General features: G+C 56.1%; 63 protein-coding genes and 4 tRNA genes (1 of these 67 running past the window's edge). 55 read left to right on the forward strand and 12 right to left on the reverse strand.

Features of this window, described 5'->3' with window-relative positions:
* Positions 1-97: 97 nt before the first annotated feature.
* From birA to bfr, 50 genes are all read left to right on the forward strand, one after another.
* Entirely contained in the window at positions 98-1057 is a 960-nt protein-coding gene (birA, locus tag PMI18_RS23540) for a bifunctional biotin--[acetyl-CoA-carboxylase] ligase/biotin operon repressor BirA (RefSeq protein WP_007896614.1), read from the forward strand.
* On the forward strand, positions 1047-1796 hold the full coding sequence (locus PMI18_RS23535; RefSeq protein WP_007896616.1) for a pantothenate kinase: 750 nt from the start codon (positions 1047-1049) through the stop codon (positions 1794-1796). The genes birA and PMI18_RS23535 overlap by 11 nt, the downstream gene beginning before the upstream one ends.
* Positions 1797-1803: 7 nt before the next feature.
* Complete coding sequence (locus PMI18_RS23530; RefSeq protein ID WP_007896618.1) at positions 1804-2244, forward strand: hypothetical protein; 441 nt, start codon at positions 1804-1806, stop codon at positions 2242-2244.
* Between the two features lie 142 nt (positions 2245-2386).
* A tRNA-Tyr gene (locus tag PMI18_RS23525) sits at positions 2387-2471 on the forward strand.
* A gap of 24 nt (positions 2472-2495) precedes the next feature.
* Positions 2496-2569: transfer RNA gene (locus PMI18_RS23520), tRNA-Gly, on the forward strand.
* 26 nt (positions 2570-2595) lie between these two features.
* Positions 2596-2671, forward strand: a tRNA-Thr gene (locus tag PMI18_RS23515).
* Between the two features lie 84 nt (positions 2672-2755).
* Positions 2756-3949 (forward strand): elongation factor Tu, encoded by a 1194-nt coding sequence (tuf, locus tag PMI18_RS23510; RefSeq protein ID WP_007896619.1) that lies wholly within the window; start codon positions 2756-2758, stop codon positions 3947-3949.
* A 53-nt stretch (positions 3950-4002) separates the two neighbouring features.
* A tRNA-Trp gene (locus PMI18_RS23505) sits at positions 4003-4078 on the forward strand.
* A gap of 45 nt (positions 4079-4123) precedes the next feature.
* A complete protein-coding gene (gene secE, locus PMI18_RS23500) occupies positions 4124-4492 on the forward strand; it encodes a preprotein translocase subunit SecE (RefSeq protein ID WP_007896620.1) in 369 nt (122 codons plus the stop codon).
* A 9-nt stretch (positions 4493-4501) separates the two neighbouring features.
* The gene (gene nusG / locus PMI18_RS23495; RefSeq protein ID WP_007896622.1) at positions 4502-5035 is read left to right on the forward strand and encodes a transcription termination/antitermination protein NusG; all 534 of its coding nucleotides are present in this window, start codon (positions 4502-4504) and stop codon (positions 5033-5035) included.
* 117 nt (positions 5036-5152) lie between these two features.
* Positions 5153-5584 (forward strand): 50S ribosomal protein L11, encoded by a 432-nt coding sequence (gene rplK, locus PMI18_RS23490; RefSeq protein ID WP_007896624.1) that lies wholly within the window; start codon positions 5153-5155, stop codon positions 5582-5584.
* Positions 5584-6279 carry a 50S ribosomal protein L1 gene (rplA, locus tag PMI18_RS23485; RefSeq protein WP_007896626.1) on the forward strand — a complete coding sequence of 232 codons (696 nt, stop codon included), beginning with the start codon at positions 5584-5586 and terminating at the stop codon, positions 6277-6279. Before rplK ends, rplA begins: the two co-directional genes overlap by 1 nt.
* A gap of 198 nt (positions 6280-6477) precedes the next feature.
* Positions 6478-6978 (forward strand): 50S ribosomal protein L10, encoded by a 501-nt coding sequence (gene rplJ, locus PMI18_RS23480; RefSeq protein WP_007896629.1) that lies wholly within the window; start codon positions 6478-6480, stop codon positions 6976-6978.
* A gap of 80 nt (positions 6979-7058) precedes the next feature.
* Positions 7059-7424: a 50S ribosomal protein L7/L12 gene (gene rplL / locus PMI18_RS23475; RefSeq protein WP_007896630.1), complete on the forward strand. Its 366-nt coding sequence runs from the start codon at positions 7059-7061 to the stop codon at positions 7422-7424.
* Between the two features lie 220 nt (positions 7425-7644).
* Positions 7645-11718 carry a DNA-directed RNA polymerase subunit beta gene (rpoB, locus tag PMI18_RS23470; protein WP_007896631.1) on the forward strand — a complete coding sequence of 1358 codons (4074 nt, stop codon included), beginning with the start codon at positions 7645-7647 and terminating at the stop codon, positions 11716-11718.
* A 64-nt stretch (positions 11719-11782) separates the two neighbouring features.
* A complete protein-coding gene (gene rpoC, locus PMI18_RS23465; protein WP_007896632.1) occupies positions 11783-15982 on the forward strand; it encodes a DNA-directed RNA polymerase subunit beta' in 4200 nt (1399 codons plus the stop codon).
* Positions 15983-16198: 216 nt separating this feature from the next.
* The gene (rpsL, locus tag PMI18_RS23460; protein WP_002555494.1) at positions 16199-16570 is read left to right on the forward strand and encodes a 30S ribosomal protein S12; all 372 of its coding nucleotides are present in this window, start codon (positions 16199-16201) and stop codon (positions 16568-16570) included.
* A gap of 118 nt (positions 16571-16688) precedes the next feature.
* Positions 16689-17159: a 30S ribosomal protein S7 gene (rpsG, locus tag PMI18_RS23455; protein WP_002555493.1), complete on the forward strand. Its 471-nt coding sequence runs from the start codon at positions 16689-16691 to the stop codon at positions 17157-17159.
* A 30-nt stretch (positions 17160-17189) separates the two neighbouring features.
* Positions 17190-19295: an elongation factor G gene (fusA, locus tag PMI18_RS23450; protein ID WP_007896659.1), complete on the forward strand. Its 2106-nt coding sequence runs from the start codon at positions 17190-17192 to the stop codon at positions 19293-19295.
* A gap of 31 nt (positions 19296-19326) precedes the next feature.
* A complete protein-coding gene (gene tuf / locus PMI18_RS23445; RefSeq protein WP_007896660.1) occupies positions 19327-20520 on the forward strand; it encodes an elongation factor Tu in 1194 nt (397 codons plus the stop codon).
* A 157-nt stretch (positions 20521-20677) separates the two neighbouring features.
* On the forward strand, positions 20678-20989 hold the full coding sequence (gene rpsJ, locus PMI18_RS23440) for a 30S ribosomal protein S10 (protein WP_003186070.1): 312 nt from the start codon (positions 20678-20680) through the stop codon (positions 20987-20989).
* 80 nt (positions 20990-21069) lie between these two features.
* Entirely contained in the window at positions 21070-21705 is a 636-nt protein-coding gene (gene rplC, locus PMI18_RS23435; RefSeq protein ID WP_003186059.1) for a 50S ribosomal protein L3, read from the forward strand.
* A 12-nt stretch (positions 21706-21717) separates the two neighbouring features.
* Positions 21718-22320 carry a 50S ribosomal protein L4 gene (gene rplD, locus PMI18_RS23430; RefSeq protein ID WP_007896707.1) on the forward strand — a complete coding sequence of 201 codons (603 nt, stop codon included), beginning with the start codon at positions 21718-21720 and terminating at the stop codon, positions 22318-22320.
* Positions 22317-22616, forward strand: coding sequence for a 50S ribosomal protein L23 (gene rplW, locus PMI18_RS23425; RefSeq protein WP_002555488.1), 300 nt, complete (start codon positions 22317-22319; stop codon positions 22614-22616). The genes rplD and rplW overlap by 4 nt, the downstream gene beginning before the upstream one ends.
* Positions 22617-22630: 14 nt before the next feature.
* Entirely contained in the window at positions 22631-23455 is an 825-nt protein-coding gene (rplB, locus tag PMI18_RS23420; protein ID WP_003176423.1) for a 50S ribosomal protein L2, read from the forward strand.
* 16 nt (positions 23456-23471) lie between these two features.
* Positions 23472-23747, forward strand: coding sequence for a 30S ribosomal protein S19 (gene rpsS / locus PMI18_RS23415; RefSeq protein ID WP_002555486.1), 276 nt, complete (start codon positions 23472-23474; stop codon positions 23745-23747).
* Positions 23748-23760: 13 nt separating this feature from the next.
* The gene (rplV, locus tag PMI18_RS23410; RefSeq protein ID WP_003103908.1) at positions 23761-24093 is read left to right on the forward strand and encodes a 50S ribosomal protein L22; all 333 of its coding nucleotides are present in this window, start codon (positions 23761-23763) and stop codon (positions 24091-24093) included.
* Between the two features lie 13 nt (positions 24094-24106).
* A complete protein-coding gene (gene rpsC / locus PMI18_RS23405) occupies positions 24107-24793 on the forward strand; it encodes a 30S ribosomal protein S3 (protein ID WP_003176422.1) in 687 nt (228 codons plus the stop codon).
* 12 nt (positions 24794-24805) lie between these two features.
* Complete coding sequence (gene rplP / locus PMI18_RS23400) at positions 24806-25219, forward strand: 50S ribosomal protein L16 (RefSeq protein WP_007896757.1); 414 nt, start codon at positions 24806-24808, stop codon at positions 25217-25219.
* On the forward strand, positions 25219-25410 hold the full coding sequence (gene rpmC, locus PMI18_RS23395; protein WP_002555481.1) for a 50S ribosomal protein L29: 192 nt from the start codon (positions 25219-25221) through the stop codon (positions 25408-25410). Before rplP ends, rpmC begins: the two co-directional genes overlap by 1 nt.
* A gap of 2 nt (positions 25411-25412) precedes the next feature.
* Positions 25413-25679, forward strand: coding sequence for a 30S ribosomal protein S17 (gene rpsQ, locus PMI18_RS23390; protein WP_003176419.1), 267 nt, complete (start codon positions 25413-25415; stop codon positions 25677-25679).
* Positions 25680-25702: 23 nt separating this feature from the next.
* Positions 25703-26071: a 50S ribosomal protein L14 gene (gene rplN / locus PMI18_RS23385; RefSeq protein ID WP_002555479.1), complete on the forward strand. Its 369-nt coding sequence runs from the start codon at positions 25703-25705 to the stop codon at positions 26069-26071.
* Between the two features lie 11 nt (positions 26072-26082).
* On the forward strand, positions 26083-26397 hold the full coding sequence (rplX, locus tag PMI18_RS23380) for a 50S ribosomal protein L24 (RefSeq protein WP_007896770.1): 315 nt from the start codon (positions 26083-26085) through the stop codon (positions 26395-26397).
* Positions 26398-26417: 20 nt separating this feature from the next.
* Entirely contained in the window at positions 26418-26957 is a 540-nt protein-coding gene (gene rplE, locus PMI18_RS23375) for a 50S ribosomal protein L5 (RefSeq protein WP_003176415.1), read from the forward strand.
* A 13-nt stretch (positions 26958-26970) separates the two neighbouring features.
* Positions 26971-27276, forward strand: coding sequence for a 30S ribosomal protein S14 (gene rpsN, locus PMI18_RS23370; RefSeq protein WP_003176414.1), 306 nt, complete (start codon positions 26971-26973; stop codon positions 27274-27276).
* 210 nt (positions 27277-27486) lie between these two features.
* A complete protein-coding gene (gene rpsH, locus PMI18_RS23365; RefSeq protein WP_003186040.1) occupies positions 27487-27879 on the forward strand; it encodes a 30S ribosomal protein S8 in 393 nt (130 codons plus the stop codon).
* Positions 27880-27891: 12 nt separating this feature from the next.
* Positions 27892-28425, forward strand: coding sequence for a 50S ribosomal protein L6 (gene rplF, locus PMI18_RS23360; RefSeq protein WP_007896774.1), 534 nt, complete (start codon positions 27892-27894; stop codon positions 28423-28425).
* A 10-nt stretch (positions 28426-28435) separates the two neighbouring features.
* Positions 28436-28786 (forward strand): 50S ribosomal protein L18, encoded by a 351-nt coding sequence (rplR, locus tag PMI18_RS23355; RefSeq protein ID WP_003186037.1) that lies wholly within the window; start codon positions 28436-28438, stop codon positions 28784-28786.
* A gap of 3 nt (positions 28787-28789) precedes the next feature.
* The gene (gene rpsE / locus PMI18_RS23350) at positions 28790-29290 is read left to right on the forward strand and encodes a 30S ribosomal protein S5 (RefSeq protein WP_003186035.1); all 501 of its coding nucleotides are present in this window, start codon (positions 28790-28792) and stop codon (positions 29288-29290) included.
* Positions 29291-29292: 2 nt separating this feature from the next.
* A complete protein-coding gene (gene rpmD, locus PMI18_RS23345; protein ID WP_003186033.1) occupies positions 29293-29469 on the forward strand; it encodes a 50S ribosomal protein L30 in 177 nt (58 codons plus the stop codon).
* A gap of 3 nt (positions 29470-29472) precedes the next feature.
* Positions 29473-29910: a 50S ribosomal protein L15 gene (gene rplO / locus PMI18_RS23340; RefSeq protein ID WP_007896782.1), complete on the forward strand. Its 438-nt coding sequence runs from the start codon at positions 29473-29475 to the stop codon at positions 29908-29910.
* Positions 29911-31239 carry a preprotein translocase subunit SecY gene (gene secY, locus PMI18_RS23335; protein ID WP_007896784.1) on the forward strand — a complete coding sequence of 443 codons (1329 nt, stop codon included), beginning with the start codon at positions 29911-29913 and terminating at the stop codon, positions 31237-31239.
* Between the two features lie 27 nt (positions 31240-31266).
* Positions 31267-31383 carry a 50S ribosomal protein L36 gene (gene rpmJ / locus PMI18_RS0129325; RefSeq protein WP_002555468.1) on the forward strand — a complete coding sequence of 39 codons (117 nt, stop codon included), beginning with the start codon at positions 31267-31269 and terminating at the stop codon, positions 31381-31383.
* Between the two features lie 130 nt (positions 31384-31513).
* Positions 31514-31870, forward strand: a complete 357-nt coding sequence (gene rpsM / locus PMI18_RS0129330) for a 30S ribosomal protein S13 (RefSeq protein ID WP_003186020.1) — start codon at positions 31514-31516, stop codon at positions 31868-31870.
* 30 nt (positions 31871-31900) lie between these two features.
* Complete coding sequence (gene rpsK / locus PMI18_RS23330; RefSeq protein WP_002555466.1) at positions 31901-32290, forward strand: 30S ribosomal protein S11; 390 nt, start codon at positions 31901-31903, stop codon at positions 32288-32290.
* Positions 32291-32308: 18 nt separating this feature from the next.
* Positions 32309-32929 (forward strand): 30S ribosomal protein S4, encoded by a 621-nt coding sequence (gene rpsD / locus PMI18_RS23325; protein WP_003176404.1) that lies wholly within the window; start codon positions 32309-32311, stop codon positions 32927-32929.
* Between the two features lie 22 nt (positions 32930-32951).
* Positions 32952-33953 carry a DNA-directed RNA polymerase subunit alpha gene (locus PMI18_RS23320; protein ID WP_003186012.1) on the forward strand — a complete coding sequence of 334 codons (1002 nt, stop codon included), beginning with the start codon at positions 32952-32954 and terminating at the stop codon, positions 33951-33953.
* A 42-nt stretch (positions 33954-33995) separates the two neighbouring features.
* The gene (rplQ, locus tag PMI18_RS23315) at positions 33996-34382 is read left to right on the forward strand and encodes a 50S ribosomal protein L17 (protein ID WP_007896790.1); all 387 of its coding nucleotides are present in this window, start codon (positions 33996-33998) and stop codon (positions 34380-34382) included.
* Between the two features lie 239 nt (positions 34383-34621).
* Positions 34622-36070 (forward strand): catalase, encoded by a 1449-nt coding sequence (locus tag PMI18_RS23310; RefSeq protein ID WP_007896794.1) that lies wholly within the window; start codon positions 34622-34624, stop codon positions 36068-36070.
* 155 nt (positions 36071-36225) lie between these two features.
* Positions 36226-36690, forward strand: a complete 465-nt coding sequence (gene bfr, locus PMI18_RS23305; RefSeq protein ID WP_007896795.1) for a bacterioferritin — start codon at positions 36226-36228, stop codon at positions 36688-36690.
* 63 nt (positions 36691-36753) lie between these two features.
* On the opposite strand, the gene uvrA is transcribed toward bfr, so the two are convergent.
* On the reverse strand, positions 36754-39588 hold the full coding sequence (gene uvrA / locus PMI18_RS23300; RefSeq protein WP_007896796.1) for an excinuclease ABC subunit UvrA: 2835 nt from the start codon (positions 39586-39588) through the stop codon (positions 36754-36756).
* Positions 39589-39779: 191 nt separating this feature from the next.
* Between uvrA and PMI18_RS23295 the strand changes: the two genes are divergently transcribed.
* Together PMI18_RS23295 and PMI18_RS23290 are read left to right on the forward strand one after the other, a co-directional pair.
* A complete protein-coding gene (locus PMI18_RS23295) occupies positions 39780-41177 on the forward strand; it encodes an MFS transporter (protein ID WP_007896797.1) in 1398 nt (465 codons plus the stop codon).
* A gap of 9 nt (positions 41178-41186) precedes the next feature.
* Entirely contained in the window at positions 41187-41711 is a 525-nt protein-coding gene (locus tag PMI18_RS23290) for a single-stranded DNA-binding protein (protein ID WP_007896798.1), read from the forward strand.
* Between the two features lie 71 nt (positions 41712-41782).
* Here the strand turns inward: PMI18_RS23290 and PMI18_RS23285 are convergent, their stop codons facing one another.
* From PMI18_RS23285 to PMI18_RS23240, 10 genes are all read right to left on the reverse strand, one after another.
* Positions 41783-43987 (reverse strand): OsmC domain/YcaO domain-containing protein, encoded by a 2205-nt coding sequence (locus PMI18_RS23285; protein WP_007896799.1) that lies wholly within the window; start codon positions 43985-43987, stop codon positions 41783-41785.
* A gap of 105 nt (positions 43988-44092) precedes the next feature.
* A complete protein-coding gene (locus PMI18_RS23280) occupies positions 44093-45250 on the reverse strand; it encodes a glutathionylspermidine synthase family protein (protein ID WP_007896801.1) in 1158 nt (385 codons plus the stop codon).
* A gap of 12 nt (positions 45251-45262) precedes the next feature.
* Entirely contained in the window at positions 45263-45988 is a 726-nt protein-coding gene (locus PMI18_RS23275; protein WP_007896804.1) for a DUF1190 domain-containing protein, read from the reverse strand.
* Between the two features lie 19 nt (positions 45989-46007).
* Complete coding sequence (locus PMI18_RS23270) at positions 46008-46436, reverse strand: DUF350 domain-containing protein (RefSeq protein ID WP_007896806.1); 429 nt, start codon at positions 46434-46436, stop codon at positions 46008-46010.
* Positions 46437-46450: 14 nt separating this feature from the next.
* On the reverse strand, positions 46451-47125 hold the full coding sequence (locus PMI18_RS23265) for a DUF2491 family protein (RefSeq protein ID WP_007896809.1): 675 nt from the start codon (positions 47123-47125) through the stop codon (positions 46451-46453).
* A complete protein-coding gene (locus PMI18_RS23260) occupies positions 47112-48146 on the reverse strand; it encodes an ion channel (RefSeq protein WP_007896812.1) in 1035 nt (344 codons plus the stop codon). The genes PMI18_RS23265 and PMI18_RS23260 overlap by 14 nt, the downstream gene beginning before the upstream one ends.
* A gap of 72 nt (positions 48147-48218) precedes the next feature.
* On the reverse strand, positions 48219-48782 hold the full coding sequence (locus PMI18_RS23255; protein ID WP_007896815.1) for a rhomboid family intramembrane serine protease: 564 nt from the start codon (positions 48780-48782) through the stop codon (positions 48219-48221).
* Positions 48783-49022: 240 nt separating this feature from the next.
* Entirely contained in the window at positions 49023-49721 is a 699-nt protein-coding gene (locus PMI18_RS23250) for a PspA/IM30 family protein (protein ID WP_007896817.1), read from the reverse strand.
* Between the two features lie 24 nt (positions 49722-49745).
* Positions 49746-50327, reverse strand: a complete 582-nt coding sequence (locus PMI18_RS23245; protein WP_085985572.1) for a YjfI family protein — start codon at positions 50325-50327, stop codon at positions 49746-49748.
* A 323-nt stretch (positions 50328-50650) separates the two neighbouring features.
* Positions 50651-51199, reverse strand: coding sequence for a cysteine hydrolase family protein (locus tag PMI18_RS23240; RefSeq protein ID WP_007896820.1), 549 nt, complete (start codon positions 51197-51199; stop codon positions 50651-50653).
* A gap of 101 nt (positions 51200-51300) precedes the next feature.
* On the opposite strand from PMI18_RS23240, the gene PMI18_RS23235 reads away from it, so the two are divergent.
* From PMI18_RS23235 to PMI18_RS23225, 3 genes are all read left to right on the forward strand, one after another.
* On the forward strand, positions 51301-52296 hold the full coding sequence (locus PMI18_RS23235) for a GlxA family transcriptional regulator (protein ID WP_007896823.1): 996 nt from the start codon (positions 51301-51303) through the stop codon (positions 52294-52296).
* A gap of 247 nt (positions 52297-52543) precedes the next feature.
* A complete protein-coding gene (locus tag PMI18_RS23230; protein ID WP_007896825.1) occupies positions 52544-53653 on the forward strand; it encodes a DUF3182 family protein in 1110 nt (369 codons plus the stop codon).
* Positions 53643-54401, forward strand: a complete 759-nt coding sequence (locus PMI18_RS23225) for an alpha/beta hydrolase family protein (RefSeq protein ID WP_007896829.1) — start codon at positions 53643-53645, stop codon at positions 54399-54401. Before PMI18_RS23230 ends, PMI18_RS23225 begins: the two co-directional genes overlap by 11 nt.
* A gap of 112 nt (positions 54402-54513) precedes the next feature.
* Here PMI18_RS23225 and PMI18_RS23220 read toward each other — a convergent pair whose 3' ends face one another.
* On the reverse strand, positions 54514-55175 hold the 3' portion of the coding sequence (locus tag PMI18_RS23220) for a lysylphosphatidylglycerol synthase domain-containing protein (RefSeq protein ID WP_007896835.1). It continues 325 nt past the right edge of the window; the window shows 662 of its 987 coding nt (coding positions 326-987); its start codon lies beyond the right edge, outside the window — the gene reads right to left on this strand; the stop codon is at positions 54514-54516.

Genomic DNA, 55175 nt, shown 5'->3' on the forward strand with positions numbered 1-55175 from the left:
TTTTGTTTTGTCCGCAGGAAAATCTCGCTTGTAGGGTTTCTATGCAACAGCCCGGGGCATGGATATCATGCGGGCCTCATTGTGAGGCGAGACTTGCATGCTGACGTTGTTAAAGCTTCTTAAGGATGGTCGATTCCATTCAGGCCAAGCCCTGGGTGCTGCCTTGGGCGTCAGTCGTAGCGCTGTATGGAAGCAACTTCAGCACCTGGAGGCTGAGCTCGGTTTATCCATTCATAAAGTGCGCGGTCGCGGCTATCAACTGGCTGCGCCGTTGACACTGCTTGACCCTGCGGAAATAAGCGCGCAGGCGCCTTCTTGTGAGTGGCCCATTCTAGTCTTCGACTCAATTGACTCCACCAATGCTGAAGCCTTGCGCGCTATCGAGCGTGGCCAGCCTGCGCCATTCTTGGTGCTCGCTGAGCGGCAAACGGCTGGTCGTGGACGACGAGGGCGCAAATGGGTCAGCCCGTTCGCGGAAAACATCTATTACAGTCTGGTGCTGCGTATTGATGGTGGAATGCGACAGTTGGAAGGCTTGAGTCTCGTCGTCGGGCTTGCCGTAATGCAGGCCTTGCGAGAGCTTGGTGTCTCGGGTGTGGGGTTGAAGTGGCCGAATGATGTTCTGGTGGGTCAGCAAAAGATTGCTGGAATACTGCTCGAGTTGGTGGGGGATCCTGCTGATGTGTGTCACGTGGTGATCGGTGTCGGAATAAATGTGAACATGCAGATGACCGATGAGGTTGATCAGCAATGGACGTCCATGCGCCTCGAGTCGGGTAAGGCAGTTGATCGCAATCATCTGGTTGCGGAGTTGGGGTTGATGCTCCAGGCCTATTTAAATCGCCACCAGGCCGGCGGATTTCCGGCTATCCAGGCAGAGTGGGAGCAAAATCATCTATGGCAGGGGCGGGCGGTATCGTTGATTGCCGGTGTGAGTCAGATAGATGGGGAGGTGCTGGGTATCGATAGTCAGGGTGCCTTGCGCTTGAAGGTGAATGGTGTGGAGAAGGTCTTTAGTGGTGGCGAGCTCAGCCTGAGGTTGCGTGATGATTCTTGAGCTCGATTGTGGAAACAGTTTCATCAAATGGCGTGTACTCGGCGAGGATGTACGGCGGGTGATTGGCGAGGGGGTCGTTGATACAGATCTCGCATTGCTGGAGAGCTTGAGGGGGCTTAAGGGGCTCGCTCTCATGCATTGTCGTTTGGTCAGTGTCAGAACCGCCGAAGAAACCAGTGCACTGATTTCTCTGTTGATCGAGGCTTTCGGCGTTTCCGTCGTGTGCGCGGCACCGGCTCGCGAGATGTCCGGGGTTCGAAATGGCTATGAGGAGTTCGAGCGGTTAGGGCTTGATCGCTGGCTTGCAATGCTCGGAGGATTTCATCTGGCTTCGGGTGCTTGTCTGGTACTCGACTTTGGTACGGCTGTTACGGCTGACTTTATTGCAGGGGATGGTGAGCATCTCGGAGGATTTATCTGTCCGGGGATGCCTTTGATGCGCAACCAGCTGCGTACCCATACCCGTAGAATTCGCTATGGGGATCTTGCTGCTGAGCGCGCTTTGGAGAGTCTTGTTCCTGGGCGCACAACCGTCGAGGCGGTCGAACGAGGTTGTTTGCTAATGTTGAGAGGGTTTGTCCTGACTCAACTAGAGCTGGCGCGCAGCTATTGGGGAGAGGATTTCGCAGTCTTCCTGACTGGAGGGGATGCTGATCTGATCTCCGAGATTGTGCCTGAGGCCAGGGTGGTTCCAGACCTGGTATTTGTAGGTTTGGCGATGGCGTGTCCCTTGTCCTGAGGTTTTTATGCGTTGGTTGTTCCTGCTGTTGCTTGTTCTCAATGTGTTCTATTACGTCTGGCACCAACAGGAGGCTCCGCTTCGCGCGAAAGATGTAACCCCTCTGAGTTTGTATCGCGGCTCGCAGCAGGATATTCGTTTGCTGAGCGAGGCAGCTGATACGGCTCGAGACAAAGGAAAATCTACGCAGGCGGATAGCGGTTGTCTCTATCTGGGAGGTTCTGCTCGGCAGGACGTCGCCCGGGTAATCGAGCGTCGATTGAGTGACATGGATATAAAATTTCAGTCCCTGCCGAAGGATCTCCCCGAATATGCTGGTTACTGGGTGCGCATAGCCCCGGAAAGCCGGCGTTTGCTGGGTGACTCGCAGTTGCAAAACCTTTCTAAAGAATTCAATGAGTTAAAACATAAAATAATGCCGTGCGAGGGGGTTGCACCCGTCGAATAGTTTGCATAGAATGGCGCCCGCTTCGCAGTGAAGACCTTTGGCGGTCAGCAGTGTGAAGCGAGGTCAACGCAGCTAACCTCAGGTTTTTAATGAGAAAATGCTTGACAGAAGGCTGGCATGATATAGAATGCCGGCTCGCTTAGGAGGGGTTCCCGAGCGGCCAAAGGGATCAGACTGTAAATCTGACGTCTACGACTTCGAAGGTTCGAATCCTTCCCCCTCCACCATTTTTAGCGAGAGCTGCAAGCTCCGCGGGTATAGTTTAGTGGTAGAACCTCAGCCTTCCAAGCTGATGATGCGGGTTCGATTCCCGCTACCCGCTCCAAGTTTGCAGGTCCTGCAAAGTGTTACGCTCTTGTAGCTCAGTTGGTAGAGCACACCCTTGGTAAGGGTGAGGTCAGCGGTTCAAATCCGCTCAAGAGCTCCATATAACAAGGCAGATATGAAAATATCTGCCTTTGTTTTAATGGCTGATAGTACTTGCTTAATTCTTCTGCTAGGGGTGATTTCGATGGCTAAGGAAAAGTTCGAACGTAACAAGCCGCACGTCAACGTTGGCACCATTGGTCACGTAGACCATGGCAAGACGACCTTGACCGCCGCTCTGACCCGTGTCTGCTCCGAAGTGTTCGGTTCGGCAAAGGTCGACTTCGACAAGATCGATAGCGCCCCAGAAGAAAAAGCTCGTGGTATCACCATTAACACTGCTCACGTTGAGTACGATTCGGCTGTGCGTCACTACGCACACGTTGACTGTCCAGGTCACGCTGATTACGTAAAAAACATGATTACCGGTGCTGCGCAGATGGATGGTGCGATTCTGGTTTGCTCGGCCGCTGATGGTCCGATGCCGCAAACCCGTGAGCATATCCTGTTGTCCCGTCAGGTTGGCGTTCCGTACATCGTTGTCTTCCTGAACAAGGCTGACATGGTCGACGACGCTGAGTTGCTGGAACTGGTTGAGATGGAAGTGCGCGATCTGTTGAGCACTTACGATTTCCCAGGTGATGACACTCCGATCATCATTGGTTCGGCGCTGATGGCGCTGAATGGTCAAGACGATAACGAGATGGGCACTACTGCCGTCAAGAAGTTGGTCGAGACTCTGGATAGCTATATTCCGCAGCCTGAGCGTGCTATCGATAAGCCGTTCCTGATGCCGATCGAGGATGTGTTCTCGATCTCCGGTCGCGGTACTGTTGTGACTGGTCGTGTTGAGCGTGGCATTGTCCGCATTCAGGAAGAAGTTGAGATTGTTGGTCTTCGTGACACTGTCAAAACTACTTGCACTGGTGTTGAAATGTTCCGCAAGCTGCTCGACGAAGGTCGTGCAGGTGAGAACTGCGGCGTTTTGCTGCGTGGTACCAAGCGTGATGATGTTGAGCGTGGCCAGGTCCTGGTCAAGCCCGGTACTGTCAAGCCGCATACCAAGTTCACTGCTGAGGTTTACGTTCTGAGCAAGGAAGAGGGTGGTCGTCATACGCCATTCTTCAAGGGCTACCGTCCGCAGTTCTACTTCCGTACGACTGACGTGACTGGTAACTGCGAGCTGCCAGAAGGTGTTGAAATGGTGATGCCAGGTGACAACGTTCAAATGACCGTTACCCTGATCAAAACCATCGCGATGGAAGATGGTCTGCGTTTCGCTATCCGTGAGGGCGGTCGTACCGTCGGCGCGGGTGTCGTAGCAAAAGTCATCGAGTAAGTTGTTGTAATGTCTTTTTCGGGCCGGCATAATGGTCGGCCTGATTTTGTTTTAGGTCAGTAGCTCAATTGGCAGAGCGACGGTCTCCAAAACCGTAGGTTGGGGGTTCGATTCCCTCCTGACCTGCCAGATTCACTTGGTGTGTCTGGCTTTCTTTTCACAGGATCTTCATAGATGACTCCTAAAGCTGAAGCTCAAGGCTCTCGCTTCGATCTGCTCAAGTGGCTAGTAGTAGTCGCTTTAGTGGTTGTTGGCGTTGTTGGCAATCAGTATTACTCTGCTTCGCCGATCCTGTACCGCGTACTTGCTTTGCTTGTCATTGCTGCTGTAGCTGCCTTTGTAGGCCTGCAGACAGTCAAGGGCAAGTCTTTCTTTGTACTGGTTAAGGAAGCTCGCACCGAGATTCGTAAAGTCGTATGGCCAACTCGCCAAGAAACCACGCAGACCACGCTGATTGTTGTGGCTGTTGTCCTGGTTATGGCGTTGCTGTTGTGGGGGCTTGATTCCCTGCTCGGCTGGCTTGTTTCCTTGATTGTCGGCTAAGGGTGTCCCGTGGCTAAGCGTTGGTACGTTGTGCATGCTTACTCCGGTTACGAGAAGCATGTCATGCGCTCGTTGGTAGAGCGCGTAAAGCTGGCTGGCATGGAAGATGGCTTTGGCGAAATTCTGGTTCCCACTGAAGAAGTGGTTGAAATGCGTAATGGCCAGAAACGCAAAAGCGAGCGCAAGTTCTTCCCAGGTTATGTGCTGGTCCAGATGGACATGAACGAGGGTACTTGGCACTTGGTCAAGGATACTCCTCGGGTGATGGGTTTCATCGGCGGTACTGCTGATAAGCCTGCACCGATTACGGATAAAGAGGCAGAAGCGATTCTGCGTCGCGTTGCTGATGGTAGCGACAAGCCGAAGCCGAAGACGTTGTTCGAGCCGGGTGAGTCGGTACGTGTCAATGACGGGCCGTTTGCTGATTTTACTGGCACGGTTGAAGAAGTTAACTACGAGAAGAGCCGGATCCAAGTGGCAGTGCTCATTTTCGGTCGCTCTACTCCGGTAGAGCTAGAGTTCAGCCAGGTCGAAAAGGTCTAGCTGAGCAAGCATCCCAACCCCGCAGCCCTAGGCTGTGGGGTTTTGTCGTCACTGGGATAAACGCGCAAGTAACCGGGGAGCCTTTCGAGGCGTTCGAACCCGTAATTGGAGTGCCTCATGGCCAAGAAGATTACCGCTTACATCAAGCTGCAAGTGAAGGCCGCTCAGGCTAACCCAAGTCCACCTGTTGGTCCTGCTCTGGGTCAGCACGGCGTGAACATCATGGAATTCTGCAAGGCTTTCAACGCCCGTACTCAGGGTATTGAGCCAGGTCTGCCGACTCCAGTGATCATCACTGTCTACAGCGACCGTAGCTTCACTTTTGAAACCAAATCCACACCTGCTTCGGTTCTGCTGAAGAAGGCTGCTGGTCTGACTAGCGGTTCCGCTCGTCCGAACACCGTTAAGGTTGGCACCGTGACCCGTGCTCAGCTGGAAGAAATCGCGAAAACCAAAAACGCGGATCTGACTGCAGCTGATATAGAAGCAGCCGTGCGTACTATCGCCGGTTCTGCTCGTAGCATGGGCCTTAACGTGGAGGGTGTGTAATGGCTAAGTTGACCAAGCGTCAAAAGGCTATCGCCGGCAAAATCGAAGCAGGCAAGTCCTACAACTTTGTAGACGCTGCTGCTCTGCTGGCTGAGCTGTCGACTGTCAAGTTCAGCGAGTCGTTCGACGTTGCTGTGAACCTGGGTGTTGACCCGCGTAAATCCGACCAGGTCGTTCGTAGCGCTACCGTGCTGCCACACGGCACTGGCAAGACTGTTCGCGTTGCTGTGTTCACCCAGGGTCCAGCTGCCGAGGCTGCTCTGGCTGCCGGCGCTGACCGTGTAGGCATGGACGACCTGGCTGCCGAAATGAAAGGCGGCGACCTGAACTATGACGTAGTTATCGCATCCCCGGATGCCATGCGCGTTGTTGGTCAGTTGGGTCAGATCCTGGGCCCACGCGGCCTGATGCCTAACCCTAAAGTCGGCACTGTAACTCCAGACGTAGCTACCGCGGTTAAAAACGCCAAGGCTGGTCAGGTTCGTTATCGCACCGACAAAAACGGCATCATCCACACCTCCGTTGGCAAGGTCGGCTTCGATGCCGTCAAGCTGAAGGAAAACGTTGAAGCCCTGATCGCTGATCTGAAGCGTATCAAGCCAGCTTCCTCGAAAGGTATTTACGTCAAGCGCGTTACCCTGAGCACCACCATGGGTCCAGGTCTGGTCATCGACCAAGGCTCGCTCGACGCGTAAGACACAGGTTGGCGCAAGCGATTGCGCCAATTGAAAGATTGGGGTCCCTGCCTGGCGGGGGCTATCCAAGACCGTAGGCGACGCAAGTCTTAAACCACAAGCCTACGCAGATGGTGCTCCCGGTTCCTTACCGAATCAGACACCAAAACGACATCCGGCTTCGGTTGGATGAAACGGTAACAAGCAGGAGTTAAACCCGTGGCAATTAAACTCGAAGACAAGAAGGCCATCGTCGCTGAAGTCAACGAGGCTGCCAATGTTGCCCTGTCTGCTGTTGTGGCTGATGCCCGCGGCGTGACAGTTGGCGCTATGACCGGACTCCGTAAAGAGGCTCGTGAAGCTGGCGTTTACGTACGTGTTGTACGTAACACCCTGCTCAAGCGCGCCGTTGCTGGCACTCAATATGACGTGCTCAACGACGTGTTCACCGGCCCGACCTTGATTGCATTTTCGAAAGAACATCCGGGCGCTGCTGCTCGTATCTTCAAAGAATTCGCAAAAGGTCAGGATAAGTTCGAGATCAAGGCAGCTGCGTTCGAGGGCAAGTTCCTCGCAGCTAATCAGATCGACGTACTGGCAAGTCTGCCGACCCGTGACGAAGCAATTTCTCAGCTGATGAGCGTGATTCAAGGCGCAACCAGCAAATTGGCTCGTACTCTGGCGGCCCTTCGCGACCAGAAAGAAGCTGCCGCAGCCTAAGGCTGAGCGACTCCTTTCAGCGTTTATTGTTTATTTCGATGGCCGCGTAGGCTGTCACCCCAATACAGGAATTTATAGTCATGTCTCTGACTAACGACCAAATCATCGAAGCAATCGGCGAAAAATCCGTTCTGGAAATCGTTGAGCTGATCAAGGCCATGGAAGAGAAGTTCGGCGTTTCCGCTGCCGCTGCTTCCGCTGGTCCAGCTGCTGTTGCTGCCGTTGTTGAAGAACAAACTGAATTCAACGTCATGCTGACCGAAGCTGGCGAGAAGAAAGTTAACGTGATCAAGGCAGTACGTGAACTGACCGGTCTGGGCCTGAAAGAAGCCAAGGCTGTAGTTGACGGCGCTCCTGGCATCGTTCTGGAAGCTGTTTCGAAAGACGCAGCTGACAAAGCAAAAGCCACTCTGGAAGAAGCAGGCGCTAAAGTCGAGCTGAAGTAAGCATCGACTTTGCACCTCCAGCCCGAGCGTTAAGCGAAAGGCTGATGGCTGGTGGCTCTTGCCACCGGCCTTTTTCCGTTATTGGCAGCCGACTGGGTCGGTGCTGGTAACGAGCTGTAACCACCCGATGTGGTGGCGCAAACCATGGGGTTTGCACGATTTTCTGGCTGCTCCCGTCGGGAGGGGCCAAACAAGCAGGTGACCAAGCTGGGGAACGCTGATGGCTTACTCATATACTGAGAAAAAACGTATCCGCAAGGACTTTAGCAAGTTGCCGGACGTCATGGATGTGCCGTACCTCCTGGCCATCCAGCTGGATTCGTATCGTGAATTCTTGCAAGCGGGAGCGACTAAAGATCAGTTCCGCGACGTGGGCCTGCATGCGGCCTTCAAATCCGTTTTCCCGATCATCAGCTACTCCGGCAATGCTGCGCTGGAGTACGTCGGTTATCGCCTGGGCGAACCGGCATTTGATGTCAAAGAATGCGTATTGCGCGGTGTAACTTACGCCGTACCTTTGCGGGTAAAAGTGCGCCTGATCATTTTCGACAAAGAATCGTCGAACAAAGCGATCAAGGACATCAAAGAGCAAGAAGTCTACATGGGTGAAATCCCCCTGATGACTGAAAACGGTACCTTCGTAATCAACGGTACCGAGCGTGTAATCGTTTCCCAGCTGCACCGTTCCCCGGGCGTGTTCTTCGACCACGACCGTGGCAAGACGCACAGCTCTGGCAAACTGCTGTACTCCGCGCGCATCATTCCTTACCGCGGTTCGTGGCTGGACTTCGAGTTCGACCCGAAAGACTGCGTGTTCGTGCGTATCGACCGTCGTCGCAAGCTGCCTGCATCGGTACTGCTGCGCGCGCTGGGCTATACCACTGAAGAAGTGCTGGACGCGTTCTACACCACCAACGTCTTCCACGTGCAAGGTGAAAACCTCAGCCTGGAACTGGTGCCTCAGCGCCTGCGTGGTGAAATTGCTGTCCTGGATATCCTGGATGACAAAGGCAAGGTTATTGTCGAGCAAGGTCGTCGTATTACTGCTCGCCACATCAACCAGCTGGAAAAAGCAGGGATCAAAGAGCTGCAAGTGCCTCTGGACTACGTCCTGGGTCGCACTACTGCCAAGGTCATCGTGCATCCGGCAACCGGCGAAATCCTGGCAGAGTGCAACACCGAGCTGAACACCGAGATCCTGGCAAAAATCGCCAAGGCTCAGGTTGTTCGCATCGAAACTCTGTACACCAACGATATCGACTGCGGTCCGTTCGTCTCCGACACTCTGAAGATCGACTCCACCAGCAACCAATTGGAAGCGCTGGTCGAGATCTATCGCATGATGCGTCCTGGCGAGCCGCCAACCAAAGACGCTGCCGAAACCCTGTTCAACAACCTGTTCTTCAGCCCTGAGCGCTATGACCTGTCTGCGGTCGGCCGGATGAAGTTCAACCGTCGTATCGGTCGTACCGAGATCGAAGGTTCGGGCGTGTTGTGCAAAGAAGACATCGTCGCGGTACTGAAGACTCTGGTCGACATCCGTAACGGTAAAGGCATCGTCGATGACATCGACCACCTGGGTAACCGTCGTGTTCGCTGCGTAGGCGAAATGGCCGAGAACCAGTTCCGCGTTGGCCTGGTACGTGTTGAGCGTGCGGTCAAAGAGCGTCTGTCGATGGCTGAAAGCGAAGGCCTGATGCCGCAAGACCTGATCAACGCCAAGCCAGTGGCTGCGGCGGTGAAAGAGTTCTTCGGTTCCAGCCAGCTTTCCCAGTTCATGGACCAGAACAACCCGCTGTCCGAGATCACCCACAAGCGTCGTGTTTCTGCACTCGGCCCTGGCGGTTTGACTCGTGAGCGTGCTGGCTTTGAAGTGCGTGACGTACACCCGACTCACTACGGTCGTGTATGCCCGATTGAAACGCCGGAAGGTCCGAACATCGGTCTGATCAACTCCTTGGCTGCCTATGCGCGCACCAACCAGTACGGCTTCCTCGAGAGCCCGTACCGTGTGGTGAAAGACGCTCTGGTCACTGACGAGATCGTGTTCCTGTCCGCCATCGAAGAAGCTGATCACGTGATCGCTCAGGCTTCGGCCACGATGAACGACAAGAAAGTCCTGATCGACGAGCTGGTAGCTGTTCGTCACTTGAACGAGTTCACCGTCAAGGCGCCGGAAGACGTCACCTTGATGGACGTATCGCCCAAGCAGGTAGTTTCGGTTGCAGCGTCGCTGATCCCGTTCCTCGAGCACGACGACGCTAACCGTGCGTTGATGGGTTCGAACATGCAGCGTCAAGCTGTACCAACCCTGCGCGCTGACAAGCCGCTGGTCGGTACCGGCATGGAGCGTAACGTAGCCCGTGACTCCGGCGTTTGCGTCGTGGCTCGTCGTGGCGGCGTGATCGACTCCGTCGACGCCAGCCGTATTGTGGTTCGTGTTGCTGATGATGAGGTTGAAACCGGCGAAGCTGGTGTCGACATCTACAACCTGACCAAGTACACCCGCTCCAACCAGAACACCTGCATCAACCAGCGTCCGCTGGTGAGCAAGGGTGATCGGGTTCAGCGCAGCGACATCATGGCCGACGGTCCGTCCACCGACATGGGTGAACTGGCTCTGGGTCAGAACATGCGCATCGCGTTCATGGCATGGAACGGCTTCAACTTCGAAGACTCCATCTGCCTGTCCGAGCGTGTTGTTCAGGAAGATCGTTTCACCACGATCCACATTCAGGAACTGACCTGTGTGGCACGTGACACCAAGCTTGGGCCAGAGGAAATCACTGCAGACATCCCGAACGTGGGTGAAGCTGCACTGAACAAGCTGGACGAAGCCGGTATCGTTTACGTAGGTGCTGAAGTTGGCGCAGGCGACATCCTGGTTGGTAAGGTCACTCCGAAAGGCGAGACCCAACTGACTCCGGAAGAAAAACTGCTGCGTGCCATCTTCGGTGAAAAAGCCAGCGACGTTAAAGACACTTCCCTGCGTGTGCCTACCGGCACCAAGGGTACTGTCATCGACGTACAGGTCTTCACCCGTGACGGCGTTGAGCGTGATGCTCGTGCACTGTCGATCGAGAAGACTCAACTCGACGAGATCCGCAAGGACCTGAACGAAGAGTTCCGTATCGTTGAAGGTGCCACTTTCGAACGTCTGCGTTCCGCTCTGGTCGGCCACAAAGCCGAAGGCGGCGCCGGTCTGAAGAAAGGTCAGGAAATCACCGACGAAGTTCTCGACGGTCTTGAGCATGGTCAGTGGTTCAAACTGCGCATGGCTGAAGATGCTCTGAACGAGCAGCTCGAGAAGGCTCAGGCCTACATCGTTGATCGCCGTCGTCTGCTGGACGACAAGTTCGAAGACAAGAAGCGCAAACTGCAGCAGGGCGATGACCTGGCTCCAGGCGTGCTGAAAATCGTCAAGGTTTACCTGGCAATCCGTCGTCGCATCCAGCCGGGCGACAAGATGGCCGGTCGTCACGGTAACAAAGGTGTGGTCTCCGTGATCATGCCGGTTGAAGACATGCCGCACGATGCCAATGGCACCCCGGTCGACGTCGTCCTCAACCCGTTGGGCGTACCTTCGCGTATGAACGTTGGTCAGATCCTTGAAACCCACCTGGGCCTCGCGGCCAAAGGTCTGGGCGAGAAGATCAACCGGATGGTCGAAGAGCAGCGTAAAGTTGCTGAACTTCGCACCTTCCTGGACGAGATCTACAACCAGATCGGCGGTCGTAACGAAGATCTGGATAGCTTCTCCGACCAGGAAATCCTGGATCTGGCGAAGAACCTGCGTGGCGGCGTACCAATGGCCACTCCAGTGTTCGACGGCGCCAAGGAAAGCGAAATCAAGGCCATGCTGAAACTGGCAGACCTGCCAGAAAGCGGCCAGATGCAGCTGACCGACGGCCGTACCGGCAACAAGTTCGAGCGCCCGGTTACTGTTGGCTACATGTACATGCTGAAGCTGAACCACTTGGTAGACGACAAGATGCACGCTCGTTCTACCGGTTCGTACAGCCTGGTTACCCAGCAGCCGCTGGGTGGTAAGGCGCAGTTCGGTGGTCAGCGTTTCGGGGAGATGGAGGTCTGGGCACTGGAAGCATACGGTGCTGCTTACACTCTGCAAGAAATGCTCACAGTGAAGTCGGACGATGTGAACGGTCGGACCAAGATGTACAAAAACATCGTGGACGGCGATCACCGTATGGAGCCGGGCATGCCCGAGTCCTTCAACGTGTTGATCAAAGAAATTCGTTCCCTCGGCATCGATATCGATCTGGAAACCGAATAACACGTGACGCGAATCGAGAGCGGGGCAGGATTGCCCGCTCTCTGCTCCGCCAGGAGGAAAGGCCTTGAAAGACCTACTGAATTTGCTGAAAAACCAGGGTCAAGTCGAAGAGTTCGACGCCATCCGTATTGGATTGGCATCGCCTGAGATGATCCGTTCGTGGTCGTTCGGTGAAGTTAAAAAGCCGGAAACCATCAACTACCGTACGTTCAAACCTGAGCGTGACGGCCTGTTCTGCGCCAAGATCTTTGGCCCGGTAAAGGATTACGAGTGCCTGTGCGGTAAGTACAAGCGCTTGAAGCACCGTGGTGTGATCTGCGAGAAGTGCGGCGTTGAAGTCGCGCTGGCAAAAGTTCGTCGTGAGCGCATGGCGCACATCGAACTGGCCTCGCCGGTTGCCCACATCTGGTTCCTGAAATCGCTGCCGTCGCGTATCGGCTTGCTGATGGACATGACCCTGCGTGATATCGAACGCGTTCTCTACTTCGAGAGCTATGTCGTTATCGATCCAGGCATGACCACCCTTGAAAAAGGTCAGCTGCTCAACGACGAGCAGTACTTCGAAGCGCTGGAAGAGTTCGGCGACGATTTCGATGCTCGCATGGGTGCCGAAGCTGTCCGTGAACTGCTGCACGCTATCGACCTGGAACACGAGATTGGTCGCCTGCGTGAAGAAATTCCGCAAACCAACTCCGAAACCAAGATCAAGAAGCTGTCCAAGCGTCTGAAGTTGATGGAAGCCTTCCAGGGTTCCGGCAACCTGCCAGAGTGGATGGTGCTGACCGTTCTGCCGGTTCTGCCGCCAGATCTGCGTCCACTGGTCCCGCTGGATGGCGGTCGCTTCGCGACTTCCGACCTCAACGATCTGTATCGTCGAGTAATCAACCGTAACAACCGCTTGAAACGTCTGCTCGATCTGTCCGCTCCGGACATCATCGTGCGCAACGAAAAGCGTATGTTGCAGGAAGCCGTCGATGCACTGCTCGACAACGGTCGTCGTGGCCGCGCTATCACTGGTTCCAACAAGCGTCCTCTGAAATCCCTGGCTGACATGATCAAGGGTAAGCAGGGTCGTTTCCGTCAGAACTTGCTCGGTAAGCGTGTTGACTACTCCGGTCGTTCGGTAATTACCGTAGGTCCGACCCTGCGTCTGCACCAGTGCGGTCTGCCGAAGAAGATGGCTCTCGAGCTGTTCAAGCCGTTCATTTTCGGCAAGCTGGAAATGCGTGGTCTCGCTACCACGATCAAAGCTGCCAAGAAGATGGTTGAGCGCGAACTGCCAGAGGTTTGGGACGTTCTCGCTGAAGTGATTCGCGAACACCCGGTTCTCCTCAACCGTGCACCGACCCTTCACCGTCTGGGTATCCAGGCGTTTGAACCGGTACTGATCGAAGGTAAGGCTATCCAGCTGCACCCTCTGGTCTGTGCTGCGTACAACGCCGACTTCGACGGCGACCAAATGGCCGTGCACGTACCGCTGACACTGGAAGCCCAGTTGGAAGCGCGTGCGTTGATGATGTCGACCAACAACATTCTGTCGCCAGCCAACGGTGAGCCAATCATCGTTCCGTCGCAGGACGTTGTATTGGGTCTGTACTACATGACTCGTGAAGCGATCAACGCCAAGGGCGAAGGTCGCGTGTTCGCGGATCTGCAAGAAGTTGACCGTGTGTTCCGTGCCGGCGAAGCCGCACTGCACGCTAAAGTCAAAGTGCGGATCAACGAAACCGTCAACGATCGTGATGGTGGCAGCGTCAAGAACACCCGTATCGTCGACACCACTGTCGGCCGTGCGCTGTTGTTCCAGGTTGTTCCGCCAGGCCTGTCGTACGACGTCGTCAACCAGCCGATGAAGAAAAAGGCGATCTCCAAGCTGATCAACCAGTGCTACCGCGTGGTTGGTTTGAAAGAGACTGTGATCTTCGCTGACCAGTTGATGTACACCGGTTTTGCCTATTCGACCATCTCCGGCGTTTCCATCGGTGTTAACGACTTCGTTATCCCGGATGAAAAAGCCCGCATCATCGGTGCAGCCACCGACGAAGTGAAAGAGATCGAAAGTCAGTACGCCTCCGGCCTGGTAACCCAGGGCGAGAAGTACAACAAAGTGATCGACCTTTGGTCCAAGGCGAACGACGAAGTTTCCAAGGCGATGATGGCCAACCTCTCGAAAGAGAAAGTCATCGACCGTCATGGCGTCGAAGTCGACCAAGAGTCTTTCAACTCGATGTACATGATGGCCGACTCGGGCGCACGGGGTTCTGCTGCGCAGATCCGTCAGCTCGCCGGTATGCGTGGCCTGATGGCCAAGCCGGACGGTTCCATCATCGAAACGCCGATTACTGCGAACTTCCGTGAAGGTTTGAGCGTACTTCAGTACTTCATCTCCACTCACGGTGCTCGTAAAGGTTTGGCGGATACCGCGTTGAAAACTGCGAACTCCGGTTACCTGACTCGTCGTCTGGTAGACGTGGCGCAGGATCTGGTTGTGACCGAGATCGATTGCGGCACCGAACATGGCCTGGTAATGACTCCGCACATTGAAGGCGGTGACGTTGTTGAGCCGTTGGGTGAGCGCGTATTGGGTCGTGTTATCGCCCGTGACGTATTCAAGCCAGGTACCGAGGAAATCATCGTTCCTGCCGGCACTCTGGTAGACGAGAAGTGGGTCGAGTTCATCGAGCTGAACAGCATCGACGAAGTGATCGTGCGGTCGCCGATCAGCTGCGAAACCCGCTACGGCATTTGCGCCAAGTGCTACGGCCGTGACCTGGCTCGTGGTCACCAGGTGAACATCGGTGAAGCGGTCGGCGTTATCGCTGCCCAGTCCATCGGTGAGCCGGGTACCCAGCTGACGATGCGTACGTTCCACATCGGTGGTGCGGCAAGCCGGACCTCCGCAGCCGACAGTGTTCAGGTGAAGAATGGCGGTACCGTCCGTCTGCATAACCTGAAGCACGTTGAGCGAGTGGATGGTTGTCTGGTTGCTGTGTCCCGTTCCGGTGAGCTGGCGATCGCTGATGACTTCGGTCGTGAGCGCGAGCGTTACAAGCTGCCGTACGGTGCTGTGATTTCGGTTAAAGAAGGTGACAAGGTCGACGCTGGCGCAATCGTGGCCAAGTGGGATCCGCACACTCACCCAATCGTTACCGAAATGAAAGGTACCGTGACCTACGTGGGCATGGAAGAAGGCATCACGATCAAGCGTCAGACTGACGAATTGACCGGTATGACCAACATTGAAGTACTCGACGCCAAAGACCGTCCAGCTGCCGGTAAAGATATCCGTCCTGCTGTGAAGATGGTTGATGACAACGGCAAGGATCTCTTGCTGCCGGGTACCGACGTAATTGCTCAGTACTTCCTGCCTGCTAACGCCCTGGTCGGTGTAGCGGACGGCGCGAAAATCGCGATCGGTGATGTTATCGCTCGTATTCCGCAAGAGACTTCGAAGACCCGTGACATCACCGGTGGTCTGCCGCGTGTTGCCGACTTGTTCGAAGCCCGTCGTCCGAAAGAAGCCTCGATTCTGGCTGAAGTCAGCGGCACCATCGCGTTCGGTAAAGAGACCAAAGGCAAGCGCCGTCTGGTTATCACCCCGAACGACGGTAGCGATCCGTACGAAGAGCTGATTCCGAAGTGGCGTCACCTGAACGTCTTCGAAGGCGAACAGGTAAACCGCGGCGAAGTTATCTCCGACGGCCCGAGCGATCCACACGACATCTTGCGTCTGCTGGGTGTGAGTGCGCTGGCCAAGTACATCGTGAACGAGATCCAGGACGTTTACCGTCTGCAAGGCGTGAAGATCAACGATAAGCACATCGAGACCATCCTGCGTCAGATGCTGCGTAAAGTTGAAATCGCTGAATCCGGCGATTCCAGTTTCATCAAGGGCGACCAGATGGAATTGACTCACGTTTTGGTAGAGAACGAGCGCCTGGCTGGCGACGAGAAATTCGTTTCCAAGTTCACTCGCGTACTGTTGGGTATCACCAAGGCGTCGTTGTCCACCGAATCGTTCATCTCGGCGGCTTCCTTCCAGGAAACCACTCGCGTACTGACCGAAGCGGCGGTAACCGGCAAGCGCGATTACCTGCGCGGCCTGAAAGAAAACGTGGTTGTGGGTCGTTTGATCCCGGCAGGTACCGGTCTGGCTTACCACAGCGAGCGCAAGCGCCGCCGTGATGCTGACAAACCGTTGCGCGTAAGCGCCAGTGAAGTGGAAGCGGCACTGACCGAAGCGCTGAACTCTAGCGGTAACTGAGTTCTGCGATAAATGAGCGTAAGGCCCTGGCCGTTCCGTTCATCGAATCGAGACAATTTGTCGAGGTTGGATGAGCGGGGAGGTCGGGGCCTTGCCTTGACTGGGGGCAAGATCCTCTTTAGACTCTTGTACCCCTAAATTTGGCGGGAATTCGTTCCTGCCATTTTGCTTTTCTTGCAAGACAATAGCGTCGCAAGACAACAGTGGAGCTAGTAGATGGCAACTATCAACCAGCTGGTACGTCAGCCGCGTAAGCGTATCGTCGAGAAATCCGACGTGCCTGCGCTGCAGAACTGCCCGCAACGTCGTGGCGTATGCACCCGTGTGTATACCACCACGCCGAAAAAACCTAACTCGGCACTGCGTAAAGTATGCCGTGTGCGTCTGACCAACGGTTTCGAGGTTTCCTCGTACATCGGCGGTGAAGGCCACAACCTGCAAGAGCACAGCGTGGTACTGATCCGCGGCGGTCGTGTAAAAGACTTGCCAGGTGTTCGTTACCACACCGTACGCGGTTCTTTGGATACTTCCGGCGTTAAAGGTCGTAACCAGGGTCGTTCGAAGTACGGTACCAAGAAGCCTAAGTAGTAGTGGCTTTTTGTAAAAACTGATTTTCTATTTTTCTGAGTCGATAAGAGTAAGGTCGGAGGCGTCCCGAAAGGGCACCGATTCCGAGCGAACCTGAAGACCGTTTGAGGGCTTATCCATGCCAAGAAGACGCGTAGCAGCCAAGCGCGAAGTGCTTGACGATCCAAAATACGGCAGCCAAATCCTGGCCAAGTTCATGAACCACGTTATGGAAAGCGGCAAGAAAGCCGTTGCCGAACGTATCGTTTATGGCGCGCTGGAAAAGGTTAAAGAACGCAAGAACAGCGATCCCCTGGAAATCTTCGAGAAAGCTCTCGACGCCATCGCTCCGCTGGTCGAAGTAAAGTCGCGCCGTGTAGGCGGTGCTACTTACCAGGTTCCGGTCGAAGTTCGTCCGTCCCGTCGTAACGCTCTGGCAATGCGCTGGTTGGTAGACTTCGCCCGTAAGCGCGGCGAGAAGTCTATGGCTCTGCGTTTGGCTGGCGAACTGTTGGACGCTGCCGAAGGCAAAGGTGCTGCAGTTAAGAAGCGCGAAGACGTGCACCGTATGGCTGAAGCCAACAAGGCTTTCTCGCACTACCGCTTCTAATTTTAGCGTCACTAATTTTGCGAGGGCTTTATGGCTCGTACTACACCGATTAACCGCTACCGTAACATTGGTATCGTTGCTCACGTGGATGCTGGTAAAACCACCACCACCGAGCGCGTCCTTTTTTACACTGGCAAAAGTCACAAAATGGGCGAGGTGCATGACGGCGCCGCGACCACAGACTGGATGGTGCAGGAGCAGGAGCGTGGTATTACCATTACTTCTGCTGCAATCACCGCCTTCTGGCAGGGTTCCGAGAAGCAGCACAAGGACCAATACCGCTTCAACGTCATCGACACCCCGGGCCACGTTGACTTCACTATTGAAGTTGAGCGTTCCCTGCGTGTTCTCGACGGCGCGGTCGTTGTGTTCTGCGGCACCTCGGGTGTTGAGCCTCAGTCGGAAACCGTGTGGCGTCAAGCCAACAAATACGGCGTTCCACGTCTTGTTTACGTAAACAAGATGGACCGTGCTGGTGCGAACTTCCTGCGCGTGATCGGTCAGATCAAGCAGCGTCTGGGTCACACTCCGGTGCCAATCCAGTTGGCCATCGGTTCCGAAGACAACTTCCAGGGTCAGATCGATCTGATGTCCATGGAAGCTGTTTACTGGAATGACGCTGACAAAGGCATGGTTCCAGTTCGCAAGCCTATCCCTGCTGAGCTGCAGGAACTGGCTGACGAGTGGCGCGGCAACATGGTTGAGGCTGCGGCCGAAGCCAGCGAAGAGCTGATGAACAAGTACCTCGAAGGTGAAGAACTCACCAACGCGGAAATCAAGGCCGCTCTGCGTCAGCGTACAATCGCTGGTGAGATCGTTCTGGCTGTTTGCGGTTCTTCCTTCAAGAACAAGGGTGTTCCCCTGGTTCTCGACGCCGTGATCGACTACCTGCCTGCTCCTACCGACATTCCTGCCATCAAGGGTACTGACCCGGATGACGAGACCAAGGAAATGGAGCGTCACGCAGACGACAGCGAGCCGTTCTCGGCTCTGGCGTTCAAGATCGCTACCGACCCATTCGTGGGTACCTTGACCTTCGTTCGAGTTTACTCGGGCGTGTTGGCCTCCGGCGACGGCGTGATCAACTCGGTTAAAGGCAAGAAAGAGCGCGTGGGTCGTATGGTGCAAATGCACGCAAACGCCCGTGAAGAAATCAAGGAAGTACGCGCTGGTGACATCGCGGCCTTGATCGGCATGAAGGACGTCACCACTGGTGAAACTTTGTGCAACGCTGACAAGCCAATCATCCTGGTTCGCATGGACTTCCCGGAGCCGGTTATTTCGGTTGCCGTAGAGCCTAAGACCAAGGACGACCAGGAAAAAATGGGTATCGCTCTGGGCAAGCTCGCTCAGGAAGATCCATCTTTTCGCGTCAAGACTGATGAAGAGACTGGTCAAACGATCATCTCCGGCATGGGCGAGTTGCACCTGGACATCCTGGTTGACCGGATGCGCCGTGAGTTCAACGTCGAAGCCAACATCGGTAAGCCTCAAGTTTCGTACCGTGAGCGCATCACGAAGAGCTGCGAGATTGAAGGCAAGTTCGTTCGTCAGTCCGGCGGTCGTGGCCAGTTCGGTCACTGCTGGATTCGTTTTGCTCCTGCTGACGAAGGTCAGGAAGGTCTGCAATTCCTGAACGAAGTAGTGGGTGGTGTGGTTCCTAAGGAATACATCCCGGCTATCCAGAAGGGTATCGAAGAGCAGATGAAGAACGGCGTTGTTGCCGGCTATCCGCTGATCGGCCTGAAGGCTACCGTGTTTGATGGTTCCTACCACGACGTCGACTCCAACGAGATGGCGTTTAAAGTGGCTGCTTCCATGGCAACCAAGCAACTAGCCCAGAAGGGCGGTGGTGAGTTGCTTGAGCCGATCATGGCGGTAGAGGTTGTTACGCCTGAAGACTATATGGGTGACGTGATGGGCGACCTTAACCGTCGTCGCGGCATGATCCTGGGTATGGAAGACACGGTCTCCGGCAAAGTGATTCGCGCCGAAGTTCCGCTGGGTGAGATGTTCGGTTATGCGACCGACGTCCGTTCCATGTCCCAAGGTCGCGCAAGCTACTCTATGGAATTCAAAAAATACAATACAGCTCCGTCGCATATCGTCGAAACTGTTACCAAAAAACAAGGCTGATTCAGCCCCTTTAGGCTAGGAGTTAATTGTCGTGGCTAAAGAAAAATTTGACCGTACCCTCCCGCACGTCAACGTTGGCACCATCGGTCACGTCGACCACGGTAAAACCACGCTGACCGCTGCTCTGACTCGCGTCTGCTCCGAAGTTTTCGGTTCGGCCGTTGTTGCTTTCGACAAAATCGACAGCGCTCCGGAAGAAAAGGCTCGTGGTATCACCATCAACACCGCGCACGTTGAATACAACTCGCTGATCCGCCACTACGCTCACGTTGACTGCCCAGGTCACGCTGACTATGTGAAGAACATGATCACCGGTGCTGCTCAGATGGACGGCGCTATCCTGGTTTGCTCGGCCGCTGATGGTCCGATGCCGCAAACCCGTGAGCACATCCTGCTGTCCCGTCAGGTTGGCGTTCCGTACATCGTTGTCTTCCTGAACAAGGCTGACATGGTTGACGACGCTGAGCTGCTGGAACTGGTTGAGATGGAAGTGCGCGATCTGCTGAGCACTTACGACTTCCCGGGTGACGACACTCCGATCATCATCGGTTCGGCTCTGATGGCTCTGAACGGCCAAGACGACAACGAAATGGGCACCACTGCCGTTCGTAAACTGGTTGAGACTCTGGACAGCTACATTCCGGATCCAGTCCGTGTTATCGACAAGCCGTTCCTGATGCCAATCGAAGACGTATTCTCGATCTCCGGTCGCGGTACTGTTGTAACTGGCCGTATCGAGCGCGGTATCGTCAAGGTTCAGGATCCACTGGAAATCGTTGGTCTGCGTGACACTACCGTCACCACCTGCACCGGTGTTGAAATGTTCCGTAAGCTGCTCGACGAAGGTCGTGCTGGCGAGAACTGCGGCGTTCTGCTGCGTGGTACCAAGCGTGACGACGTTGAGCGTGGCCAGGTTCTGGTTAAGCCAGGTTCGGTTAAGCCGCACACCAAGTTCGAAGCTGAAGTCTACGTTCTGAGCAAAGAAGAAGGCGGTCGTCACACTCCGTTCTTCAAAGGCTACCGTCCACAGTTCTACTTCCGTACTACTGACGTGACTGGTAACTGCGAACTGCCGGAAGGCGTTGAAATGGTAATGCCAGGCGACAACATCAAAATGGTTGTCACCCTGATCAAAACCATCGCAATGGAAGACGGTCTGCGTTTCGCTATCCGTGAAGGCGGTCGTACCGTCGGCGCTGGCGTCGTAGCAAAAATCATCGAGTAAGCTCTTTTTTGAGTAAGCTTTGATGAGTTGAAAAAGCCTCCGCTTAGCGGGGGCTTTTTTATTGGGTTGACACCCATATGGGGCGTCTATAGAATTGCGCCTCCTTTTAACGGGCGTATTGCGCTCGGTGGGAATAGCAGCCGGAGTCTGAAATCCAATGCAAAATCAGCAAATCCGTATCAGGTTGAAGGCTTTTGACCATCGCCTGATCGACCAATCCACCCAGGAAATCGTGGAAACCGCGAAACGTACTGGTGCTCAAGTGCGTGGTCCAATTCCACTGCCTACCCGTAAAGAGCGGTTCACCGTTCTGGTCTCCCCGCACGTCAACAAAGACGCGCGTGACCAGTACGAGATCCGTACTCATAAGCGCGTTCTGGACATCGTCCAGCCAACGGATAAAACCGTTGATGCACTTATGAAGCTTGATCTTGCGGCCGGTGTGGAAGTGCAGATCAGCCTCGGCTAAGACTCGGTCTTAGTCGTGTAACGCTCTGAAATGGGCGGCCATAGCGGGTGAAAGCCCCGTACACTCATGAGGTTTACAACATGACTATTGGTGTAGTCGGTCGTAAATGCGGTATGACCCGTATTTTCACCGAAGAAGGTGTCTCCATTCCGGTCACGGTCATTGAGATCGAGCCGAATCGCGTCACCCAGTTCAAAACTGAAGAGACCGATGGCTATCGTGCAGTGCAAGTCACTGTAGGCGAGCGTCGTGCTTCGCGTGTTACAGCTGCTCAGGCTGGCCACTTCGCTAAAGCGAACGTTGCCGCTGGTCGTACCGTAATGGAATTCCGCCTTGAAGAAGGCGAGTACCAGGCCGGCGATCTGATCAACGCTGAAATCTTCGCTGCTGGTCAACTGGTTGATGTAACCGGTCAGTCCAAAGGTAAAGGCTTCCAGGGTACGATCAAGCGTTGGAACTTCCGCGGGCAAGATAATACCCACGGTAACTCCGTGTCCCACCGCGTTCCAGGCTCTATCGGCCAGTGCCAGACTCCTGGTCGTGTATTCAAGGGCAAAAAAATGTCCGGTCATATGGGCGCTGAGCGCGTGACCGTGCAGTCCCTCGAAGTAGTGCGCGTGGACGCTGAACGCAATCTGTTGTTGGTCAAGGGCGCTGTTCCTGGCGCTACTGGCGGCAACTTGGTTGTACGTCCAGCAGCCAAGGCTCGCGGTTAAGGGGAAGCTGACATGCAATTAAATGTAAATGACGCTCAAGCGATCGAAGTTTCCGAACTGACATTTGGCGGCGAATTCAACGAGACGCTGGTTCACCAAGCAGTCGTGGCCTACATGGCCGGCGGCCGTCAAGGTAGCAAGCAGCAAAAGACCCGTTCCGACGTTCGTGGTGGCGGTAAGCGCCCATGGCGTCAGAAAGGTACTGGCCGTGCTCGTGCCGGTACTATCCGTAGCCCAATCTGGCGTGGCGGCGGTACCACTTTCGCAGCTCGTCCTCAGGATCACACCCAGAAGCTGAACAAGAAGATGTATCGCGCAGCAATGCGTTCCATCCTTGCTGAGCTGGTGCGTACTGATCGTCTGGTTGTGGTTCAGGACTTCGCTGTTGATGCACCGAAGACCAAAGATCTGCTGAACAAACTGACCGGCATGGGCCTGACTGACGTCTTGATCGTGTCTGAAGTGGTTGATCAGAACCTGTACCTGGCTGCTCGCAACCTGCCACACGTTGATGTACGTGACGTGCAAGGTTCCGATCCAGTTAGTCTGATCGCATACGACAAGGTGTTGATCACCGTGTCGGCCGTGAAGAAATTCGAGGAGCTGCTGGGATGAACCAGGAACGCGTATTTAAAGTTCTGCTTGGCCCGCACGTTTCCGAGAAGGCTACGGTTCTGGCTGACAAGAAAGGCCAGTTCGTTTTCAAGGTTGCAACTGACGCAACCAAGCTGGAAATCAAGAAGGCCGTCGAAAGCCTGTTCAGCGTGAAAGTAGAGCGTGTTACTACCCTGAATGTTCTGGGTAAGAGCAAGCGCACTGCTCGCGGTCTGGGCAAGCGTAATGACTGGAAGAAGGCAGTTATCTCCCTTCAGCCAGGCCAAGATCTCGATTTCAGCAGCAGTGCTGAGTAAGGAAGGGGTGCATCATGGCAATCGTTAAATGCAAACCGACTTCCCCTGGCCGCCGTTTTGTGGTCAAGGTGGTCAACCAGGAGCTGCATAAAGGCGCTCCTCACGCACCGCTGCTCGAGAAAAAATCGAAGACTGGTGGTCGTAACAACAATGGTCGTATTACCACTCGTCACATCGGTGGTGGCCATAAGCAGCATTATCGTCTGGTCGATTTCCGTCGCAACGACAAAGATGGCATCTCTGCCACTGTCGAGCGTATTGAATACGATCCAAACCGTACTGCTCACATCGCTCTGCTGCTGTACGCAGATGGCGAGCGTCGCTACATCATCGCCCCTAAAGGCGTGAGTGCTGGTGACCAGCTGATCGCAGGTGCTTTGGCGCCGATCAAGCCGGGCAACGCTCTGCAACTGCGTAACATTCCAGTTGGTAGCACCGTACACGGCATCGAATTGAAGCCAGGTAAAGGCGCGCAAATCGCTCGTTCCGCTGGTGCTTCGGCTCAGCTGATCGCTCGTGAAGGTGTCTACGTGACCCTGCGTCTGCGTTCTGGTGAGATGCGTAAAGTGCTGGCTGAATGCCGCGCGACCCTGGGTGAAGTCTCGAACTCCGAGCACAGCCTGCGTTCGCTGGGTAAAGCTGGTGCCAAACGCTGGCGTGGCGTTCGCCCAACCGTTCGTGGTGTTGCCATGAACCCGGTTGACCACCCACATGGTGGTGGTGAAGGTCGTACCTCTGGTGGTCGTCATCCGGTATCGCCATGGGGCTTCCCGACTAAGGGCGCGAAGACTCGTGGTAATAAGCGTACCGACAAAATGATCGTCCGTCGTCGCAAGTAAATAGAGGGATACGACAGTGCCACGTTCTCTGAAAAAAGGTCCTTTTATTGATCTTCACCTACTGAAGAAGATCGAAGTGGCGGCGGAAAAGAACGATCGCAAACCAGTTAAGACCTGGTCGCGTCGTTCGATGATCCTGCCACAAATGGTCGGTCTGACCATTGCAGTGCATAACGGTCGTCAACATGTTCCAGTTCTCGTGAACGAAGACATGGTCGGCCACAAACTGGGCGAGTTTGCCGGTACCCGCACATATCGTGGGCACGTGGCAGACAAGAAAGCCAAGCGTTAAGGGGTAAGGAACGATGGAAGTAGCCGCTAAGTTGTCGGGCGCTCGAATCTCCGCCCAGAAAGCCCGCTTGGTCGCCGACCAGATCCGCGGGAAGAAGGTGGGCGAAGCGCTCAACCTGTTGGCTTTCAGCAGTAAGAAAGCCGCCGAGATCATGAAGAAAGTGCTGGAGTCGGCCGTAGCCAACGCCGAGCATAACGAAGGCGCAGACGTTGATGACCTTAAAGTCAGCACCGTTTTCGTCAACGAAGGGCGTTCGCTGAAGCGAATCATGCCACGTGCCAAAGGCCGTGCTGATCGCATCGTCAAGCGGTCTTGCCATATCACTGTCAAGGTTGCTGACAAGTAACGGAGTCGAAGAGATGGGTCAGAAAGTACATCCCATTGGCATTCGCCTGGGAATCGTCAAGGAGCACACCTCCGTCTGGTACGCAGACGGTCGGACTTATGCGGACTATTTGTTCGCTGATCTGAAGGTGCGTGAGTATCTCCAAGACAAACTAAAAAGCGCGTCCGTAAGCCGTATCGATATCCATCGTCCGGCTCAGACTGCACGTATCACCATCCACACCGCTCGTCCAGGTATCGTTATCGGGAAGAAAGGTGAAGATGTTGAGAAACTGCGTCAGGACCTGACCAAGCAAATGGGTGTGCCTGTGCACATCAATATCGAAGAGATCCGCAAGCCGGAGCTCGACGGTATGCTGGTTGCGCAGAGCGTAGCTCAGCAGCTGGAGCGTCGCGTAATGTTCCGTCGCGCTATGAAGCGCGCTGTTCAGAACGCCATGCGCATTGGTGCCAAAGGCATCAAAATCCAAGTGAGCGGTCGTCTCGGCGGTGCTGAAATCGCACGTACTGAATGGTATCGCGAAGGTCGTGTGCCACTGCACACCCTGCGTGCCGACATCGACTATGCCAACTACGAAGCTCACACCACTTACGGTGTGATCGGTGTAAAGGTTTGGATCTTCAAAGGCGAAGTAATTGGTGGTCGCCAAGAAGAACTGAAACCACAAGCACCAGCGCCTCGTAAAAAAGCTGCTAAGTAAGGGGTACGCCAAATGTTGCAACCAAAGCGTACGAAGTTCCGCAAGCAGATGACAGGCCACAACCGTGGTCTGGCTCAGCGCGGTAGCAAAGTCAGCTTCGGCGAGTTCGCGCTGAAGTCTGTAGCTCGTGGTCGTCTCACCGCTCGTCAGATCGAGTCAGCGCGTCGTGCTCTGACCCGTCACGTTAAACGTGGCGGCAAGATCTGGATCCGTGTATTCCCGGACAAGCCTATTTCCAAAAAGCCACTCGAAGTTCGGATGGGTAAAGGTAAGGGTAGTGTGGAGTACTGGGTTGCCCAGATTCAGCCAGGCAAAGTCCTGTATGAAATCGAGGGTGTTTCTGAAGAGCTGGCGCGTGAGGCTTTTGCCCTGGCTGCTGCAAAGCTGCCGCTCGCCACCGCCTTTGTTAAACGGACGGTGATGTGATGAAAGCGAATGAACTTCGTGAAAAATCCGCACAGCAGCTGAACGAGCAACTGCTCGGCTTGCTGCGCGACCAGTTCAATCTGCGTATGCAGAAAGCAACTGGCCAGTTGGGGCAGTCTCATCTGCTCTCGCAAGTTAAGCGTGACATCGCTCGCGTGAAGACTGTGCTCAACCAGCAGGCAGGTAAGTAATCATGGCTGAAGCCGAAAAAACTGTCCGTACGCTGACTGGCCGTGTTGTCAGCGACAAGATGGACAAAACCATCACCGTTCTGATCGAGCGTCGCGTTAAGCACCCGATCTACGGTAAATACGTTAAGCGTTCGACTAAGCTGCACGCGCACGACGAAACCAATCAGTGCCACATCGGCGACAAAGTCACTATTCGTGAAACTCGTCCTTTGGCCAAGACCAAGTCTTGGGCGCTGGTTGATGTTCTCGAACGCGCTGTGGAAGTCTAAGGACTAGGGGTCGGAGAAATTATATGATTCAGACTCAATCCATGCTCGATGTGGCCGATAACAGCGGCGCTCGCCGTGTTATGTGCATCAAGGTGCTGGGTGGCTCCCATCGTCGTTACGCTGGTATCGGTGACATCATCAAAGTTACCGTGAAGGAAGCAATTCCTCGCGGTAAAGTGAAAAAAGGCCAAGTGATGACTGCTGTAGTAGTCCGCACTCGTCACGGCGTACGTCGTGCTGATGGCTCCATTATCCGCTTTGATGGCAACGCTGCTGTTCTTCTGAACAACAAGCAAGAGCCGATCGGCACCCGTATCTTTGGGCCAGTGACCCGTGAACTTCGTACTGAGAAGTTCATGAAGATCGTCTCGCTCGCCCCAGAAGTGCTGTAAGGAGATCCGACATGCAAAAGATTCGTCGTGACGACGAGATCATCGTGATCGCCGGCAAAGACAAAGGTAAGCGCGGTAAGGTGCTTAAGGTTCTCGCTGACGACCGTCTGGTCGTTGGTGGTCTGAACCTGGTCAAGCGTCATACCAAGCCTAACCCGATGTCGGGCGTACAAGGCGGTATCGTCGAGAAAGAAGCGCCACTGCACGCTTCCAACGTTGCCATTTTCAACGGCGAAACCAACAAGGCTGATCGCGTTGGTTTTAAAGTAGAAGACGGTAAGAAAATTCGTGTCTTCAAGTCGACCCAAAAAGCGGTTGATGCTTGAACACTGCTAGGTAGAAGACCATGGCACGACTAAAAGAGATTTACTGGAAGGAAATCGCACCGAAGCTTAAGGAAGAACTTAAGCTTTCGAATGTGATGGAAGTTCCACGCGTTACCAAAATCACCCTGAACATGGGTCTGGGCGAAGCAGTCGGTGACAAAAAAGTCATCGAGCACGCTGTTGCCGACCTGGAAAAGATCACCGGTCAGAAAGTCGTTGTGACTTACGCTCGGAAATCCATCGCTGGCTTTAAAGTCCGTGAAGGTTGGCCGATCGGCGTCAAAGTGACTCTGCGCCGTGAGCGTATGTACGAATTCCTGGATCGTCTGCTGTCGATCTCCCTGCCTCGGGTTCGCGACTTCCGCGGCCTGAATGCCAAGTCCTTCGATGGTCGTGGTAACTACAGCATGGGCGTTAAAGAGCAGATCATCTTCCCGGAAATCGACTACGACAAGATCGATGCTCTCCGCGGTCTGGACATCACCCTGACCACCACTGCCAAGAACGATGATGAAGGTCGCGCTCTGCTGCGCGCTTTCAAATTCCCGTTCCGCAACTGATTGGAGTAGGAAAATGGCCAAGATGAGCATGAAAAACCGCGAGCTGAAGCGTCAGCTCACGGTTGCCAAGTACGCCAAAAAGCGTGCAGCACTGAAAGCTATCATCGTTGATCTGAACGCAAGTCCAGAAGCGCGTTGGGAAGCTACAGTAGCTCTGCAGAAGCAGCCACGTGACGCAAGCGCCTCGCGCATGCGTAACCGCTGCCGCCTGACCGGTCGTCCACACGGCGTTTACCGCAAGTTCGGCCTCGGCCGTAACAAACTGCGTGAAGCTGCTATGCGTGGTGACGTACCTGGTCTGGTTAAAGCCAGCTGGTAAGCACTATCAAAGTCTCGGTGTTCGGGATCGCAAGATCCTGACCATCGGTGACCTTGAACTTGAATCAAGCCCCTATTGGGGCTTGATTCATTTGTGGGGTGTGTCTAGAATACCCGGCTCGCCTGAGCCCGTGCTTTTTTCGCGCGGATGTGCTCGGCGACACGTAGTAGCCGCAAGGCTAATTTTTTGTGTATTAGGAGCGTCTAGCCCATGAGTATGCAGGACCCGTTAGCGGACATGCTAACTCGAATCCGTAATGCCCAGATGGCTGAAAAGTCCGTCGTAAGCATGCCATCTTCTACTTTGAAGGTAGCTGTTGCCAAAGTCCTGAAGGACGAAGGTTACATTGCGGGTTATCAGATCAGCAGCGAAATCAAGCCACTGCTGTCCATCGAGCTGAAGTACTTCGAAGGCCGTCCGGTCATCGAAGAAGTGAAGCGCGTTAGCCGTCCAGGCCTGCGTCAGTACAAGTCCGTCGATGATCTGCCAAAAGTTCGTGGCGGTCTCGGTGTGTCTATCGTCTCCACCAACAAAGGTGTGATGACGGATCGTGCTGCGCGCGCTGCCGGTGTCGGCGGCGAAGTTCTTTGCACTGTGTTCTAAGGGGGGATAAGCATGTCACGCGTCGCTAAGAACCCCGTTAAGCTGCCAGCCGGTGTCGAAGTCAAATTCGCAGGTCAACAGCTTTCGGTGAAGGGTGCCAAGGGTACTCTTGAACTGAACATCCATTCGTCCGTTGAGATCGTTGAAGAAGCTGGTGAGCTGCGTTTCGCTGCTCGCAATGGCGATCAACAAACTCGCGCAATGGCTGGTACCACTCGTGCGTTGGTTAACAACATGGTCCAAGGCGTAAGCCAAGGCTTCGAGCGCAAGCTCCAGCTGGTCGGTGTTGGTTACAAAGCGCAAGCAAAAGGCACAGTGCTGAACCTGGCTCTTGGCTTCTCGCACCCAGTGGATTATGAACTGCCGGAAGGCATCACCGCTGAGACTCCTAGCCAGACCGATATCCTGATCAGGGGTATCGATAAGCAGCTGGTAGGTCAAGTGGCCGCCGAGATCCGCGACTTCCGTCCACCAGAGCCGTACAAAGGCAAAGGTGTGCGCTACGCGGACGAAGTCGTCCGTCGTAAAGAAGCCAAGAAGAAGTAGGGCATAGCAAATGACCGACAAAAAAGTTACTCGACTGCGTCGCGCTCGCAAAGCACGCCTGAAAATGCACGAACTCGAAGTCGTGCGTCTCTGCGTGTTCCGCTCGTCGCAGCACATCTACGCCCAGGTCATTTCGGCCGACGGCAACAAAGTCCTGGCAAGTGCCTCGACTTTGGATAAAGAACTGCGTGATGGGGCCACTGGCAACATCGACGCGGCCACTAAGGTTGGCCAGCTGGTCGCTACGCGTGCTAAAGCCGCTGGCGTCTCGCAGGTGGCTTTCGACCGCTCTGGCTTCAAGTACCACGGCCGCGTCAAGGCGCTGGCTGATGCTGCTCGTGAAGCTGGGCTGGAGTTCTAAGTTATGTCAAATAACGACCAAAAGCGCGACGAAGGCTACATCGAGAAGCTGGTTCAAGTTAACCGCGTAGCCAAAACCGTTAAAGGCGGCCGTATCTTCACTTTCACCGCGTTGACCGTGGTTGGTGATGGTAAAGGCCGTGTTGGCTTCGGCCGTGGCAAGTCGCGTGAAGTGCCTGCTGCGATCCAGAAGGCAATGGAAGCTGCTCGCCGCAACATGATCCAAGTTGATCTGAACGGCACCACTCTGCAGTACGCAATGAAGTCCGCCCATGGCGCTTCGAAGGTGTACATGCAGCCTGCTTCTGAAGGTACCGGTATCATCGCTGGCGGCGCTATGCGTGCTGTCCTCGAAGTTGCCGGCGTTCAGAACGTTCTGGCCAAGTGCTACGGCTCGACTAACCCGGTAAACGTGGTTCACGCCACTTTCAAAGGTTTGAAAGCTATGCAGTCTCCTGAATCCATTGCCGCCAAGCGTGGCAAAAGCGTCAAGGAGATCTTCTGATCATGGCTACCGTTAAAGTTACGCTGATCAAAAGCATGACCGGCCGCATCCCTAACCACAAACTGTGCGTTAAGGGTCTGGGTCTGCGTCGCATCGGTCACACTGTAGAAGTACTTGATACTCCCGAGAATCGCGGGATGATCAACAAGGCTTACTACATGCTGCGTGTCGAGGGTTAATCGATGAAACTCAATGATCTGAGTCCAGCGCCGGGTTCCCGTCGCGAAAAGCATCGTCCGGGCCGTGGTATCGGTAGTGGTTTGGGCAAGACCGGTGGCCGTGGCCACAAAGGTCAGTCCTCCCGCTCCGGTGGCACCATTGCTCCAGGCTTTGAAGGCGGTCAACAGCCGCTGCATCGTCGCCTGCCGAAGTTCGGTTTCGTTTCCCTGAAGGCCATGGATCGCGCAGAAGTGCGCTTGTCCGAGCTGGCTAAAGTGGAAGGCGACATCGTCACCGTGCAGTCCCTGAAAGATGCCAACGTGATCAACGTCAACGTTCAGCGTGTGAAAATCATGCTGTCCGGCGAAGTTACTCGCGCTGTTACCATCGGAAAGGGAATCGGCGCCACCAAAGGTGCGCGTGCGGCTATCGAAGCAGCTGGCGGCAAGTTCGAGGAATAAATGGCTAAGCAAGGTGCTCTCTCTGCGCTCGGCAAAGGCGGTATGTCTGAACTCTGGGCTCGTCTGCGTTTTCTATTCTTGGCGATTATCGTCTACCGAATAGGCGCACACATCCCGGTTCCAGGTATCAACCCGGACCGACTCGCGGACCTGTTTCGACAGAATGAGGGGACCATTCTTAGCTTGTTCAACATGTTTTCCGGCGGCGCGCTGGAACGGATGAGCATCTTTGCGCTGGGGATCATGCCGTACATTTCGGCATCGATCATCATGCAGCTGATGACCGCCGTCAGCCCGCAGCTGGAACAGTTGAAGAAGGAAGGTGAAGCTGGGCGTCGCAAGATTGCTCAGTACACCCGCTACGGCACTGTCGTCCTCGCTCTCGTTCAGGCAATTGGCATGTCCATTGGTCTGGCGGGGCAGGGCGTTGCGTTCACTGGTGACTTTGGCTTCCATTTCGTCGCGGTATCCACTTTTGTGGCTGGTGCGATGTTCATGATGTGGCTGGGTGAGCAGATTACTGAGCGTGGTGTTGGCAACGGTATCTCGATGTTGATTTTCGCAGGTATCGTCGCCGGTCTTCCGAGAGCGATCGGGCAGTCTTTCGAGTCTGCGCGTCAGGGTGATATCAACATTTTTGCCTTGGTTGCCATCGGTTTGCTGGCAGTAGCGATTATCGGTTTCGTGGTGTTCATTGAGCGTGGTCAGCGTCGTATTGCTGTTCATTACGCCAAGCGTCAGCAGGGCCGCAAGGTCTTTGCTGCGCAGACTAGCCACTTGCCGTTGAAGGTGAACATGGCCGGTGTTATTCCAGCCATTTTCGCGAGCAGCATTTTGCTGTTCCCGGCTTCGTTGGGTACCTGGTTTGGTCAGTCTGAAGGTATGGGCTGGCTGCAGGACATCTCGCAGTCGATCGCTCCTGGTCAGCCGTTGAATATTCTGCTGTTTAGTGCAGGGATTATTTTCTTCTGCTTCTTCTATACGGCGTTGATGTTCAATCCGAAAGACGTAGCGGAAAACCTGAAGAAGTCCGGTGCCTTTATTCCGGGCATCCGTCCAGGTGAGCAGTCTGCGCGCTACATTGATGGCGTTCTGACTCGTTTGACCCTGTTCGGTGCTCTATATATGACGGCCGTGTGCCTGTTGCCCCAGTTCCTGGTGGTTGCAGCAAACGTTCCGTTCTACCTTGGCGGGACCTCGTTGCTGATCGTGGTCGTGGTTGTGATGGACTTCATGTCTCAAGTACAATCGCACCTCGTTTCGCACCAGTACGAATCCCTGATGAAGAAAGCCAACCTGAAGGGTTACGGCAGCGGCATGTTGCGCTGAGTACCCATAAGGTTCGAGGAGTTGGTGATGAAAGTTCGTGCATCGGTGAAAAAGCTGTGCCGTAACTGCAAGATTATTCGCCGCGAAGGTGTTGTTCGAGTAATTTGCAGCGCGGAACCGCGTCACAAACAGCGCCAAGGCTGAGTGTGATTGTGCTTCAAGCCCGGCAGCTAGTGCGCTGCCGGGTTGATTATTTGTTATTACAGCGATATTATCTCGCGCCCTATTTCTTGGCTTCCGGGGCGTAGGTAGCTGTCAATTGGAGTCCCACTGAATGGCCCGTATTGCAGGCGTTAACATTCCAGATAACAAGCATACTGTTATCTCGCTGACCTACATCTATGGTGTTGGTCGCACTACTGCACAGAAAATTTGTGCAGTGACTGGGGTAAACCCAGCCGCAAAGATCAAAGATCTGAGCGACGAGCAGATTGAACAGCTGCGTGGCGAAGTGGCGAAGTTCACCACTGAAGGTGACCTGCGTCGCGAAATCAACATGAAAATCAAGCGTTTGATGGACCTCGGTTGCTATCGCGGTCTGCGTCATCGTCGTGGTCTTCCAGTGCGCGGTCAGCGTACCAAGACTAACGCGCGTACCCGTAAAGGTCCGCGTAAGCCGATCCGCAAGTAATCGCCCCAGCGAATCGACAGGAAATTAATCATGGCTAAACCTGCTGCTCGTCCTCGTAAAAAAGTTAAAAAGACAGTGGTTGATGGCATCGCCCACATCCATGCTTCTTTTAACAACACAATCGTGACCATCACCGACCGTCAAGGCAACGCTCTTTCCTGGGCTACCTCCGGTGGTTCGGGTTTCCGCGGTTCCCGCAAGTCCACCCCGTTTGCTGCTCAAGTAGCTGCTGAACGTGCTGGTCAAGCTGCGCTGGAATACGGCCTGAAAAACCTCGACGTTAACGTCAAAGGTCCAGGCCCAGGTCGTGAATCTGCAGTCCGCGCTTTGAACGGCTGTGGCTACAAGATCGCCAGCATCACCGACGTGACGCCAATCCCGCACAACGGGTGCCGTCCGCCGAAGAAGCGCCGCGTGTAATCCAGGAGATTGTAAAGAATGGCTCGTTACATTGGTCCAAAATGCAAACTCGCTCGTCGCGAAGGCACCGATCTCTTTCTGAAGAGCGGCGTGCGCGCGATCGAATCGAAGTGCAACATCGAAGCAGCACCTGGTATCCACGGCCAACGCCGCGGTCGCCAGTCCGATTACGGCACCCAACTGCGTGAAAAGCAGAAGGTCCGTCGTATCTACGGCGTTCTCGAGCGTCAATTCAGCGGCTACTACAAAGAAGCTGCTGGCAAGAAAGGCGCAACTGGCGAAAACCTGTTGCAGCTGCTCGAATGCCGTCTGGACAACGTTGTATACCGTATGGGTTTTGGCTCTACTCGTGCCGAATCCCGTCAGCTGGTATCGCACAAGTCGATCAGCGTTAACGGTCAGACCGTAAACGTTCCGTCTTACCAGGTTCGTGCTGGTGACGTGGTCGCAGTTCGCGAGAAAGCAAAGAACCAACTTCGCATTGTCCAAGCTCTCGATCTGTGTGCCCAACGTGGCCGCGTAGAATGGGTAGAAGTAGACACTGAGAAGAAGTCGGGCGTTTTCAAGAACGTTCCAGCTCGCAGTGATCTGTCCGCCGACATCAACGAAAGCCTGATTGTCGAGCTCTACTCCAAGTAAGGGCTAGAAAATAGGTGCATCCATGCAGATTTCGGTAAATGAGTTCCTGACACCCCGCCATATTGATGTGCAGGTTGTCAGTCCAACCCGCGCCAAGATCACTCTCGAGCCTCTCGAGCGTGGTTTCGGCCACACCCTGGGCAACGCGCTGCGCCGCATCCTGTTGTCCTCAATGCCCGGCTGTGCAGTAGTCGAGGCCGAGATTGACGGTGTGCTCCACGAGTACAGCGCCATCGAAGGTGTACAGGAAGACGTAATTGAAATCCTGTTGAACCTTAAAGGTCTGGCTATCAAGCTGCACGGTCGAGACGAAGTTACGCTGACCTTGTCGAAGAAGGGTTCGGGGGTGGTTACCGCTGCCGATATTCAGCTGGATCATGATGTCGAGATCGTTAACCCCGATCACGTAATCGCTAACCTGGCGTCTAACGGCGCCCTGAACATGAAGCTCACCGTAGCTCGTGGTCGTGGTTATGAACCGGCAGACTCGCGTCAGAGCGATGAAGACGAAAGCCGCAGCATCGGTCGCTTGCAGCTTGACTCTTCGTTCAGCCCGGTTCGCCGTATCGCATACGTGGTGGAAAACGCCCGTGTCGAACAGCGTACTAACCTGGACAAGCTGGTTATTGATCTGGAAACCAACGGTACCCTGGATCCTGAAGAGGCTATCCGCCGTGCTGCAACCATTCTGCAACAGCAGTTGGCTGCGTTCGTCGACCTCAAAGGTGACAGTGAGCCAGTGGTTGTTGAGCAGGAAGACGAGATCGATCCGATCCTGCTTCGCCCGGTTGACGATCTGGAACTGACTGTACGTTCGGCTAACTGCCTTAAGGCGGAAAACATCTACTACATCGGTGACCTGATTCAGCGTACCGAAGTAGAGCTGTTGAAGACTCCGAACCTTGGCAAGAAATCCTTGACTGAAATCAAGGACGTTCTGGCCTCCCGCGGTCTGTCCCTCGGCATGCGCCTCGACAACTGGCCGCCTGCAAGTCTTAAGAAGGACGACAAGGCGACTGCCTGATCGTCGTAATCACCGAACGTTGTGTTTGGTAAGGAATGAACCATGCGTCATCGTAAAAGTGGTCGTCACCTGAGCCGCACCAGCTCGCACCGCAAGGCCATGTTTCAAAACATGGCGGTGTCGCTGTTCGAGCACGAGCTGATCAAAACTACACTGCCAAAAGCCAAAGAACTGCGCCGCGTTGCTGAGCCGCTGATCACTTTGGCCAAGACAGACAGCCTGGCTAACCGCCGTCTGGCTTTCGACCGTACTCGTTCGAAAGCTATCGTTGGTAAGCTCTTCAACGACCTGGGCAAGCGTTACGCTACCCGTGAGGGTGGCTACCTGCGCATCCTCAAGTGCGGTTTCCGCACTGGCGACAACGCGCCTATGGCGTACGTCGAGTTGGTTGATCGTCCTGTCGGCGGTGAAGCTGTATCCGCTGAGTAAGACGTCAGTCTGAAACAAGGAACCGGGCCTAGTGCCCGGTTTTTTGTGCGTGTGAGAAAACGCGCTGTTCGTACAAGCTTCCTTGCTGTTCATGCCTTCAGTATATGAGCGGGATTGTTGGTAGTATTTTTCTATTGATGTCTGCAAATTAATGAATTTGTAGGTGCCATGATTGATGGTCAATACTCCCTTCCACGCCGATTAGCCGGCAGTTCCAAACTGACAAAGGATGAGATCGCATGAGCCAGAATAAAACGCTTACGACCGCCAGTGGCGCTCCTGTCGCCGACAATCAGAATTCCCGCTCCGCCGGCCCTCGTGGCCCTTTGCTGCTCGACGATTTCCACCTGATCGAGAAGCTTGCGCACTTCAATCGTGAAAACATTCCTGAGCGTCGTGTGCACGCCAAAGGTTCGGGTGCCTACGGTACGTTCACCGTGACTCGCGACATCACTGAGTACACCAGCGCCAAGCTGTTTGAGTCCGTCGGCAAACAAACTCCGACCTTCCTGCGATTCTCCACTGTAGGTGGCGAACGTGGTTCGGCTGACACCGAGCGTGATCCGCGCGGTTTCGCCCTGAAGTTCTACACAGAAGAAGGCAACTGGGACATTGTTGGTAACAACACGCCGGTGTTCTTCATTCGCGACCCGCTGAAATTCCCCGACTTTATCCACACCCAAAAGCGCCTGCCGCAAAGCAACCTGAAAAGCGCGCAGGCGATGTGGGATTTTTGGTCGCATTCGCCTGAGGCGTTGCACCAGGTCACTATCCTGTTCTCGGACCGTGGCATCCCTGACGGCTATCGCCACATGCATGGCTTCGGTAGCCACACCTACAGCCTGATTAACGCCAATGGCGTGCGTCACTGGGTGAAATGGCACTACAAAACCAGGCAAGGGATCAAGAACCTCGCTCCTGCAGAAGCGGCGCGCTTGGCCGGTACTGACCCGGATTACGCACAGCGCGACCTGTTCGGCGCCATTGAACGCGGTGACTTCCCGAAATGGAGTGTCAATATCCAGATCATGACCGAGGCCCAAGCTGAGGCTCATTACGAAAACCCGTTTGACGTGACCAAAACCTGGTCGCAGAAAGAGTTTCCGCTGATCGAAGTGGGTGAGTTGGAGCTCAACCGTAATCCGTTGAATTACTTCGCTGAAGTCGAGCAGGCGGCGTTCGGTCCGAGCAATATGGTCCCCGGCGTCGGTCTGTCGCCTGACCGCATGCTGCAAGGTCGCGTGTTCGCTTACGCTGATGCTCACCGCTACCGTGTTGGGACCAATCACCAGCAGCTGCCGGTGAATGCGCCTCGCAGCCCGGTCAACACTTACCAGCGCGATGGCTCCATGGCGTTTGGCGCCAATGGTGGTGCAGCACCGAACTACGAGCCGAACAGCTACGTAGAATCACCGAAACAGGCACCGCGCTACGCGGAACCCGCTTTGGCCTTGAGTGGCGCGGCTGATCGTTATGATCATCGCGAAGATACCGACTACTACAGCCACGCTGGTGCGCTGTTCCGCCTGATGAGCGATGAGCAGAAAACGCTGCTGATCAACAATATTGCCGGCGCAATGGCAGGTGTTTCCAGCGATGTGGTTGATCGCCAATTGCAGCATTTCTTCAAGGCCGACCCGGCGTATGGAGAAGCAATCGCAAAGGCACTCAACGTACAGCTTAACTAAGTCTAAACGATAAGCAGAACCGCCCTCATTTGGGCGGTTTTTGCGTTATTTAAACTGCTTTTCTCAGAATATCTTCGCTTTTATAGCGTCGGGCGAGTGACCTTCCGGTCAGGTTGGTTCAAACTACAGACTTTCAAGCAGGGAGATGTAGGGCGATGCAAGGTCACCCAGACGTAATCGATTACCTCAACACGTTGCTGACAGGCGAACTGGCAGCCCGTGATCAATATTTCGTCCATTCGCGGATGTATGAGGACTGGGGTTTCACCAAGCTCTACGAACGTATCAACCACGAGATGGAAGAAGAAGCCGGGCACGCTGATGCCCTGATGCGTCGAATTCTGATGCTCGAAGGCACGCCTCGCATGCGTCCGGACGACCTTGATGTTGGCACCACTGTGCCGGACATGCTCGCCGCTGACCTGCGCCTGGAATACAAAGTCCGCGCCGCGCTCTGCAAGGGCATTGAACTCTGCGAGCAGCACAAGGACTATGTCAGCCGCGAGATGCTGCGGGTTCAATTGCATGACACCGAAGAAGACCACACCTACTGGCTTGAAAAGCAGATGGGTCTGATCAAGTTGATCGGTCTCGAGAATTACCTGCAATCCCACGCCTAATTGCACCGATACAAAAAGCCCCTGTCACTGAGCAAGTGACAGGGGCTTTTTTTTGAGCCGGATTCAGGCCCGATCACGCTCCAGCAGTGGCTTGAGGTAGAAGCCGGTATGCGACTGCTTCATCTCGGACACGTCTTCAGGCGTTCCGACGGCAATGATCTGCCCACCCTTGGAACCACCTTCCGGCCCCAGGTCCACCAACCAGTCGGCGGTCTTGATCACGTCCAGGTTGTGCTCGATCACTACCACGGTATTGCCGTGGTCGCGCAGACGATGCAACACGTCGAGCAGTTGCTGGATATCCGCAAAGTGCAGGCCGGTGGTCGGCTCATCGAGGATGTACAGGGTCTTGCCGGTATCACGCTTTGACAGCTCACGAGACAGTTTCACCCGCTGGGCTTCACCGCCGGACAGCGTCGTCGCCGATTGCCCCAGCTTGATGTAGGAAAGGCCTACGTCCATCAACGTCTGAAGCTTACGCGCCAAGGCTGGAACCGCGTCGAAGAACACCCGGGCTTCCTCGATGGTCATCTCGAGGGTTTCGTGGATGCTCTTGCCCTTGTACTTGATCTCCAGCGTCTCGCGGTTGTAGCGCTTGCTCTTGCAGACGTCGCACGGGACATAGATGTCCGGCAGGAAGTGCATTTCCACCTTGATCAGGCCATCGCCCTGACAAGCTTCGCAGCGCCCGCCCTTCACGTTGAAGGAGAAACGCCCCGGCCCGTAACCGCGGGAGCGGGATTCTGGCACGCCGGCGAACAACTCGCGAATCGGCGTGAACAGCCCGGTATAGGTCGCGGGGTTGGAGCGCGGCGTGCGACCGATCGGGCTCTGGTCGATGTCCACAACCTTGTCCAGATGTTCCAGGCCTTTAATGCTGTCGTGAGCAGCTGCTTCCAGGGTCGTTGCCCCATTGAGTGCCGTAGCGCTCAAAGGAAACAGAGTATTGTTGATCAGCGTCGACTTGCCCGAACCGGAAACACCCGTGACGCAGGTCAACAGGCCGATCGGAATCTCCAGATCGACATTGCGCAAATTGTTGCCGCGAGCGCCCTTGAGGGCCAGCGACAACTTCTTGTTACGCGGCGTGCGTTTGGCTGGCACTGCGATCTTCACTCGCCCCGACAAGTACTTGCCGGTCAGCGAATCAGGGTGAGCCATGACCTCGGCCGGCGTACCTTCGGCGACGATATGCCCACCGTGTACACCCGCGCCCGGGCCGATATCCACCACATAGTCGGCCAGACGAATCGCGTCTTCGTCGTGCTCGACCACGATCACCGTGTTGCCGATGTCGCGCAGGTGCTTGAGGGTGCCCAGCAGTCGGTCGTTGTCCCGCTGGTGCAGGCCAATTGACGGTTCATCGAGGATGTACAGAACCCCCACCAGGCCGGCGCCAATCTGACTGGCCAGGCGGATACGCTGGGCCTCACCGCCGGACAGAGTGTCGGCACTGCGATCCAGTGACAGATAGTCCAGGCCAACGTTGACCAGGAACTGCAAACGCTCGCGGATTTCCTTGAGAATCTTGTCGGCAATTTCGCCACGGCGGCCGGTCAGTTTCAGTACGCCGAAATATTCACACGCGTCGCCAATCGGCAGATTGGTTACAGCCGGCAAGGTCTTCTCGCCAACCCACACGTGCCGCGCCTCGCGACGCAGACGGGTGCCACGGCAATCGGGGCAGGGCTGGGTGCTGAGGAATTTGGCCAGTTCTTCACGGACCGAAGCCGACTCGGTTTCGCGGTAGCGGCGTTCCAGGTTCGGCACGATGCCTTCGAACGGGTGCGAGCGTTTGACGATGTCGCCACGGTCGTTCAGGTATTTGAAGTCGACGTTCTGCGAGCCACTGCCATGCAGGATGAATTTCTGCTGATCGGCCGGCAGGTCGTTGAACGGCACTTCAAGGCTGAACTTGTAGTGCGAGGCCAGCGAGCCAAGCATCTGGAAGTAATAGACGTTGCGCCGGTCCCAGCCACGAATCGCGCCTTCGGCCAGGGTCAGTTCACCGTTCACCAGTCGTTTGGTGTCGAAGAACTGCTTAACCCCCAGGCCATCGCAAGTCGGGCAAGCGCCAGCCGGGTTGTTGAAGGAGAACAGCTTGGGTTCCAGCTCGCTGATGGCATGACCGCAGATCGGGCAGGCGAAGCGCGCGGAGAAGATGATTTCTTCGCCGGGCTCGTCGTCCATTGGCGCGACCAGGGCGATGCCGTCTGCCAGTTTCAGCGCGGTCTCGAACGATTCGGCCAAGCGTTGTTGCAGATCAGCGCGGACCTTGAAGCGGTCGACCACGACGTCGATCGAATGCTTCTTCTGTTTATCCAGCTTCGGCAGCTCGTCCAGCTCGCACAGTCTGCCGTTGACTCGGGCTCGTACAAAACCCTGGGCGCGCAGTTCTTCGAAGACCGAAAGATGTTCGCCTTTGCGCTCACGGATCACCGGGGCCAGCAGCATCAGTTTGCTGCCCTCCGGTTGTGCCAGCACCAGGTCGACCATCTGGCTGACGGTCTGGGCTTCCAGCGGAATGTCGTGGTCCGGGCAGCGCGGAATACCGACGCGAGCGTAGAGCAGGCGCAGGTAGTCGTAGATTTCGGTAATGGTGCCAACCGTCGAACGCGGGTTGTGCGAGGTCGACTTCTGTTCGATGGAGATCGCTGGCGACAGACCTTCGATGGTGTCGACGTCAGGTTTTTCCATCATCGACAGGAACTGCCGGGCGTAGGCCGACAGCGATTCGACATAACGGCGCTGGCCTTCGGCGTACAGCGTGTCGAAGGCCAGGGACGACTTGCCGGATCCGGACAGGCCGGTGATGACGATCAGTTTGTCCCGTGGCAGGGTCAGGTCGATGTTCTTCAGGTTGTGGGTTCGGGCCCCACGAATCAGGATCTTGTCCAAAGTGGCCTCGCTCGGCGGGCGTCGAAAACGTAGGAGTATACGGCCAAATACTGGATGGATGCACACTATCAAATGCGGAGTGCGCAGCCTTAGATGAAGACTGCGTCATCTGCGCGCGTCATAGCGTCGCGATATACCCCGTCAATCGATGGGACTGGTAGAATCGCCGCCGGTTCACATGAGGTTTTTCCATGCACGATCCCCACAGCGAACGCATGAGTGGCAGTGAGACCCGCGCAGCAAGCGGTCTGGCCCTGGTGTTCGCCTTCCGTATGCTTGGCATGTTCATGGTGTTGCCGGTGCTGGCGACCTATGGGATGGACCTGGCAGGAGCGACCCCGGCCCTCATCGGGTTGGCGATTGGCGCTTACGGCCTGACCCAGGCGATCTTTCAGATCCCTTTCGGCTTCATTTCCGACCGCATCGGTCGCCGGCCGGTGATTTACCTGGGCCTGATCATCTTCGCCCTGGGGAGTGTGCTGGCGGCCAATGCCGATTCGATCTGGGGCGTCATCGCCGGACGCATCCTGCAAGGCGCAGGGGCGATTTCCGCGGCGGTCATGGCGTTGCTGTCAGACCTGACCCGGGAACAGCATCGGACCAAAGCCATGGCCATGATCGGCATGACGATTGGTCTGTCGTTCGCTGTCGCCATGGTTGTAGGACCATTGCTGACCCGTGTCTTTGGCCTGTCCGGGTTGTTCTTCGCCACCGGTGGCATGGCGCTGGTCGGCATCGTCATCGTGATGTTCATGGTGCCGCGTGCAACCGGGCCGTTGCAGCACCGTGAATCCGGCGTTGCGCGCCAGGCGCTGATACCGACACTCAAGCATCCGGACCTGCTGCGCCTGGACCTGGGTATTTTTGTGTTGCACGCGATGTTGATGTCGAGCTTCGTGGCATTGCCCCTGGCCCTGGTCGAAAAAGCCGGGCTGCCCAAAGAGCAGCACTGGTGGGTGTACCTGACCGCACTGCTGATTTCCTTCTTCGCCATGATCCCGTTCATTATCTACGGCGAGAAGCGACGCAAAATGAAACGAGTTTTGCTCGGTGCCGTCGTGACGCTGATGCTCACTGAGCTATTCTTCTGGCAGTTCGGCGATAGCTTGCGGGCTCTGGTAATCGGCACGGTGGTGTTCTTCACCGCGTTCAATCTGCTGGAAGCCTCTTTGCCATCGTTGATCAGCAAGGTTTCACCGGCAGGCGGCAAGGGCACGGCGATGGGGGTTTATTCCACCAGCCAGTTCCTCGGTTCGGCGCTGGGCGGGATCCTCGGTGGCTGGATGTTCCAGCATGGCGGTTTGTCGGTTGTGTTCCTGGGATGTGCCGGGCTGGCTGCACTTTGGTTAGCCTTTGCTGTTACCATGCGTGAACCTCCGTATGTGACGAGCCTGCGCTTGCCGTTGTCGCCCGAAGCGATTCGAGAAGCTGGCCTGATCGAGCGCCTGAAGGCCGTCGTTGGAGTAACCGATGCAATCGTGGTTGCCGATGAAGCGGCGATTTACATCAAACTGGACACCGAATTATTGGATCGCACCACCCTCGAGCGCCTGGTGAACAACCCGGCCCCGACAGCGTGCGAAGCCTAGGAGAACGTTATGGCCCGTGGGGTTAACAAAGTCATATTGGTCGGCACTTGCGGCCAGGATCCCGAAGTTCGCTACTTGCCTAACGGTAACGCCGTGACCAACCTGAGTCTGGCGACCAGCGAACAATGGACCGACAAGCAAACCGGTCAGAAGGTCGAGAAGACCGAATGGCACCGTGTTTCGATGTTCGGCAAGGTTGCCGAGATCGCCGGCGAATACCTGCGTAAAGGTTCGCAGGTATACATCGAAGGCAAGCTGCAGACCCGCGAGTGGGAAAAAGACGGTATCAAGCGTTACACCACTGAAATCGTGGTCGACATGCAAGGCACCATGCAACTGCTGGGCGGCCGTCCACAGCAGGGCGACCAACAAGGCGGGGGCAATAACTACCAGCAGTCCGCCCCGGCTCCACGCCAACAGGCTCCGCGTCCGCAGCAGTCGGCACCGCAACAGTCGCGTCCGGCTCCTCAGCAGCAGGCCGCTCCTCAGCCGGCTCCGGATTTCGACAGCTTTGATGACGATATTCCGTTCTAAAAAAGCTGCTATCCAGTAAGCGATAAAAAAAGCGAAGCCATTAATCCGGCTTCGCTTTTTTGTGGGCGCTATTAACTGAATACAGCAGTCACATTGGCCCGTGCCGAGTGCAGTTTCTTGTAGCTATCAATCAACCGCAGGTGCCTGTCGAGCCCCTCCAGTTTTATGCTGGTCGGCGTCAAGCCATGGAAGCGCACGCTGCCGTCCACCGATCCGATCGCTGCATCCGTCCGCTCGTTGCCAAACATCCGGCGGAAATTGGCCTCGTAGTCTTCCAGTTTCAGGTCTTCGTCCAGCTTCATCTCCAGCACCACATTGACGGCCTGGTAGAACAAGCCACGCTCAACCGTGTTGTCGTTGTACTGCAGGAACATTTCCACCGCCTCTTTCGCCTCTTCAAATTGCTGCAAGGCGAGATAAATCAGCAGCTTCAACTCCAGGATCGTCAGCTGACCCCAAGCCGTATTGTCGTCGAATTCGATGCCGATCAAGGAGGTGATATCGGTGTAGTCGTCCAGCTCACTTTCCACCAGGCGCTCAACCAGCGCTTTCAGTTCGTCTTCGTCCAGGCGATGCAGGTTCAGGATGTCGGTGCGGAAGAACAGCGCTTTGTTGGTGTTATCCCAGATCAGATCGTCCGCGGGATAGATTTCCGAATAGTTCGGCACCAGGATGCGGCACGCCTTCGCGCCGATATGCTCGTAGACCGCCATGTACACTTCCTTGCCCATGCCTTCGAGAATGCCGAACAAGGTCGCGGCTTCCTCGGTGTTCGAGTTTTCACCCTGGCCGGAGAAGTCCCACTCCACGAATTCGTAATCCGATTTGGCACTGAAGAAGCGCCACGACACCACGCCGCTGGAGTCGATGAAGTGCTCGACGAAGTTGTTCGGCTCGGTCACCGCATGCCCTTCAAACGTCGGCTGGGGCAAGTCGTTGAGGCCTTCGAAGCTGCGGCCCTGCAGCAATTCGGTCAGGCTGCGTTCCAGCGCCACTTCCAGGCTCGGATGCGCGCCGAACGAGGCGAACACACCGCCGGTACGCGGGTTCATCAACGTAACGCACATCACCGGGAATTCACCGCCCAGGGACGCATCTTTCACCAGCACGGGGAACCCTTGCTCTTCCAGCGCCTGAATACCAGCCAGTATCCCGGGGTACTTCGCCAGCACATCGGCCGGCACATCCGGCAGGGCAAATTCACCTTCGATGATTTCGCGTTTTACCGCACGCTCGAAGATCTCCGACAGGCACTGCACCTGGGCTTCGGCCAGCGTGTTACCGGCACTCATGCCGTTGCTCAGGAACAGGTTTTCAATCAGGTTGGACGGGAAATACACCACCGCGCCATCCGACTGGCGCACGTACGGCAGCGAGCAGATGCCGCGCTCTTCATTGCCCGAGTTGGTATCGATCAGATGGGAGCCACGCAGCTCGCCGTCGCGGTTGTAAATCTTCAGGCAGTACTCGTCGAGAATTTCAGTTGGCAGCTCATCTTTACGGCCAGGCTTGAACCAGCGTTCGTCCGGGTAGTGCACAAACGCTGCGTTGGCGATGTCTTCGCCCCAGAACTGGTCGTTGTAGAAGAAGTTGCAGTTGAGTCGCTCGATAAACTCGCCCAACGCCGACGCCAAAGCGCCTTCCTTGGTCGCCCCCTTACCGTTGGTAAAGCACATCGGCGAGTGCGCATCGCGGATGTGCAGCGACCACACATTGGGCACGATATTGCGCCACGAAGCGATTTCGATCTTCATGCCCAAGTCCGCCAGAATGGCCGACATATTGGCGATGGTTTGCTCCAGCGGCAGATCCTTGCCCGCGATATAAGTGCTCGCCTCTGAACTGGACGCAGGCATTAGCAACGCCTGGGCATCGGCGTCGAGGTTTTCGACTTCTTCGATCACAAACTCAGGCCCGGCTTGCACCACTTTTTTCACGGTACAACGGTCGATGGAGCGCAGGATGCCCTGGCGGTCCTTGTCGGAGATGTCCGCCGGCAACTCGACCTGGATCTTGAAAATCTGGTTGTAGCGGTTTTCCGGATCAACAATGTTGTTCTGCGACAGGCGGATGTTATCCGTGGGAATACTGCGAGTGTCGCAGTACAACTTCACGAAATAAGCCGCACACAAAGCCGATGAAGCCAGAAAGTAGTCGAACGGACCCGGTGCCGAGCCATCGCCCTTGTAGCGGATAGGTTGATCGGCCACCACCGTGAAGTCATCGAACTTGGCTTCAAGTCGAAGGTTGTCGAGAAAGTTGACCTTGATTTCCATGGGGGATTACCAGAATAACGGCTAAACGAATGGCCGCCATTATCCGGTATTTCAGCCGTAAGTCTTGCGGACATCGTACTTATGTCCACACCGGCGATGGATGGGTCAGTCGAGTATCAGGTGCGGCAAGAAACGGCTCGAATCCTTGGTGATCAAACTGTTGTCTTCCCGCACGCCGATACCGGCCGCTTGATCGCCGATAACCCAGGAACCCACCAGCGTAAAGCTGTCGCCAAACTTCGGCAGCGGGGCGAACTCCTGAAGGATAAATGGCGCGTCGGTGTAGGGCCCGTCCTCTTTCACGATCAGACCGTCAGCGGTTTGCAGCTCAATGTTGGCGCCTTCCCGGGAGAAGAACGGCTTGCGCACCCAGCCTTTGGGCACCGCTTTGCTCGGGTCGGCATCCAGGTGCGCCGCGAGCAGGTTCGGGTGACCTTTGTTGAACTCCCACAGCAACGGCAGGATGCCCTTGTTGGAGATGATTGATTTCCAGGCCGGCTCGAAAAACTGTGTATCGCTCTGGGCAATCGCTGCACCGAAGGGTTCGTGGAAGATGAACTCCCAGGCATGCAGTTTGAACAGGTGAGGAATCCAGCGATCTTCAAGGTCGACGAAACGTCCGTCACTGGTGAGGCCGATGTCTTCGATATCGATGTGCCGTGACTCGATGCCAACCTTTTCCGCGATCAGGCGCAAGTAGTCGGTGGTGCCTTTGTCTTCGACCGAGTCTTTCATCGAGGCGAAATAGAAGGGATGTTTGAGCTGCAGCTGGGCAAAGGCTTGATGCAGCTTGGTGTCGATGCTGTTGAACTGGTCGGCATGCTTGGGCAGCAAGCCGCGTTCGATGCATTGCTCCAGCCAGCCCCATTGAAACGCCGCGGCCTCATACAGGCTGGTCGGCGTGTCGTAGTTGAGTTCCAGCAACTTGGCCGGCCCGCTGCCGTTGTAGGAGAAGTCCATGCGCCCATACAGGTGCGGGTGGCCTTCGAGCCATGAAGTGCGAACCATGTCGAAGAATGGCGCGGGAATGCTCAGGCGCTCCAGCAGCTCCTCGCTCTGAACCACGCGGGCCACCAGGTCCATGCACATCTCATGAATCTCGGTGGTCGGGTCTTCGAGATCGTTCTCGATCTGTTTGAGCGTGAATTGGTAATACGCGCTCTCGTCCCAATAGGGTTCGTCGTCGATGGTATGGAACAGAAAACCAAGAGATTCGGCGGTCTGTTTCCAGTCATGACGTTCTGCGCAGAGGATCTTCTTCATGGTGCCCGTTCCTTAACTGCTCGATCGGCCAGCACTGCTCGAACCGCCCCAACCGCTGCGGGCGCTGGCTTTGCTGCCGAAGCCGCCACGGGAGGTGGATGAGGCAACGGACATCGGCTTGCTGCCGGAACGGATTGAGTCGGCGTAGCTGCTGCTGCCATACCTCGCCTGATTGGACTTGGTAAAGGTTGAGCCTTTGGAAATCCGCTGGTTGAGCGTCGAGGAGCCATAGTTGCCGCGATCATCGCGGTAGCGGTAGACCGGCTCGGAGAAGTAGCTGTTGCGGTTGCTGCTCAGCATGTTGCCGATCAGCAGACCGGTCAGCAGGCTGGTGCCGGAGAACCCGGAGCCGCCACTGTTCGCTTCCGAGGCTGGTAATTGAGCCTTGGCTGCGTCCACTTGGGATTGTGTTACCTCGCCATCGGCAGTCAGTTCGAAGCCACCCAGCTTGGGGATGAACTTGCCGGCGGAATCCTGTTGGCACCAGTCGGCGACAAAGTCGGCATCGCAATCGGCCTGGTTGTCGTAGACCGGCGCGATGCGGCGGTGCTCGGCCATGGCGCTCATGTAGGCGTCAGAGCAGACGTCCACCGGGAGCTTTTCATCGGCGCACTGCTGAACGGACTGGAAGTTGTATTTCTTCTGCACCGGGTAGGTTTTTTCCGCTTGCCCGCAGCCTGATATCGCCATGGCGACCGACGCTGCCAGCGAGAGCTGAACGTACTTGCTTCGTTTCATCGGGATCTCCGTGGCGCAATCAGTTCTGGGAAGGGGTCATGCAAGCGGCGTTCAACATGCCGACGCTGATGGCCACTGCCGCGATATAGATACCCGCAGCGATTTCACCTTTTTTAATGCGTTCAGAGGCGCCTTTAAGCACCAGGCTGGTCACCAGAAACGCCAGCAGTTGTACGAAAGCGGCGATCACTGCCCAGACGACGAAATCCAGAATGCTGATCGAATAGGCAATCACATTACTGGCCGGAATAGCGAAACCGATGATGGCGCCACCCAGCGCGATCGCGGCCGCAACGTTGCCCGAGCGGATCAGTTCGAACTCTTTGTGCGGCGTGATTCGGGTGTAGATGAACTGGAACAGCGCGAATAGCACGGTGGCGCCGAGGATGTACAAAACAAACCCGAGCACGGCGGCTTTATTCAGGGAGATGGAGAGCGCTTCAAGCATGGACTTCTTCCTTTTTAAAAAGTGTTCAGGTCAGTGGTGTACAGCGAAATGCCCAGCGAAGTGCTCAAGCTGATAGTGCCTTCGGCGTCTTCTTCGACGGAAAACAGCAGGAATTCCCGGCGGTCGGTCAGGCCGGTTTCGCGGGCGTACAGCATCGAACGGTGTTCGATACTGTAGGACTCATCCGGGTTTTTCAGGTGTTCGCTCAGCGCCACCAGTTCCGTCTGGCCGTTCTCGGTGCCCCATTCGCGAGTGTATTCGACACCGTTGTGGGTGTAGGTCGGCAGGCCGATCAGGCTTTGAGGGCCGGCCAGCCGACGCAGCTCCGCTTCACTGTTGATGGTGATGTAACTGAGGTAATTGAACAGGATCACCGACTCGACCTGTCCGGCGATGTCGCCGGTGGTGTGCACTTGCAGCCAGTAGTCTTCGTCGTTCATGTAATAACGCGACAGCCAGGTCGACTGCCCGAGTTCAATGGTGCCGGCGCTCCAGACTTGCTGGGAGCCAGGGATAACCACAGCCGTGTTGCCGTCGAGCAACAATTTCAGAGTCGTGTCGAACATCACGCTCTTGCCCAATGCCAGGCCCAGCGGACCGATGGTGGGCAGGGTTTCGTTGGCTGTCCATTTCGATTCCGTATTCGCTTTCGGGGCCTCAAGCCCCATCAACTGTTTAAACCATCCCATTGGTGATTTCCTTGAGGCGAGTGGAGGCGATGTAGAAGAGTTCGCCGCCCTCAACGCGAGTGGCGCCGGGCGGGTTGATCGAAGGCTGTCGGGCGCCCTTGGCGCGGTAGCCGATAAGGGTCGCGTTATGCTGTTCTTTCATCTGTGCGTACAGATCGCCGAACGTGGCTTCAAAGGTCTCGGGCAGTCTCATCAGGTATTGGGTCGCGCCTTGACCCACGCATAGCAGTTCATTGATGACCGCAGACGAGCCCGGATCCTGAGAGGCGCGTACCAACATCTCGATGGCCATGCTCGAGGTGCATTCCAGGCTGGGCGCGTAGGCGCTGGCAAGGGCAGCGATTTCACTTTCATTGAAGTGGGCGACCACATGCCCGACAGGGCTCAGTTGATTGACCGCCAGGACGGTGGCCAGGGTCAGATCGTCTGAATGGGTTCGCACCAGGACGCGTTCGGCACCGGGAACGCCGGCCCGCAGCAACAGCGCGGCAGAGGACAGGCTTTCGCCTTTGATAAAGTCCGCTTTGCCCGGCATGGGATTTTCTTCGAGGTCGCAATCGCAAATGACGATCAGGTTGTCATTGGAGGTTTCGTCCTGCAGCAATAATTCAATGACCCGCTCGCTGGACGCGCCTTCCCAGCCAATGAGAACGGTATGGCCGACCTTGCCGGTGAAATCGCCTTTGCCCTTCATGCCTTTTCTCCATACATCGATGACACTGCTGGTGGTTTTGCCGATGGCTGCCGTCAGCAGCGCAATGCCCCCGAGCATGACCCAGGTGGCCACGAAAATTCGTCCCGCCGATGTCTGTGGCGCAAGATCGCCATAGCCGACGGTGAGCGTGGTGGTGAGATAGAAATAGGTAAACGTGGCGGGAGCGGTGAGGTGTTGTTCGCCCAGAATCACCAGGCCGATATAGGCCGTGCTCAGGTGTATGCCCAACGCAATGGCCAAGCCTGCCCAGCCGAATCGATGGAAGAAGGACGCGGCGTATGTGCGCAATAAAAGGAAAATCGACATTACATCCCTGACTCCATGGGGGGCTCATTCCTGGCGACGTAATCGCTCTGGCGTCTGAGTGCTCAAATGCGGTTACCGGGCGGCATTAAACCTGCTGCGCGGCGTAGATAACAGTACCTTGGCTGCAATAAATCCGGCGATCGCACCAAAGATATGCCCTTCGAAGGACATGCCCTGGCGAGGAAGGAAGCCAAAGATCAGGCCGCCATAGAGCAGGACCACGACACTGGCCGTTATCAGGTTGCTCCAGCTCCTCTGGAACCAGGCGCGCGACAGCAGGTACGCCCACAGCCCGAATACCCATCCGCTGGCACCGATGTGTACGCCTGCAAAACCGAACAGCCAGACCAGCGTACCGCCCAGCAGAATAATGATGGCGCTGACGGCCATGAACCGGCTGAGCCCTTCGACAATGACCAAAGTACCGAGGATCAAAAAGGCAATCAGGTTGGTGCTCAGGTGCGCAAAGGACCCGTGCAAGAAAGGCGAGGTGATGATGCCGACCAGTCCGTGCAGTGTTCTCGGGACCAGGCCGAAGGTAATAAGGCTGTAGCCGGTCGCCACATTGAGCAGTTGCAGCGCGACCATGAAGAGGGCCACGCCTGCGATCGTCTTGAAACCCTTCAGGGCATCCATCCTTGACCTCGACTCGACAAAAAAGAAGGGCATTGAATTAATGCCTGTCAGTTAAGAGATAGAACAAGCACTGAGTAAAATTGTGGCGAGGGAGCTTGCTCCCGCTGGACTGCGCAGCAGTCCTGTTTTTTGGGACCGCTTCGCGGCCCAGCGGGAGCAAGCTCCCTCGCCACAGGTTCAGTGCGCTTGACTGACTGACATCAAGGCAATGAATGTCCTTCCTTGTACGCAGTAACCGGTTTACTCAGCCGATTTTTTCTTCAGGCGTTCCAGAATCGCATTGGCGCTGCCTTCGTTCGGCGTGATGCCGGCTTCACGCAGCTTGCGCTCCAGGTCGGTGCCGGTCGACGCATCGGCCAGTTGGTCCTGGGCTTCCAGTTCAGCGGCGCGTTGCTGCTGCTTGGCTTGCAGGCGGTTCAGAGTACCGACGGCGGTTTCCAGCTTACCGTTGGCGCCGCCACTGGCGATCGAAGCACTGACTTGGGCTTTCTGTACGCTTTCACGCGCCTTGGCCATGTCCACTTGCTGACGCAGGCTTTTGATGCGGTTTTCGGCCTTGGTGATGTCTTTGCGCATGTTGTCCGCGTAACCACCAAATTCGGTGGCCTGCTTTTGCTCGACATCCAGTTCATTGGTCAGGGTCGAAATGGCTTCGGCCACTTCCAGTGCCAGGTCTTCGCGGTTGGCCTGGATCGCGGCCAGAGCCTTGGATTCCAGGTCCTTGATCTTGGCGTTGTACTCGCTGACGCGATCAGCCGACAGTTTGTGCTTGGCCATGATAGTGACCAGCTCACGCTTGGCGTTGGCCAGCGCGCTGTCAGCATCGCGAATTTCCTGGTCGAGGATGCGCAGGGCCTGTTGGTCGACGATCGATTCGCCGACTTCGTTGGCACCGCCACGCAGCGCGGTGAACAATTTGCTCCAGATGGACTGAGTCATTGGATATTTCCTGTTCCCGAAAAATTAGATGAAGAAACGTTCAAAGGCTTCGCTGGCGCGCTGGACGTTGTCGACGAGGGTTTTGACCTCGGTCACGACGTTGGTCAGGCTGGAGTCGGAGCTGAGTGCGCCGAACATGTTGTAAACGATCTGCCCGTTGGGCATGGACTCGATACCGATCGAGGACAGTGGGAACATTTCCCGGCTGCGCAGAACAGCATCATTGAATGCCGGTACGTCGTTGATGGACTCGATATCGACCAGAACGGTATCGACGATGACCTGATCGCCAACCACCGCGATGTAAATCGGCAAGCCACCGAACTCGTTCATTTCCAGCTTGATGCTGGACTCGGAACCTTGAACGAGGGAGAGGGTGATGTCGTTCGAAACCACTTCGTCGAGGGCCTGAAGGGCGCTGTAGAGGCGATCGATGTTCCAGTTATTACCTGCGCTCATGTAATTCTCCGACATGAATGAGCCAGCCAGAATCGGTTGGCGTAGCTGTTTCTCCATCTGCTTGAGCAGGCTTCGGTTTTCGGGAAGCACCCAAGTCTCGTGTTTCACATAACCGGCGGCACCCAGGCCCGCACGCATCTGCTTCATATAGAAACTAGATGGTTTTTTCGCGGACGGTTTCGAGCGCTCTCCCTTTTGGCTCGCTGAATCGGTCACAGATCCGGTAGGCGGATCTGATGGAGAGCTGCTTTTCATGATGCTGACCTCGTTGTGAAAAAACTCACGCGTGAGAAACACTACAGGCAATTTTTGCGGACCTCAATAGATCACGCGTGAGATTTTTCGAGCGTCGCGCAGGCATCGAAATCCTTGTGGGAGCGAGCCTGCTCGCGATGACGGCGGCACATTCAGCATCAATGCTGGCTGATCCGTCGCTATCGCGAGCAGGCTCGCTCCCACAGGGGCTTCACTTAACCAGCCAGAAAATCATCGGTGGACACCACGCTGGCATAGGCAAAACCCAGGGACGACATGAAGGCGGCGTGAACGTGGGCGGCCGGGACGGTGATGCCATTGAACTCCAGGTCGCGGGTGGCGCAGGCGTCGTGAATCACCGTGACGGTATAGCCCAGGTCGGCGGCGGCGCGGGTGATGCCGTCAATGCACATGTGGCTCATGCTGCCGACGATTACCAGGTGTTCGATGCCTTGCTGGTCGAGGATGGCTTCCAGTTCGGTTTCGCGAAACGAGTTGACGAAATGTTTGAGCACCACCGGCTCGTCGGCGCGGTTGAGGACTTTAGGGTGCAACTTCGCGCCGTCGGAGCCCGGAGTGAAGAACGGCGCGGCGTCGGAGGTGAATTCGTGGCGGATATGCACCACCGGATCACCGGTCTCGCGAAACGCCTGAATCATCCGTGCGGCGTTGTCTGCTGCGGCGTCGGCGCCGACCAAAGGCCACTTGCCCTGGGGGAAGTAGTCGTTCTGGATATCGACTACGATGAGTGCTTGCTTGGCCATGGGGGTTTCCTTGAAGTGTTTGTTGGGTGTGGATCAAGTATCAGGTTTTGCTGGCCGTCCGAGGATTGGCCGCACCGACAATAGACGGGGGAAAAGTGACAATGGGCGTGGAAAGGGCAGTCACCGAACTGGGAGTGCTGATCTATCCCGGTGCGCAGATGGCGGCGGTGCATGGGTTGACGGATCTGTTCGGCGTGGCCAACCGGATCGCCGCCGAGCATCAGTCGGCGCAGCTGCCGTTGCTGCGGGTCAGTCATTGGCAGGTCGAGGGTGATCAAGTGCCCGAGCGGGTCTATGACACTCATCCCGGCCCGGCCGGCGCATTGGTTGCCGTGTTGATTCCGCCCTCGATCGCAGGTTTTTCCGAGGGGCAGGCGCCCCAAGGGCTGATTCGCTGGCTTCGTCAGCAACATGCCAACGGTGCGACCCTCGGCGGCGTCTGTGTGGGGTCTATTTTGTTGGCTGAAAGCGGCCTGCTCGACGGCCGCAGCGCCACCACCCACTGGACCTCGGCCAAAGCCTTTGCCGAGCGTTACCCGGCGATCAAGCTCAAGGCTGACACGCCGATTGTCGACGATGGTGACCTGATCACCACCGCCGGGTTGATGGCCTGGTCAGAGTTGGGATTGCGGTTGGTGAACCGCTTGCTCGGGCCGAGCATTGCCACCGGCACGGCGCGGTTTCTGGTGGTGGAACACAGCGACAGCGCGAGCGAGTGCGGCAGTAATTTTTCACCGATTCTCAACCATGGCGATGCGTCGATTCTCAAGGTCCAGCATTGGCTGCAAAGCACTGGGGCGACCGATGTCTCGCTGGCGGCAATGGCCGAGCGGGCGGGGCTGGAAGAGCGCACTTTCCTGCGGCGATTCCGTGCGGCGACCGGGTTGAAACCCACCGAGTACTGCCAACATCTGCGGGTTGGCAAGGCGCGGGAAATGCTCGAATTCACCAACGGCACCATTGATCACATTGCCTGGACCGTGGGTTACCAGGACCCGAGTGCGTTTCGGGCAACGTTCAAGAAGATTACCGGGCTTGCGCCGAGTGATTACCGGGCGCGGTTTGGTGTGTCTGCGACCGCAGTCGTGGCTCGGTAGCGAGCATAACCGCAGATCTAAAATGTGGGAGCGAGCAGGCTCGCTTCCCACACGGGTTAGGTGGCAGGTTTTGAGTCGTGCAAAATGCCGGGAGTATTGAAAGGTGTCGTGCAGAATAAAACAGGCTTTGTGCTACTACCTGTTTCGCAATTGGCTGATTTAAAGACCGTTTCTTTCCAGCCGCCGTTGGCCTGATCTCTGCACCTCCTTCAACTACATTCATCAAGCGCAAATTGAAGGGGAACGCATGACCCCAACAAACCGCAAGAAACTGGTGCTCGCCCATTCGGTACGCCCCGATGCCCCTCTGCACGAAGTCGAAACCAATCGCGCACTCGCTCGTTGGCTGGCGCAAGTCGTCGGGCTCGAATACGGCGGCAGTTACGACCCACAGCTGCATAGCGGCCGGGACATTTATCTATTGCCGACCCAGACGCTGGTGGGTGTTGCTGCCGCCCGGCAGCTGGGTGTCAAAGGGCCGGAGGATTTGTGGGGCGGTTACGTCGACCACGATTTCATCTGCACCAAAGCCATCAGCCATGGGTTGTTGAACCGCTATGCGTTCGCGCCCGAAGGCTGGTCGTCGTTGTTTTCCGAACGGGTACGCGGCGTTGTGCTCGATGGCCTCAGCGTGTTCTCCCTGAAGGATGCTCGCCCGGCAGCGGAGCATCTGCTCTACAGCGGTCCGATCCGCATGAAGCCTATTCATGCCTGCGCCGGGCGCGGTCAGGAAGTGATCAAAAGCCTCGACCAGTTCGACGCCATCCTCGCGCGCCACGATGCCAAAACCTTGTTCACCGAAGGCGTGGTGCTGGAACAAGACTTGACCGAGGTGGTCACCCATAGCGTCGGCCAAAGCTTCATCGGCGACAAAGTGCTGAGTTATTGCGGTGATCAATACTTGACCGAAGACGGTCAGGGCGAGCAGGTTTATGGAGGGTCCAATCTGTTGGTGGTGCAGGGTTATTACGAGGACCTGCTGGCGCTGGAACTACCGGACGACACGAGGCTGGCGATCCAGCAAGCGCAGGTATTCGACAGCGCAGCCGATGAAGCCTACCCCGGTTTCTATGCCTCGCGGCGCAACTACGACATCGCCCAAGGGCTGGATTGCGACGGCAAACAACGCAGCGGCGTGCTCGAACAATCCTGGCGCCTGGGCGGTGCCAGCAGTGCTGAAGTCGCGGCGCTGCAGAGCTTCGTCAACCACCCCGGCTTGCGCGCGATTCGCGTGTCGTCGGTCGAAACCTATACCGATCAACCTTTGCCGGCCAACGCCATTGAGGTCTACCGGGGGCCTGCGCAACACAGTGACTTTCTTCTCAAGTACGTAACGGTCAAATCCTATGACGGCTAGAAGCGAAACCATTGCGATCGACATCGACGATGAACAGATGAGCGGAACCTTCCTCAGCCCCAAGTCGAAAGTCCCGGGTGTGCTTTTCGTTCACGGCTGGGGCGGTAGTCAGGAGCGCGACCTGGAGCGCGCCAAAGGCATCGCCGGGTTGGGTTGCGTGTGCCTGACATTCGACTTGCGCGGCCACACCAGCGGGACCGGTATTGCGTTGTCCCGGGTCACCCGCGAAGACAACCTGCGTGACCTGCTGGCGGCCTACGATCGACTGCTCGCCCATCCGGCGCTCGACACGTCTGCGATCGCCGTGGTCGGCACCAGTTATGGTGGTTATCTGGCGGCGATCCTGACGTCCTTGCGCCCGGTGCGCTGGCTGGCGCTACGGGTGCCGGCGTTGTATCGCGACGACTTTTGGCACACACCCAAGCGTGATCTGGACAAGCTCGATCTGCGCGATTACCGCAGCACGCGGGTCAGCGCCGACAGCAATCGCGCACTGCATGCCTGCTCGCAATTTACCGGGGATGTATTGCTGGTGGAGTCCGAGACCGACGCCTATGTGCCCCACGCGACCATCATGAGTTACCGCGCGGCGTGTCAGCAGACCCACTCGCTGACTCACCGGATTATCGACGGCGCCGATCACGCCTTGAGCGAGCCTGTCTCGCAACAGGCGTACACCTCGATCCTGGTGGGCTGGATCACGGAAATGGTGGTGGGTGAGCGGTTGAGCATTATTCAGTCGAGTTGAGGATTGCGGTGTTCTTGCGATTATTCGCGGGCAAGCCTCGCTCCTACAGGTATCACACAAAACCTGTAGGAGCGAGGCTTGCCCGCGAAGGCGTCATCCCGAACGCCACACCTCACCCCGGTTTTTTCGAAATCCTCAACGACTTCGCCTTCGCTTCCACCACCAGGTACATCACCACGGTAATCAGCAGCGGCAGCAGGAAATAGATCGCCCGATACGCGAGTAACCCTGCCACCAGACTTCCTCGTGAGGCCTCGTGTTGCAGCAACGCCACGAACACTGCCTCCAGTACGCCAAGCCCGGCTGGAATGTGGGTGATGACCCCGGCAATGGCGCTGATCAGCAACACGCCAAGCACCAGCGGATAGTCCAGCTTGCTCGGTAGCAGGGTGAAGATCACCGCCGCCATCAGTGACCAGTTCAGCGCGCCGAGGGCCAGTTGCAGAATCGCCATGTGCAGCGACGGCAGGTTGATTTCCACGCCGCGAATCGACCATTCCCGTCGCCTGGAAAACCGACAGGCCGCCAGATACCCCGCGCTCAACAGCAGCAGTAACACGCCTACGCCTTGCAGGGCTCCGCTGCTCAGTTTCCAGCCTGGCGGCATTCGCACCAGTCCGCTGCTGAACACCGTGCCGGCAATCACCATGTAGCCGAACCAGTTGGTCGCCAGGCTCAGCCCGAGGATTTTCGCGATGTTGCTTTTGCTCACGCCGAGCCGCGAATACAGCCGATAACGCATGGCGACCCCGCCGACCCAGGCGCTCAGGTTAA

The organism is Pseudomonas sp. GM102, from assembly GCF_000282555.1.
Lineage (GTDB): Bacteria > Pseudomonadota > Gammaproteobacteria > Pseudomonadales > Pseudomonadaceae > Aquipseudomonas.

Excerpts from the sequence above, each read along its gene's own strand:
- PMI18_RS23255 (WP_007896815.1), bottom strand. The coding sequence starts at position 48,782 with ATGGATGCCCTGAAGGGTTTCAAGACGATCGCAGGCGTGGCCCTCTTC.
- PMI18_RS23275 (WP_007896804.1), bottom strand. The coding sequence starts at position 45,988 with ATGAAACGAAGCAAGTACGTTCAGCTCTCGCTGGCAGCGTCGGTCGCC.
- rpsQ (WP_003176419.1), top strand. The coding sequence starts at position 25,413 with ATGGCTGAAGCCGAAAAAACTGTCCGTACGCTGACTGGCCGTGTTGTC.
- rpmC (WP_002555481.1), top strand. The coding sequence starts at position 25,219 with ATGAAAGCGAATGAACTTCGTGAAAAATCCGCACAGCAGCTGAACGAG.
- rplO (WP_007896782.1), top strand. The coding sequence starts at position 29,473 with ATGAAACTCAATGATCTGAGTCCAGCGCCGGGTTCCCGTCGCGAAAAG.
- PMI18_RS23295 (WP_007896797.1), top strand. The coding sequence starts at position 39,780 with ATGCACGATCCCCACAGCGAACGCATGAGTGGCAGTGAGACCCGCGCA.
- secY (WP_007896784.1), top strand. The coding sequence starts at position 29,911 with ATGGCTAAGCAAGGTGCTCTCTCTGCGCTCGGCAAAGGCGGTATGTCT.
- rpsJ (WP_003186070.1), top strand. The coding sequence starts at position 20,678 with ATGCAAAATCAGCAAATCCGTATCAGGTTGAAGGCTTTTGACCATCGC.
- rpmD (WP_003186033.1), top strand. The coding sequence starts at position 29,293 with ATGGCTACCGTTAAAGTTACGCTGATCAAAAGCATGACCGGCCGCATC.
- rpmJ (WP_002555468.1), top strand. The coding sequence starts at position 31,267 with ATGAAAGTTCGTGCATCGGTGAAAAAGCTGTGCCGTAACTGCAAGATT.
- PMI18_RS23240 (WP_007896820.1), bottom strand. The coding sequence starts at position 51,199 with ATGGCCAAGCAAGCACTCATCGTAGTCGATATCCAGAACGACTACTTC.
- PMI18_RS23225 (WP_007896829.1), top strand. The coding sequence starts at position 53,643 with ATGACGGCTAGAAGCGAAACCATTGCGATCGACATCGACGATGAACAG.
- rplA (WP_007896626.1), top strand. The coding sequence starts at position 5,584 with ATGGCTAAGTTGACCAAGCGTCAAAAGGCTATCGCCGGCAAAATCGAA.
- rplQ (WP_007896790.1), top strand. The coding sequence starts at position 33,996 with ATGCGTCATCGTAAAAGTGGTCGTCACCTGAGCCGCACCAGCTCGCAC.
- rpsK (WP_002555466.1), top strand. The coding sequence starts at position 31,901 with ATGGCTAAACCTGCTGCTCGTCCTCGTAAAAAAGTTAAAAAGACAGTG.
- rplB (WP_003176423.1), top strand. The coding sequence starts at position 22,631 with ATGGCAATCGTTAAATGCAAACCGACTTCCCCTGGCCGCCGTTTTGTG.
- PMI18_RS23245 (WP_085985572.1), bottom strand. The coding sequence starts at position 50,327 with ATGAAGCAGATGCGTGCGGGCCTGGGTGCCGCCGGTTATGTGAAACAC.
- rplK (WP_007896624.1), top strand. The coding sequence starts at position 5,153 with ATGGCCAAGAAGATTACCGCTTACATCAAGCTGCAAGTGAAGGCCGCT.
- PMI18_RS23535 (WP_007896616.1), top strand. The coding sequence starts at position 1,047 with ATGATTCTTGAGCTCGATTGTGGAAACAGTTTCATCAAATGGCGTGTA.
- tuf (WP_007896619.1), top strand. The coding sequence starts at position 2,756 with ATGGCTAAGGAAAAGTTCGAACGTAACAAGCCGCACGTCAACGTTGGC.
- rpsG (WP_002555493.1), top strand. The coding sequence starts at position 16,689 with ATGCCAAGAAGACGCGTAGCAGCCAAGCGCGAAGTGCTTGACGATCCA.
- PMI18_RS23285 (WP_007896799.1), bottom strand. The coding sequence starts at position 43,987 with ATGGAAATCAAGGTCAACTTTCTCGACAACCTTCGACTTGAAGCCAAG.
- bfr (WP_007896795.1), top strand. The coding sequence starts at position 36,226 with ATGCAAGGTCACCCAGACGTAATCGATTACCTCAACACGTTGCTGACA.
- rpsC (WP_003176422.1), top strand. The coding sequence starts at position 24,107 with ATGGGTCAGAAAGTACATCCCATTGGCATTCGCCTGGGAATCGTCAAG.
- rplL (WP_007896630.1), top strand. The coding sequence starts at position 7,059 with ATGTCTCTGACTAACGACCAAATCATCGAAGCAATCGGCGAAAAATCC.
- rpsN (WP_003176414.1), top strand. The coding sequence starts at position 26,971 with ATGGCCAAGATGAGCATGAAAAACCGCGAGCTGAAGCGTCAGCTCACG.
- rpsM (WP_003186020.1), top strand. The coding sequence starts at position 31,514 with ATGGCCCGTATTGCAGGCGTTAACATTCCAGATAACAAGCATACTGTT.
- rplR (WP_003186037.1), top strand. The coding sequence starts at position 28,436 with ATGACCGACAAAAAAGTTACTCGACTGCGTCGCGCTCGCAAAGCACGC.
- rpsH (WP_003186040.1), top strand. The coding sequence starts at position 27,487 with ATGAGTATGCAGGACCCGTTAGCGGACATGCTAACTCGAATCCGTAAT.
- rplD (WP_007896707.1), top strand. The coding sequence starts at position 21,718 with ATGCAATTAAATGTAAATGACGCTCAAGCGATCGAAGTTTCCGAACTG.
- rplC (WP_003186059.1), top strand. The coding sequence starts at position 21,070 with ATGACTATTGGTGTAGTCGGTCGTAAATGCGGTATGACCCGTATTTTC.
- PMI18_RS23320 (WP_003186012.1), top strand. The coding sequence starts at position 32,952 with ATGCAGATTTCGGTAAATGAGTTCCTGACACCCCGCCATATTGATGTG.
- rpsE (WP_003186035.1), top strand. The coding sequence starts at position 28,790 with ATGTCAAATAACGACCAAAAGCGCGACGAAGGCTACATCGAGAAGCTG.
- rplX (WP_007896770.1), top strand. The coding sequence starts at position 26,083 with ATGCAAAAGATTCGTCGTGACGACGAGATCATCGTGATCGCCGGCAAA.
- rplE (WP_003176415.1), top strand. The coding sequence starts at position 26,418 with ATGGCACGACTAAAAGAGATTTACTGGAAGGAAATCGCACCGAAGCTT.
- PMI18_RS23235 (WP_007896823.1), top strand. The coding sequence starts at position 51,301 with ATGGGCGTGGAAAGGGCAGTCACCGAACTGGGAGTGCTGATCTATCCC.
- PMI18_RS23270 (WP_007896806.1), bottom strand. The coding sequence starts at position 46,436 with ATGCTTGAAGCGCTCTCCATCTCCCTGAATAAAGCCGCCGTGCTCGGG.
- rpsD (WP_003176404.1), top strand. The coding sequence starts at position 32,309 with ATGGCTCGTTACATTGGTCCAAAATGCAAACTCGCTCGTCGCGAAGGC.
- rplN (WP_002555479.1), top strand. The coding sequence starts at position 25,703 with ATGATTCAGACTCAATCCATGCTCGATGTGGCCGATAACAGCGGCGCT.
- birA (WP_007896614.1), top strand. The coding sequence starts at position 98 with ATGCTGACGTTGTTAAAGCTTCTTAAGGATGGTCGATTCCATTCAGGC.
- PMI18_RS23280 (WP_007896801.1), bottom strand. The coding sequence starts at position 45,250 with ATGAAGAAGATCCTCTGCGCAGAACGTCATGACTGGAAACAGACCGCC.
- PMI18_RS23310 (WP_007896794.1), top strand. The coding sequence starts at position 34,622 with ATGAGCCAGAATAAAACGCTTACGACCGCCAGTGGCGCTCCTGTCGCC.
- PMI18_RS23230 (WP_007896825.1), top strand. The coding sequence starts at position 52,544 with ATGACCCCAACAAACCGCAAGAAACTGGTGCTCGCCCATTCGGTACGC.
- rplV (WP_003103908.1), top strand. The coding sequence starts at position 23,761 with ATGGAAGTAGCCGCTAAGTTGTCGGGCGCTCGAATCTCCGCCCAGAAA.
- rplF (WP_007896774.1), top strand. The coding sequence starts at position 27,892 with ATGTCACGCGTCGCTAAGAACCCCGTTAAGCTGCCAGCCGGTGTCGAA.
- PMI18_RS23530 (WP_007896618.1), top strand. The coding sequence starts at position 1,804 with ATGCGTTGGTTGTTCCTGCTGTTGCTTGTTCTCAATGTGTTCTATTAC.
- PMI18_RS23250 (WP_007896817.1), bottom strand. The coding sequence starts at position 49,721 with ATGACTCAGTCCATCTGGAGCAAATTGTTCACCGCGCTGCGTGGCGGT.
- rpoB (WP_007896631.1), top strand. The coding sequence starts at position 7,645 with ATGGCTTACTCATATACTGAGAAAAAACGTATCCGCAAGGACTTTAGC.
- PMI18_RS23260 (WP_007896812.1), bottom strand. The coding sequence starts at position 48,146 with ATGTCGATTTTCCTTTTATTGCGCACATACGCCGCGTCCTTCTTCCAT.
- PMI18_RS23290 (WP_007896798.1), top strand. The coding sequence starts at position 41,187 with ATGGCCCGTGGGGTTAACAAAGTCATATTGGTCGGCACTTGCGGCCAG.
- rpsL (WP_002555494.1), top strand. The coding sequence starts at position 16,199 with ATGGCAACTATCAACCAGCTGGTACGTCAGCCGCGTAAGCGTATCGTC.
- rplP (WP_007896757.1), top strand. The coding sequence starts at position 24,806 with ATGTTGCAACCAAAGCGTACGAAGTTCCGCAAGCAGATGACAGGCCAC.
- secE (WP_007896620.1), top strand. The coding sequence starts at position 4,124 with ATGACTCCTAAAGCTGAAGCTCAAGGCTCTCGCTTCGATCTGCTCAAG.
- PMI18_RS23265 (WP_007896809.1), bottom strand. The coding sequence starts at position 47,125 with ATGGGATGGTTTAAACAGTTGATGGGGCTTGAGGCCCCGAAAGCGAAT.
- rplW (WP_002555488.1), top strand. The coding sequence starts at position 22,317 with ATGAACCAGGAACGCGTATTTAAAGTTCTGCTTGGCCCGCACGTTTCC.
- fusA (WP_007896659.1), top strand. The coding sequence starts at position 17,190 with ATGGCTCGTACTACACCGATTAACCGCTACCGTAACATTGGTATCGTT.